46 protein-coding genes (2 of these 46 running past the window's edge) are annotated in these 57,671 nt (G+C 58.4%); 11 read left to right on the forward strand and 35 right to left on the reverse strand.

Features of this window, described 5'->3' with window-relative positions:
- The 6 genes from ACYQ11_RS06810 to ACYQ11_RS06835 all read right to left on the reverse strand — a co-directional run.
- Positions 1 to 842, reverse strand: partial view of an alpha/beta fold hydrolase gene (locus tag ACYQ11_RS06810; RefSeq protein ID WP_459923060.1) — the 5' portion only. It extends 91 nt beyond the left edge of the window; 842 of the gene's 933 nt are visible here — the first part of the coding sequence; the start codon lies at positions 840 to 842; its stop codon lies off the left edge, out of view.
- Positions 843 to 868: 26 nt separating this feature from the next.
- Positions 869 to 1,873: an NAD-dependent epimerase/dehydratase family protein gene (locus tag ACYQ11_RS06815; RefSeq protein ID WP_459923011.1), complete on the reverse strand. Its 1,005-nt coding sequence runs from the start codon at positions 1,871 to 1,873 to the stop codon at positions 869 to 871.
- Positions 1,874 to 2,183: 310 nt separating this feature from the next.
- A complete protein-coding gene (locus tag ACYQ11_RS06820) occupies positions 2,184 to 3,758 on the reverse strand; it encodes a helix-turn-helix transcriptional regulator (protein ID WP_459923012.1) in 1,575 nt (524 codons plus the stop codon).
- A 124-nt stretch (positions 3,759 to 3,882) separates the two neighbouring features.
- Positions 3,883 to 4,479 carry a GTP-binding protein gene (locus tag ACYQ11_RS06825; RefSeq protein WP_459923061.1) on the reverse strand — a complete coding sequence of 199 codons (597 nt, stop codon included), beginning with the start codon at positions 4,477 to 4,479 and terminating at the stop codon, positions 3,883 to 3,885.
- 55 nt (positions 4,480 to 4,534) lie between these two features.
- Entirely contained in the window at positions 4,535 to 5,194 is a 660-nt protein-coding gene (locus tag ACYQ11_RS06830) for a hypothetical protein (protein ID WP_459923013.1), read from the reverse strand.
- Between the two features lie 128 nt (positions 5,195 to 5,322).
- Complete coding sequence (locus tag ACYQ11_RS06835; RefSeq protein ID WP_459923014.1) at positions 5,323 to 6,414, reverse strand: mechanosensitive ion channel family protein; 1,092 nt, start codon at positions 6,412 to 6,414, stop codon at positions 5,323 to 5,325.
- A gap of 454 nt (positions 6,415 to 6,868) precedes the next feature.
- On the opposite strand from ACYQ11_RS06835, the gene ACYQ11_RS06840 reads away from it, so the two are divergent.
- Positions 6,869 to 9,100: a CocE/NonD family hydrolase gene (locus ACYQ11_RS06840; RefSeq protein WP_459923015.1), complete on the forward strand. Its 2,232-nt coding sequence runs from the start codon at positions 6,869 to 6,871 to the stop codon at positions 9,098 to 9,100.
- 32 nt (positions 9,101 to 9,132) lie between these two features.
- Here the strand turns inward: ACYQ11_RS06840 and ACYQ11_RS06845 are convergent, their stop codons facing one another.
- Together ACYQ11_RS06845 and ACYQ11_RS06850 are read right to left on the reverse strand one after the other, a co-directional pair.
- Positions 9,133 to 10,767: a B12-binding domain-containing radical SAM protein gene (locus ACYQ11_RS06845; RefSeq protein ID WP_459923016.1), complete on the reverse strand. Its 1,635-nt coding sequence runs from the start codon at positions 10,765 to 10,767 to the stop codon at positions 9,133 to 9,135.
- Positions 10,757 to 11,983, reverse strand: coding sequence for a GGDEF domain-containing protein (locus ACYQ11_RS06850; protein ID WP_459923017.1), 1,227 nt, complete (start codon positions 11,981 to 11,983; stop codon positions 10,757 to 10,759). The genes ACYQ11_RS06845 and ACYQ11_RS06850 overlap by 11 nt, the downstream gene beginning before the upstream one ends.
- 171 nt (positions 11,984 to 12,154) lie before the next feature.
- Between ACYQ11_RS06850 and ACYQ11_RS06855 the strand changes: the two genes are divergently transcribed.
- Complete coding sequence (locus ACYQ11_RS06855; RefSeq protein ID WP_459923018.1) at positions 12,155 to 12,343, forward strand: hypothetical protein; 189 nt, start codon at positions 12,155 to 12,157, stop codon at positions 12,341 to 12,343.
- 63 nt (positions 12,344 to 12,406) lie between these two features.
- Here ACYQ11_RS06855 and rpsI read toward each other — a convergent pair whose 3' ends face one another.
- From rpsI to ACYQ11_RS06955, 20 genes are all read right to left on the reverse strand, one after another.
- Complete coding sequence (gene rpsI, locus ACYQ11_RS06860) at positions 12,407 to 12,793, reverse strand: 30S ribosomal protein S9 (protein ID WP_459923019.1); 387 nt, start codon at positions 12,791 to 12,793, stop codon at positions 12,407 to 12,409.
- Between the two features lie 47 nt (positions 12,794 to 12,840).
- Positions 12,841 to 13,275: a 50S ribosomal protein L13 gene (rplM, locus tag ACYQ11_RS06865; protein WP_459923020.1), complete on the reverse strand. Its 435-nt coding sequence runs from the start codon at positions 13,273 to 13,275 to the stop codon at positions 12,841 to 12,843.
- Positions 13,276 to 13,372: 97 nt separating this feature from the next.
- Positions 13,373 to 13,753 (reverse strand): bactofilin family protein, encoded by a 381-nt coding sequence (locus tag ACYQ11_RS06870; RefSeq protein WP_459923021.1) that lies wholly within the window; start codon positions 13,751 to 13,753, stop codon positions 13,373 to 13,375.
- Positions 13,722 to 15,560 (reverse strand): M14/M99 family metallopeptidase, encoded by a 1,839-nt coding sequence (locus ACYQ11_RS06875; protein ID WP_459923022.1) that lies wholly within the window; start codon positions 15,558 to 15,560, stop codon positions 13,722 to 13,724. The genes ACYQ11_RS06870 and ACYQ11_RS06875 overlap by 32 nt, the downstream gene beginning before the upstream one ends.
- Positions 15,550 to 16,497, reverse strand: a complete 948-nt coding sequence (locus ACYQ11_RS06880) for a hypothetical protein (protein WP_459923023.1) — start codon at positions 16,495 to 16,497, stop codon at positions 15,550 to 15,552. The genes ACYQ11_RS06875 and ACYQ11_RS06880 overlap by 11 nt, the downstream gene beginning before the upstream one ends.
- Positions 16,461 to 17,825 carry a L,D-transpeptidase family protein gene (locus tag ACYQ11_RS06885; RefSeq protein ID WP_459923024.1) on the reverse strand — a complete coding sequence of 455 codons (1,365 nt, stop codon included), beginning with the start codon at positions 17,823 to 17,825 and terminating at the stop codon, positions 16,461 to 16,463. Before ACYQ11_RS06885 ends, ACYQ11_RS06880 begins: the two co-directional genes overlap by 37 nt.
- A gap of 8 nt (positions 17,826 to 17,833) precedes the next feature.
- Positions 17,834 to 18,655 carry an SAM hydrolase/SAM-dependent halogenase family protein gene (locus ACYQ11_RS06890; RefSeq protein WP_459923025.1) on the reverse strand — a complete coding sequence of 274 codons (822 nt, stop codon included), beginning with the start codon at positions 18,653 to 18,655 and terminating at the stop codon, positions 17,834 to 17,836.
- Between the two features lie 3 nt (positions 18,656 to 18,658).
- Positions 18,659 to 19,699 carry a Holliday junction branch migration DNA helicase RuvB gene (gene ruvB, locus ACYQ11_RS06895; RefSeq protein WP_459923026.1) on the reverse strand — a complete coding sequence of 347 codons (1,041 nt, stop codon included), beginning with the start codon at positions 19,697 to 19,699 and terminating at the stop codon, positions 18,659 to 18,661.
- Positions 19,700 to 19,719: 20 nt separating this feature from the next.
- The gene (gene ruvA / locus ACYQ11_RS06900) at positions 19,720 to 20,349 is read right to left on the reverse strand and encodes a Holliday junction branch migration protein RuvA (protein WP_459923027.1); all 630 of its coding nucleotides are present in this window, start codon (positions 20,347 to 20,349) and stop codon (positions 19,720 to 19,722) included.
- A 36-nt stretch (positions 20,350 to 20,385) separates the two neighbouring features.
- On the reverse strand, positions 20,386 to 20,868 hold the full coding sequence (locus ACYQ11_RS06905; RefSeq protein WP_459923028.1) for a crossover junction endodeoxyribonuclease RuvC: 483 nt from the start codon (positions 20,866 to 20,868) through the stop codon (positions 20,386 to 20,388).
- Positions 20,869 to 20,874: 6 nt separating this feature from the next.
- Positions 20,875 to 21,678 carry a tol-pal system protein YbgF gene (gene ybgF, locus ACYQ11_RS06910; protein ID WP_459923029.1) on the reverse strand — a complete coding sequence of 268 codons (804 nt, stop codon included), beginning with the start codon at positions 21,676 to 21,678 and terminating at the stop codon, positions 20,875 to 20,877.
- Between the two features lie 142 nt (positions 21,679 to 21,820).
- On the reverse strand, positions 21,821 to 22,405 hold the full coding sequence (gene pal / locus ACYQ11_RS06915; RefSeq protein ID WP_459923030.1) for a peptidoglycan-associated lipoprotein Pal: 585 nt from the start codon (positions 22,403 to 22,405) through the stop codon (positions 21,821 to 21,823).
- A gap of 24 nt (positions 22,406 to 22,429) precedes the next feature.
- Entirely contained in the window at positions 22,430 to 23,797 is a 1,368-nt protein-coding gene (gene tolB, locus ACYQ11_RS06920; RefSeq protein WP_459923031.1) for a Tol-Pal system beta propeller repeat protein TolB, read from the reverse strand.
- Entirely contained in the window at positions 23,794 to 24,636 is an 843-nt protein-coding gene (locus ACYQ11_RS06925; protein WP_459923032.1) for a TonB family protein, read from the reverse strand. The genes tolB and ACYQ11_RS06925 overlap by 4 nt, the downstream gene beginning before the upstream one ends.
- A 21-nt stretch (positions 24,637 to 24,657) precedes the next feature.
- The gene (gene tolR, locus ACYQ11_RS06930; RefSeq protein WP_459923033.1) at positions 24,658 to 25,080 is read right to left on the reverse strand and encodes a protein TolR; all 423 of its coding nucleotides are present in this window, start codon (positions 25,078 to 25,080) and stop codon (positions 24,658 to 24,660) included.
- A complete protein-coding gene (gene tolQ / locus ACYQ11_RS06935; RefSeq protein ID WP_459923034.1) occupies positions 25,077 to 25,805 on the reverse strand; it encodes a protein TolQ in 729 nt (242 codons plus the stop codon). The genes tolR and tolQ overlap by 4 nt, the downstream gene beginning before the upstream one ends.
- A 276-nt stretch (positions 25,806 to 26,081) precedes the next feature.
- Complete coding sequence (groL, locus tag ACYQ11_RS06940; RefSeq protein WP_459923035.1) at positions 26,082 to 27,734, reverse strand: chaperonin GroEL; 1,653 nt, start codon at positions 27,732 to 27,734, stop codon at positions 26,082 to 26,084.
- A 56-nt stretch (positions 27,735 to 27,790) separates the two neighbouring features.
- Complete coding sequence (gene groES / locus ACYQ11_RS06945) at positions 27,791 to 28,081, reverse strand: co-chaperone GroES (protein ID WP_459923036.1); 291 nt, start codon at positions 28,079 to 28,081, stop codon at positions 27,791 to 27,793.
- Between the two features lie 204 nt (positions 28,082 to 28,285).
- Positions 28,286 to 28,540: an FmdB family zinc ribbon protein gene (locus ACYQ11_RS06950; protein ID WP_459923037.1), complete on the reverse strand. Its 255-nt coding sequence runs from the start codon at positions 28,538 to 28,540 to the stop codon at positions 28,286 to 28,288.
- 134 nt (positions 28,541 to 28,674) lie between these two features.
- Positions 28,675 to 29,199, reverse strand: coding sequence for a hypothetical protein (locus tag ACYQ11_RS06955; protein ID WP_459923038.1), 525 nt, complete (start codon positions 29,197 to 29,199; stop codon positions 28,675 to 28,677).
- Positions 29,200 to 29,330: 131 nt separating this feature from the next.
- Here ACYQ11_RS06955 and ACYQ11_RS06960 point away from each other — a divergent pair, with 131 nt between their 5' ends.
- Positions 29,331 to 29,429 carry a 30S ribosomal protein bS22 gene (locus ACYQ11_RS06960; RefSeq protein ID WP_435549817.1) on the forward strand — a complete coding sequence of 33 codons (99 nt, stop codon included), beginning with the start codon at positions 29,331 to 29,333 and terminating at the stop codon, positions 29,427 to 29,429.
- Between the two features lie 112 nt (positions 29,430 to 29,541).
- Here ACYQ11_RS06960 and hflC read toward each other — a convergent pair whose 3' ends face one another.
- Both hflC and hflK read right to left on the reverse strand, forming a co-directional pair.
- Positions 29,542 to 30,489 (reverse strand): protease modulator HflC, encoded by a 948-nt coding sequence (hflC, locus tag ACYQ11_RS06965; RefSeq protein WP_459923039.1) that lies wholly within the window; start codon positions 30,487 to 30,489, stop codon positions 29,542 to 29,544.
- Entirely contained in the window at positions 30,486 to 31,526 is a 1,041-nt protein-coding gene (gene hflK, locus ACYQ11_RS06970) for an FtsH protease activity modulator HflK (RefSeq protein WP_459923040.1), read from the reverse strand. The genes hflC and hflK overlap by 4 nt, the downstream gene beginning before the upstream one ends.
- 288 nt (positions 31,527 to 31,814) lie before the next feature.
- Between hflK and ACYQ11_RS06975 the strand changes: the two genes are divergently transcribed.
- The 5 genes from ACYQ11_RS06975 to ACYQ11_RS06995 all read left to right on the forward strand — a co-directional run bounded on the left by ACYQ11_RS06975 (position 31,815) and on the right by ACYQ11_RS06995 (position 36,787).
- Positions 31,815 to 32,132, forward strand: a complete 318-nt coding sequence (locus tag ACYQ11_RS06975) for a DciA family protein (RefSeq protein ID WP_459923041.1) — start codon at positions 31,815 to 31,817, stop codon at positions 32,130 to 32,132.
- A gap of 8 nt (positions 32,133 to 32,140) precedes the next feature.
- Positions 32,141 to 32,830, forward strand: a complete 690-nt coding sequence (locus ACYQ11_RS06980; RefSeq protein WP_459923042.1) for a tRNA1(Val) (adenine(37)-N6)-methyltransferase — start codon at positions 32,141 to 32,143, stop codon at positions 32,828 to 32,830.
- Positions 32,831 to 32,918: 88 nt separating this feature from the next.
- Positions 32,919 to 33,701 carry a CheR family methyltransferase gene (locus ACYQ11_RS06985; RefSeq protein ID WP_459923043.1) on the forward strand — a complete coding sequence of 261 codons (783 nt, stop codon included), beginning with the start codon at positions 32,919 to 32,921 and terminating at the stop codon, positions 33,699 to 33,701.
- 126 nt (positions 33,702 to 33,827) lie between these two features.
- Positions 33,828 to 35,768: a class I adenylate cyclase domain-containing protein gene (locus tag ACYQ11_RS06990; protein WP_459923044.1), complete on the forward strand. Its 1,941-nt coding sequence runs from the start codon at positions 33,828 to 33,830 to the stop codon at positions 35,766 to 35,768.
- A gap of 8 nt (positions 35,769 to 35,776) precedes the next feature.
- Positions 35,777 to 36,787 carry a tetratricopeptide repeat protein gene (locus ACYQ11_RS06995; RefSeq protein ID WP_459923045.1) on the forward strand — a complete coding sequence of 337 codons (1,011 nt, stop codon included), beginning with the start codon at positions 35,777 to 35,779 and terminating at the stop codon, positions 36,785 to 36,787.
- 4 nt (positions 36,788 to 36,791) lie between these two features.
- On the opposite strand, the gene ACYQ11_RS07000 is transcribed toward ACYQ11_RS06995, so the two are convergent.
- Positions 36,792 to 38,057 carry a protein kinase domain-containing protein gene (locus ACYQ11_RS07000; protein WP_459923046.1) on the reverse strand — a complete coding sequence of 422 codons (1,266 nt, stop codon included), beginning with the start codon at positions 38,055 to 38,057 and terminating at the stop codon, positions 36,792 to 36,794.
- A gap of 9 nt (positions 38,058 to 38,066) precedes the next feature.
- Positions 38,067 to 39,719, reverse strand: coding sequence for an HDOD domain-containing protein (locus ACYQ11_RS07005; RefSeq protein ID WP_459923047.1), 1,653 nt, complete (start codon positions 39,717 to 39,719; stop codon positions 38,067 to 38,069).
- A gap of 641 nt (positions 39,720 to 40,360) precedes the next feature.
- Here ACYQ11_RS07005 and ACYQ11_RS07010 point away from each other — a divergent pair.
- Positions 40,361 to 51,712, forward strand: a complete 11,352-nt coding sequence (locus tag ACYQ11_RS07010) for an SDR family NAD(P)-dependent oxidoreductase (protein ID WP_459923048.1) — start codon at positions 40,361 to 40,363, stop codon at positions 51,710 to 51,712.
- A gap of 133 nt (positions 51,713 to 51,845) precedes the next feature.
- Here the strand turns inward: ACYQ11_RS07010 and ACYQ11_RS07015 are convergent, their stop codons facing one another.
- Positions 51,846 to 53,066 (reverse strand): right-handed parallel beta-helix repeat-containing protein, encoded by a 1,221-nt coding sequence (locus ACYQ11_RS07015; RefSeq protein ID WP_459923049.1) that lies wholly within the window; start codon positions 53,064 to 53,066, stop codon positions 51,846 to 51,848.
- Positions 53,067 to 53,295: 229 nt separating this feature from the next.
- Entirely contained in the window at positions 53,296 to 55,179 is a 1,884-nt protein-coding gene (locus tag ACYQ11_RS07020) for a polysaccharide biosynthesis protein (protein ID WP_459923050.1), read from the reverse strand.
- Between the two features lie 462 nt (positions 55,180 to 55,641).
- On the opposite strand from ACYQ11_RS07020, the gene ACYQ11_RS07025 reads away from it, so the two are divergent.
- Positions 55,642 to 55,884, forward strand: coding sequence for a FitA-like ribbon-helix-helix domain-containing protein (locus tag ACYQ11_RS07025; protein WP_459923051.1), 243 nt, complete (start codon positions 55,642 to 55,644; stop codon positions 55,882 to 55,884).
- A complete protein-coding gene (locus ACYQ11_RS07030; protein WP_459923052.1) occupies positions 55,881 to 56,288 on the forward strand; it encodes a type II toxin-antitoxin system VapC family toxin in 408 nt (135 codons plus the stop codon). Before ACYQ11_RS07025 ends, ACYQ11_RS07030 begins: the two co-directional genes overlap by 4 nt.
- 566 nt (positions 56,289 to 56,854) lie before the next feature.
- Here ACYQ11_RS07030 and ACYQ11_RS07035 read toward each other — a convergent pair.
- Positions 56,855 to 57,671: the 3' portion of a DegT/DnrJ/EryC1/StrS family aminotransferase gene (locus ACYQ11_RS07035; protein WP_459923053.1), read on the reverse strand. Its footprint extends 350 nt past the window's final position; 817 of the gene's 1,167 nt are visible here — the last part of the coding sequence; the start codon falls outside the window, past its right edge — the gene reads right to left on this strand; it ends in the stop codon at positions 56,855 to 56,857.

Genomic DNA, 57,671 nt, shown 5'->3' on the forward strand with positions numbered 1-57,671 from the left:
CACTCCACCCCGGGCAGATCGCGTTTCCACAGTTCCCCATGGCGGGGTGGAACCCATTTGTCCCTGGAACCGTACATCAGCAGCACAGGAACACGAATCTCGGAAACGCCCCGGGACAGGGCCTCGTTGGAACACTGCCCGGCCATGTACCGGAACACATCCATATAGCCCTGCTTGTTTCCCTCGCGCATGGCCATATCGAAATACAGATCATAAAGACCTGGATCGATGCGGGATTTATCTCCATACACGGCCCGCACATTCATGGTGATCATCCATTTGGGAAGTATCCGTCTGGGAAGAAAGCTCAACAGGGGGTATTTGGCCACACGCATGAACCAGGGCGGGGACTGGGGATAGCAGACCGGGTCGAGCAGCACCGTTTTTTTCACCTGATCGGGATGCTTCAGGGCATAGTTCCAGGCAAAATAACCGCCCAGGGAATTGCCCGCCAGATAAAAGGACTCGACCCCCAGGCGATCGAGAAATTCATCCATGATGACGGTCATCTTTTCCAGATCGACGGCGGTATTTCCGACGGGTCCGGTCAGTCCCCAGCCGGGGAGGTCCAGGCGAATGATGCGATACCGGTCCTTGAGGGCCTCGACCCACCCGTCCCAGGTGTACAGCGAGGCGCAGATGCCGTGCAGCAGAACCAGAACCGGCCCCTCGCCTTCATCCTTATAATGGATGTCGATGCCCTGAACCGTCATGAATTCGGAATCGGACACCCCGTATTTTTCCTTGAGCGTTTCAAGGGGAATCGATCCGATGCCCATGGAACGGCACCCCGTCACCATCACCAACGCCGCCAGAAAACAGCCTGTGATCCATCTGCCCATTGTCACGTTCAACCCTCCTTTGATTTTCATGCCAAACGGCATGCGTTCTCAAGCCAGCGTTCATAGCATTCAAGACCCGCCTCCACGGATATGGGCGGAACAAATCCCAGCACGTCCCGAAGCGCCCCGGTATCAAACACATGGGACCCGGCCAGCTCGTCGACCAGGCTTTTCGTCACCGGGGGGTACCCCCTGAGATTGAACCCTTTGTAACCCCATTCCAGGGCCCCGGCGAGAAACCGGGCCGCCCAGGGCGGCAGGGCCGGTCCCGGCCTCCCGCCGCCCGGCCGTTTCCGGGACCGATCAATCAGATCCCACAGAGGTATCGGATCATCCTGCCCCAAAAACAGAGCCGTTCCCGACAAAGCGGCGTCGTCGGCCAGGGCATCGGCGGCCATAAGGTGGGCTCTGGCCGCATTGTCGATATAAATGCCGCTCACACGGTTCCTACCGTTTCCAATCCGGACAAGCCGATGGGGGAACTGGGGCAGGCCGGGGATCGCCACTCGAACACCGGGCCCCCAGATCATGTGGGGTCGGAGAACCATGCACCGGAAATTCGCGTCTGCGGCCCTGAGGACGGCCTGTTCGGCAAAGGCTTTGGACATGGCGTAATTGGTCGTGAACCGTTCGGGATAGCCGCCGTCGTTTTCGTCCACATAGCGGCCGGAACGGTCCAGACGCGACCGGGTGGTCCCGGTGTAAACCATCACCGGGACACCGTTCCGCTTGCAGGCGGCGATCACATGGCGGGTTCCCTTGACGTTGGTTTTGTAGTACTCGGCGAACCGGCCCCAGAATCCCATGCGCGCCGCCAGATGAAACACCGCGTCCATGCCCCTGCAGGCTTCGAATACCGACTGGGCATGGGCCACATCGCCCCGGATCTGAGGAACGCCAAGGCGGGTCAGTTCCGGATGGGAACCCCTCGAAAAACTGACCACATGATCTCCCCGTCCAAGGCACTGACGCACAAGCGCCTTCCCCAGAAAGCCGCTGCCGCCGATCACCAGAATCTTTTTTTTCTTCATCGTCATCCTTAGGATAATACACACATAGGTCGTTCATCACCGTGGAGTATCTACCACGGCATTTCGGGGCAGGCTTTTCAAAAAAGGGTGTCGCGGAAATTGATCACGTCAGTTTCGGACGATTTCAGACACAAAAACGGCCGGCACGGCGGTTTCAGGGAGGCGGGTGCCGTGAAAAAAAACGGCGGGCCAAAGGGCCGTTCGGACACACAAAGACCCCGGGGGCTTGAAATGGCAATCCCGGGCCCGGCCCGACACCGGACTTGGGTCATCGGTCGGAGGGATTCCGGGCACGCGGAACCGGGGATCGTCAGGGGATGTTTCGAAGGCGGTATTCGCTGGGAGCCATGCGGCGATGCCGGTAAAAAACCCGGTTGAAGGTGGCCAGGCTTTCAAACCCTACGGCAAAGGCCACGTCAATGATCTTGAGGTCGGACTCCCGCAGAAGGCGGCAGGCCTCATTCACACGCAGGGTGTTGATATAGTCGTTGATCCTTACCCCTTCATGGGCCTTGAACATCCGGCTCATGTAATCCGGGCTCAGGCCCATGTGCCCGGCCAGGCTTTCCCGGGACAGGGGCTGGGTAAAATGGTGGGCGATGTGCTCCTTGAGCGCCGTGATCCTGGATTCGACCTGTGCCGTCAGGGCGATTTTCCGGTCCTCCCGGTCCGGGTGGAAGGACGCCTCATGGATTTTTTTCCGCAAACTCTCGAGCGTGACCCGGTTGCGGATAAACTGCCGCCGGTACAGCAGAAACACCAGAAGGTTCATCAGGGGAATCACGTACACATGGTAAAAGGGAACCCCGTGATCACCGTACAGATAGTTGACGATATCCAGAGTGATGGACAGGCTGGGGGCGTATCCGAACACCCAGATCAGACGCATGGCGGCAAATCCCTTGAGCCGGGTCAGCCGAACCAGGAGGGCCAACGCCATCAGGTTGGTCATAAGAAGAACGACCGGTCCCAGCATGCGGCCCGGATAGGCCGGGGCGGTGCTGTCGTTCCAGATCAGGAGGGCAAGGGCCGCCAATCCCACAAAACCCACAAACAGGGGGTTCATGGGCCCGATATGCCTGACATAGGTCAGATGGATAAAGCGGATAAAAAGCAGGGAGTTGATATAGGTACACATCCAGAGCACATTGCTTCGGGTGCCCACGCCAAAGGGCTGAATCGGGGAATAAATCATCAGCAGATGGGTGACCCAGACAAGGACAATTCCCGTCAGAACCGCCACGGCCCGGCCGTTGACGCCCGGTTCCCAGGCCATAAACAGGATCATCAGTGTGCCCAGGTAAAGAATGATCACCCCTAAGGGGATATGGACAAACAGCAGGTGATCGAGCATCTGACGGCTGTTGAACCCCTTCCGGTCGAGAAGAAGCACCGGCCCCGGAATCCCGCCGTACTCCCGTCCGTAAATTCCCAGGCGAATCAGGATCACGTTCTCGCCGGACGTCAGAATCCCGGGAGGCAGATGATAATGCCGGGGATAATGGAAGGAGCCGACCCGATCCGTTTCCCCGCAGAGCCTGCCGTTCACATACACCTGGTCCGTCACGTAAACCCGTCCCAGCGACAGGCCGTAAACCCATCGGGGGTCGTCAAGATTCACACGGCTTTTCAGCCAGACCGAGCGAATGCCCCGGACCGGTTCGCCGGGTACGCGGAAGAGCACCGAGGGATCCGCCGCGATAAAATCGCCTTGTTCCAGGACCGTTTCGGGATTTAAGGACGGATGCCTGGACATCTGCCAGGAGTCGAGGCGGACAGGCCCGGAAGCCCATGCGGAACAGGCTGACAGAACCAGCAGAAAAAACCCTGCAAGCACCGACGCCGCGGCTCCGGACTCCCGTCTGTCGTGGATGATGTGTGTCATATCTTCGTGTGGCGATGATCCCTTGGACGTCTTTCCCCCGAAACGACCCTGCGGCCCCTGAGATATCCGCCGGGTCACACTTTTCAGGGTCATATCCGAAATGAGCGGGGCCTGTCAAGGCCGGTCAGGAGAACTCGTCCTCCAGAGACGCCATGGTCAGGTTCATGATTTTTTTCAAGGTGGGGACGACCATGTCGCCGGACAGGGCGCTGGCTTCGAAATGGGGCACCTTCAGCTGACGGTTCAGGTCCTCGTGAAGGGTGTCGATGTCGAGAATGGGGGTTTCACCGCCCGCAAGGTCGCGCTTGTTGTACTGCATGACCAGCGGGATATTGAAGATGCTCCGGCCATGGAATTTCAGGTTGTCGTGCAGGCTTTTCAGGGAAATCCGGTTTTTCTGACGGCGCGACTCCCGGGAATCCGCCACAAAGACCACCCCGTCCACGCCTTTGAGCACCAGTTTTCGGGTGGATTCGTACATCACCTGGCCCGGAACCGTGTACAGCTGGATTTTCACGTCAAACCCCTTGATCTTTCCGATATCGAGGGGCATGTAATCGAAAAACAGGGTGCAGTCCCCTTCGGTTTTGACGCTGACCATCTGCGACTTGATCTGGTCGCGCATTTTCGAAAAAATGTACTGAAGATTCGATGTCTTTCCGCATCGGCCGGGGCCGTAATAGACGATCTTCGCCTGCATTTCTTTCTTTTTCAGATTCACAAAAGCCAATACCAGCCCTCCCCATCACGTCGTCCGTCGTCGCCGGACGGCTGCTTCAGTCAAACGACCGGCTACGGACCCGATCGATCTCCCGCCGCCAGAGCCCGCTTTCAAACACAGGCATCATGCCGGTCTTGTCCGGCGGGAGGTTGTAGATTTCAAATACAAAAACGGACTGATCTCCGGTCTCGATGGTCAGCCACCGGCAGCGGTCGGGATCATCGGGGGAAACGGATGAAAAGCGTGATCCGGACAGGGACATGGCCCGGATATCCGAAAGAGGAATGATCACCCGACCGGGGCGGGAGACCACGCGAAGTTCCCCCTTTTTCCCCATCTCGATCACGTAGCGGGCGTTGAACACGTTGTAAGCGCCCTTGAGCAGATGCTCGATGCCGAAATCCCCCTGGGTGGGCACGGCTTTGGCCACGGCGGCCAGGGTTTTCGCCCATTCGGATTCTTCGTAGATCAGCCGCAGATTGGTCAGATAACAGGATCCGAACACCGCTTTCCCGCCGGCGAGAAAGTTGGCGGCGGGCACCCGTGAGCAGCTGTTGGCCCGGATCAGGTATTCCCCTTCGACCAGGGCCGTCTTGAGAAGGCCCCGCTCGTCGGGCGTCTGCCGGGCGGAATGCGTCGCACAGGCCGAAAGACCGACAATCAGAAATCCGGCGAGCACCTGCCGTATGACAAACCATCCGGACCGTTTGGCCATGGGCTGTTCCTCGATCATCGTGTTTGGGAAAAATCGCCGGGCAGGAGAAGCACCCGGCATCGACCTTTTTAAAAGAACACAGTTCCCTGTGAAAATCAAGAAGGGATTGTGGCAGAACTCACTCCCGGTCAGCCCGCCCTTTTCTCGATGATGGTGATGTCCCGTTTCGGATAGGGGATTTCGATACCGGCGGCGTCAAAGGCAGACTTGACCTTGTCTGTGATCTCGGAAATGGTGTCCATCCGTTTTCGGGCGTCGGAAATCCAGACCCTCAGCTGAAGGTCCACCGACGATTCCCCGAAATTCCGGACCACCACCTTGGGGGGCGGGTCATCCATCACCCAGTTCACGCATTTGGCAACCGAAAGGATGGCCTCCTTGGCTTTGGCCACATCGGTGTCATAGGCCACGCCGATATTGACCCGAACCCTTATGGCGCTGGAGGTGATCGTGTAATTGACGATGTCCCGCATCATGATTTCGTTGTTGGGAATGATCACGATGATGTTGTCGGTGGTGCGGATTTTCGTGGCCCGAAGGCCGATATCGATCACATCGCCCCAGGACGAACTGCCCGAAGGGGCGCTCCAGACCTCGATGCGGTCTCCCACCTCGAAGGGGCGGTCGATGATCAGAAGAATTCCGGCGATCAGGTTGGACAGGGTATCCTTGGCGGCAAAGCCGATGGCCACCCCCACGATCCCGGCCCCGGCGATGAAGGGCATGACGTTGATGCCCAGAATATCCAGGGCGATGACCAGGGAGGTCAGACCGATGATCACCGCGGCGAACCGGTTCATCAGTTCAAAAAAAATATCGTCGAGCTTGGTCTCGGTGCGGTCCGCCACGTTTTTTTCAAGAAACTCCATCACAATCTTGACGTAGGCGATCAGGGGCCGCGTGGCCAGAAGAAGGATCAGCGCGTAGAAGACATTGGCCACGACGCCCAGCCGAAAGACCCGGATCAGGTAGGTACCCGTGATCAGGATGATGGCGAACATGCCGATCCGCCTGGCCGGAAGGGCCAGGCGGCCGCCCACCTCGGCGAACCGGGTGGTTTTCATGCGCCGGTCGACGGACTGGATCAGGAGGTGAAGCACCAGCCATGCGGCCAGGGCCACCAGAACCGCCGCCAGGAGTTTGTAAACCGACACCAGAAGGGGCGACGAGGCGCCCAGCTTTTCAATCATGCCGTCAATCAGGTTAAACGCATCGTTCATGGCCGTCCCTCACCGTTGCATTAAAGATCCCTTTACTGTGCGAGAGAGACTTTACCATGATCGTTCCTTCCGTTCAAGATCGATGGGCGTGCTGCCCGGGGCAATCGCATGTTTCATATCCTTGAAGAAATCTAAAAACGGCCTCCGTGAGAATCCCAGCGGATTGATCTCAGATCAATCCTTTAGACGTAAACACGTCACCCGTGCCGGCAGGAAATACACCGTTTGAGCCCACGACACCCTCTTTGTGACTTTTTTGTCTCCGTGAGACATCGGATAGACCGTCCCCCTCAAAGACGCCGGACATGTATCAGACCCATGAACACGATTCATTTTTTCGTTGCATTTTTTATACGGCCGTGAGATTGTTTTTAACATACTCTTGTCTCACGTATCGCCTGCATTTTCGACACACGCCTTACACACAAACCGATCAGCCCCAAAGGAGGGAAAAATGCTCAAACGTGCTTTTTTCTGTATGGCTGTGCTTTGTCTGACGGCCCCGTCGCCCCTGTTCGCGGGCACCCTCGGCCCTGCCGCCGAACAGGAAATCTTCGACCGGCTCGGAGATCTCCATCTGTCCGATGTCGCCCTGGATCTGAACGTAAGAATCACGGTGCCGGACAACCCTGCCGCGGGAATTCCGGGGGCGGAGCTGTTCGCCACCGTGCTGCGTCCCGCCGTGGAAGCCGAACCGCCCTACTGTGAGGAACGTCCCTTTGGCCGCCCCACCATCGTCATCGCCACGCCCTACCGCCGCGAAGTCATGCTGATGCTGTACATGAGCCTTCTCAACCACGACTACAACGTCCTGTCGCTCGATGTGCGCGGCAGCGGTTCCTCCGGCGGAGAATGGCTGTCCTTCGCCCCGGAGGAGCATTTCGATCTGGGCTTTGTGATCGATCAGTTTATTCCGTCCCAACCGTGGTCGGACGGAACCGTGGGCATGATCGGCCCGTCTTACATGGGCATCAGCCAGCTTCTGGCCGCCGGTCAGATTGAATCGACCGACGGAATCCCCACCCACCTCAAGGCCCTGTTCCCCCTGGTGCCCATGTCCGACACCTACCGGGACATCGTCATGCACGGCGGCAACCTGGACCTGGAATTCATTCCCATGTGGCTGGGCATGGTCGATGTCATGGCCGCCCTGCCGCCGCTTTTGTTTCTCGGCGACGACACGGCGTTCAGCCCCACCGCCGACGAACTCCGGGAAGCCACGGACATCTGGGAGGACCACATCAACAACATCCCCGTGACGGTCAACTGGATTTTGAAAAAAGACAACATCGACAAGAACGCGTTCTTCGATTCCAAATCCACCATGATCTACTGGCCGGACAAGCCCGAAGGCGGCTGGCGGTTCGGCGACGGCTACCCGGCCGATCTGGGAACCACGGTGATCCCCGCAAAGCTTCCCGTCTTCATGACCGGGGGCTGGTTCGACATTTTCACCCGGGGCACCATCAACACCTGGGAGCACGGCCTCAAACATCATGACCCATCGGACAAGTCGATGATCATCGGCCCCTGGTACCACATCGACGGGTCCCTGGGCCTGGGCATGAACGGCCTGATCAACGGCGACATCGCCGGTCGCTGGTTCGACTGGAAAATCAAGGGCCTCGACGATCCGTTCATGGAAGAGTACCCGGTTCTCCTGTACATCCTCGGTGAGGAACGGTGGCGGGCGGAAAAATCCTGGCCCCTGCCCGAGACGCGGACCAGGGCATCGACCCTGTTCCTGTCCAAAACCAAGTCGGATGCCGTCAGCGGGGACTGGTTTTCAACCATGAACGGCAAAAACAACTACGCCCTTGTTGAGACTCCCGGCAAGAAGGACTATTACAACGCATTCTGGTTCTTCAGATGGTTTTACAAAGCCAAGGAGAATCCGGTGCTCAAACACCGTCCGCTGCTGCTGCACGGGCTGGTGTCCCGGTCCTCCACCCGCTGGCTGATGGGTGTGCCCGCCATCCTCTCCCAGGCCTCCAAGGCGCTTCTCAACATGAATATCGACCACCTGATGCCCTTCGAAGACGAGCGGCTGGACGAAATAGGCTCCCTGACCTTCACGACCGAACCCTTTGAGGAGGATGTGGAAATCGCCGGGCCCATGACCCTGACCTTCTGGGCCGAAACCGACTTCACCGCGCCCCTGGCCCAGGATCAGGTGGACGACCTGGTGGCCGGCATGGGTAATCTGGGCATGGACCTGGGCGGCGTGCAGCATTTCATCGACAAACGGGATGTCCAGTGGGTGGTGGAGGTCAACGATGTGTTCCCCAAAGGCCGGGCACGAAACGTCACCTCGGGATGGCTGAGTGCTGAAAACCGGGCCTACGATGCCGAACATCCCGCCGAACCCGATCCGGCCTACCGGCCCTTCGATCCGTTCTACGACCGTCCGTTCAAGGAGCCCAGCCCCATTCTGACCGGGGTACCCTACAAGTATGTGGTGGAAATCTGGCCCACGGTCAACGTGTTCAAGAAAGGTCACCGGCTCCGGATCAGTGTATCCGCCTCGGATTTTCCCCATCTGTTTCCGGTGTTCCGGCCCTCGGACAACACCCTTGTCATCGACGAAGAGCATCCGGCCCGGCTTGATTTCACCCGGGTGACCGGCCGGGGCGACGCGCTCTGGGTCGATGACCCCGATGATTACGTGATGAGCAGCATCCACTAGACCGGGAAGGCCTGCGGGTCATGCCGCAGGCCTTATCCGCAAAACAGATCCCGCGTGCCGTCCCGATAGGCCCGGCACAAACGGGACGCCGTCTTGTGCTCGTAGACCCGGCCCCGGTCGTCTACACCGAAGATCCGGCCGCCATGGTAAAAGGCTTCGATCAGCATGCGCCCGGCCTCGCGCCGGTCCCCGATGTCCAGACTCCGGCCCGGGACCAAATCTCGGGGCGTGAGGGTCAGGCCCGTTCGCTTGAGTTCCTTGGAAAAATTCAGCATGCGCCCCAGCCGGAGCAGGGTCAACGATTCCAGGCGGGAGGTGGTATCCGACACCGGAACAGCCGATGACCGCATCAGCGCATAGGAGGGCGGCAGGACGCCCCGGGCGTCGAGCCGTGCGTAATCCTGACTGCCGGGCGCCGGATAATACACCGACACACCGGCCAGGGCCGGGCGCCGGGCCAGATGAACCAAATCGGCCGTCGAGGTCAGGGGGTCCTGATCCGGCGCACCGACCAGGATGTAACAGACCGCCGGAAGGCCGGCATCGTCGGCCCAGGCCAGCGCCCGATCCACGGCGCTTCGGACGTCGACCCGGTTAAACCGCCTCAGCTGGTCCGGATCGGTGGTGCACAAGGACAGGTTCAGGGCGGAAAAACCGGCGTCTTTCATGGCGTTTAGCAGGGTTTCATCCAGAGACGGGGGAAACAGCCCGTTCATGGCCCGAAGTTCCAGATAAAGATGCCCGTACGCTCGGGTGATCCGTTCCATCAGATCCAGACACCAGCCCTTGTCCAGGGTCAGGTTTTCGTCTTCGAAATCGATGAACCGGACGCCGTAATCCTCGACAGCCCGGCGGATTTCCTCAAACACGGCCGAAACCGAGCGTTTCCTGTACACGGATGCGGGCCTCGCCACACAGCAGTAGCTGCACCGCATGGGACATCCCCGGCTGGCCGTGATCACCGCCGAATTCCCGGTTTTCCGTCCATAAAAATCATGGTTGACCAGATCCATGCGCGGCAGGGGAAAGGCATCGGGGTCGTCGACCACCGCAGGCGGACCGATGTGAAGGCCCCCGTCCTGCGTTCGATAGACCAGCCCGTCAATCCCTTCCCAGGATTCGCCGGACAACAGGCATCGCGCCAGCCGGGCCAGAGCGGTCTCCCCCTCCCCCCGAATCACGAAATCCACGCAGGATTCCGCCATCACCGCCTCTGGCAACTGAGTGGGATGATGGCCGCCCAGGACGATTCGACTTTGGGGCAGCACCTTGCGGATCATCCGGGCCACGTCAAGGGCCTCGTCGGCATAGGCCGTGAAGAGCGATGAAATGCCAACCAGAAAGGCCCCGCTCTCTTTAGCCAGTCGTCCGATATGCTCGACGCTGTACCCGTAATGGCGATAATGGTGGAAGAGGCAGAAGGGAGAGAGGTCGGTTTGGCCGTAATACGGTTCAAGGTAGGCCATGTCCGGGGGCAAGGGCAGGATTTTCGACCGGGTCGTTGCCAGGGCATCGATCAGAATGACCGACACCCCTTCACGCTCAAGACCGGCAGCCACGGACATCAGCCCGTAGGGCATTGTCCGCTTCCGGGTGAAATAAAAATCCCGGATCGGCGGCTGGACAAGAAGAACGGTGGGACGGCGTCCGGGCCCGTCAGTGGTCATCAGGCCCCTCATACAGACAGACACGGTTCCGGCCCTGTTTTTTTGCCGAGTACATGCCCGCATCGGCCTGTTCAAGAAGCATATCGGCCTGGTCCCCCTGGGCCGGGCAGACACTGGCCACACCCATGCTGACCGTGACCCGGTTCGCTGCCGTAGAATAACGGTGCTCAAGATTCAGGCCCTCGACCCGGCGCCGGATCACCTCGGCCAGGCGCAGGGCATCGGCCGCTTCGGTTCTGGGCAGAAGAATCACGAATTCCTCGCCGCCGTAACGGGCCCCAAGATCCCTGGGACGATTGATGCTGTCCCGGATCACCTTGCCGATGGCTATGAGGCAGGCGTCCCCGGCCGGATGGCCGTAATTGTCGTTGTATGCCTTGAAACTGTCGATATCCAGAAAGACCAAAGACAGCCGATACCGGCTTCGTATGGCGGCCCGCCATTCCACATCCAGGGTTTTATCGAAAAACCTGCGATTGGCCAGCCCCGTCAGGCTGTCCGAAATGGAAAGCAGCTCCAGCTGTTTGTTCGCTTCGGCCAGCTTCCGGGCATCGATTCCCTGGAGCACCGTCAGCAGGTATTCCTTCCGGGCTTCCTTTTCCATCTGATAATTGGCGATCAGGCTCAGGATCGTGGTGGTCAAAAGTATCAGCCCGGTGTTGTGGACGGTGTCCACGCTCATCGTGACGAAATGCCGGGCGAAAAACACGTAAAGCAGAAAGATGGTAAGCGAGGTCAGAAGTGCGTACATGAATCGCTGCCGGACGGCGATATTCCCGAACATCACGATCACCAGAATGCCCGTGTGGTAGTGTTCCACATTGGGATGACGGCTCAGGGCCAGAATGACGATCAGTCCCAGGGAAACGGTCAGAATCTGGAACGACACCAGGGCCTCCTGGAAGATCTTGAGCCGCCTGACCGTGAGCAGAACGATCGATGCCGTCATCAGAGGGGTGACCACGCCCAGACGGATCAGCCAGGCCGTCCGGTAAATATCGGGCAGCATGATCCGATCGCCGATACAGTACAAATCATAGAGAAGGACGGCGAAGATGCTCAGGAAAATATACCGGTGTCGTCGTTTTTCCCAGTCATAGTCGTTGAAATCCCGTTCGACGGCCGGGGGGAATTTCAGAAAAGACTGACCGCCTGACAGACAGTCCCTGATCACCTGTTCCTGCACGCCCGTTGTCGTATGGGTGTCGTCATTCATCCCGGTTCACCATCCAGTTCAACTCACGTAGAAATTCAGATATATACAGTCATCATTCGCTTATAAGGTCAATCCTTTTTTTTGTCTGTGACCCATTTCATAGTCGATGATCACGGATTGAATTAACGTGGACGGTGCGTGTGACGATAACGTTGAAGGAAAGGAACGACCATGAACACGACAGCCATGAACCGGTCGGGACGGATCGACCGTCGCAGTCAAACGGAATCACGCCGCCCGATCATGCCGGGTCCGGTCTGGGTGGACCGGTTTTCACCGTCCGTCGCTCAGTACGTGAACGATCTGGAAGCACAGATCCGGGAGGTCGCCGGAGAGAAGGGCACTCCGCCGGCCGACTAATGCAAAAAGGGAGACAGGCTGGGCCTGCTCCCTTGACATGTCACGCGGCGAAGAAATAAAATCTTAACGTTTGGAGAACTGGAACCGTGCGCGGGCGGCTTTCTGTCCGTATTTCTTACGTTCTTTCACACGGGAGTCGCGGGTGATGAAACCGGCTTTTTTGAGAACGGTGCGCAGTTCGGGGTCTGCCTGAATGAGGGCTTTGGTGATACCGTGACGAACGGCGCCGGCCTGACCGATAATTCCGCCGCCCCGGACCGTGACGGTGACATCATAGGTGTCGCTTGCCCCGACGAGGTTCAGGGGTTCGGTCAGAATCAGACGGGCCGATGCACTGAAATACTCTTCCACAGGTTTGTTGTTCACGACAATCTTGCCGTTGCCAGGAGTCAGCCAGGTTCGGGCCACGCCATTCTTCCGTTTACCGGTCGCGTAATAGGTGTTTTCCATGTTAAAACGTTTCCTCGATATAATTGATCATCAGATGGTTTTCAAGATTACAGTTCAAGCGCTTCCGGTTGCTGGGCCGCATGGGGATGGTCGGGGCCGGCATACACGCGGAGCTTCTTGTTCAGATCACTTCCCAGCCTGTTTTTCGGAAGCATGCCTTTGACGGCAAAGCGAATCACGTCTGCGGGACGTTTTTTCAAAAGATCACCGGCCGAGGTCGTGGTCAGCCCACCCATGTACCCGCTGTGGCGGTGATAGAATTTTTCCTTGAGTTTTCTTCCGGTCATGACGACTTTGTCGGCATTGATCACGACAATCCAGTCCCCGGTGTCCACATGCGGGGTGTACAGGGGATTGTGCTTGCCGCGGATTCTGGCGGCGATGGCCGACGCGAGACGACCGAGAACCTGACCTTCGGCATCGACAACATACCATTTTTCTTCATTATCTGATCGCTTCGCGCTATATGTGGATTTCTTCACGTTTCTACTCCTGATCAAGTTTCAAAAAAATAACTCGAAATAAATAATTGAATTGGCATCTTCTGTCAAGGCAATTTTTTCCCGCCGAACGATAAAATCAAAGTTCAATGGCCTTGTCCGAATCGGATCCGCCTCCGTTCTTCTGGGGCTGACGCGTCGTCTTGCAGGTAACTTCGGCATTGAGCACGCCGCCGCTCTCCACAATCAGATCCCGGCAAACCACCTTGCCCGCGCAGTATCCCGTGGCCAGAATGACCAGCTCCTCGGCCGCTTCGATTTCCCCTTCAAAGGTTCCGCCGATGGTGATCCCTGTCACTTTGGCGTCACAGTAAACCGCCCCTTCCTCGGCGATCACCACCGTTTCACCCTTGATTTCGCCCTTGACCGTTCCCTTGATCACCAGCCGGCCCTTGCTTGAAATATTCCCGTCGACCACCAGGTCACGATCAATGATCGACAGATTTTTCGACTTGCTCATCCCGATTCATCTCCTGAGTGTAATTGATTGAAACCGCGCCCATCAGCACCCCGTCCCGAAACACGTCGATGCGGTCAAACGAGGGGCGCCTGATCCCGTCTTTGATGACATCCTCGATGGCAAACGGCCTGTCCGGCTCAAGCGGGACCGACGGTCTGTCCGGCCCTGAAATCCGTACGGCCAGGTCATCCGGGGCGTCCGTGTCCACATTGGTGATCAGATCCACGAGCCGGAGGCTCCGGCTGCCGCCCGGCGCGACATCAAGCCCGATCCTCCCCCCGTTTTCAAAACAGCTGATGGTCCGGTCATCTGTTTTCAGCAGCAGGTAATTCAACGCGGGGGCGTCCAGTTCAATGAAAAGTTTGCCGATTATAGCACGTTCATCCTGAGTTACAACCTGATATTTCCGCCCGGTTTTGTCCAGGGAGTACTTGGGCCACAGATCTCTGGCCGTCTGGATGACGTATCCCCGATCCTCACCGGTGTTGACCGAGGAGGGGCCCACGAATCCCTTGACATTGACCGTGAGGCCCGCCGGATCGAAGGCATCGGAAATCACGTCCTCCACCGAGAACGTGTCTCCCCTGACCAGCCTGACGGTGCCGTAGTTCTCGACGATGCGCTGCCGCCCGTTGACCGTGACGCGATACAGAAGGATGGATCCGCCCCTGCCCGCTCGATCGGAGACCGTCAGGCAGTTGCCGTGTCCGCCCCCGTTCTCGTCCAGGGCCAGATAGACACTGCCGCAGGGGTAAAAATCCTTACGCACCGTAATGCGCGTCGAGCGGTCGATGACCAGGGGCTTCCGATAATCATTGACCGAGCCGAATCCAAGAATGTCCGCGCTGAGGCCCCGCTTGAAATTCGCTTCGATGTGGGTGACGACCACCGTATCGCCCGGACGGATGGTCAGCACCTGATCGTGGCGCACCACCAGGGGCAGGGTGTTGTTCACGGCAACCACCAGGTATTTCAGTTCCGGCGGATCCAGGTTCACGGCCGGCACCTCCGGCACCACGCCGAATTCATCCATGAAGGCATTGATGGCGTATATATGGTGACGAACTTTCATTTCAAGGGGCAGCGACTTGCTGGATTCCACCCCGAACGCCGGAATACCGCATCGGGTCAGAGCGTAGAAGGTGGCCGACTTCCGCTGGACCTTGTGCGGCGACCGGTCGGAAAAGGTGTTGTGGTTGTTCACGTGGAACCGATGGTTTGGATCGGGAATCTCCCGGTTGATCCGTTCGACCACCCGACGGGCCAAATCGCCCAGTTCCACCTTTCGGCCGTCTACTTCATGGCGTTCGCAGTCCACGATGATCGACTGGCCGTAACGGTTCGGATTTCTCTGATCATCGACAAAGGTCTCGGCGTAGAATCCCGATCCGTCATGGAGGTTCAGCAGGCAATCGCTTTCGGCGATCAGCTCCTTGAGAATGGACACCACCTCGGTTTCGTAGTTTTCCCGGCTGTCGTCGGCGAATTTCCGGTTCATGTCCTCGTTGACCTGCCGCTGGTTCAGCAGAATGGAATAAAAATTCGCCCGGGGTACCACGATCAGATTGCCCCGGGTCAGGCTCATGTCCGCATAGATGTCCGCCGACAGGAAACCGCCGGGTTCGTCTCCCTGGATGCCTCCGATCAGAAGGATGGTTTTCCCCTCTTCCTTGCCGTAGACCCGATACACATTCAATTCATGGTCGCTGCCCTCGAAAAACACCGTGTGGGTGCGTTTCGCCTCCGCCGCCGTCACGCCCGCCGCAAGCCAGAGGACCGCGAGAAAAAGACCGGTGCTAATCCTCATCGGCCGAGTCTCCCTGCCCGACGTCTGCGGGCTCGACCGAAACGGCCCCGGTGTTTTCCTCAGCGGCGGCCGTGTCCGCCGGTTCAACCGAATCCATGTCCGCCGGTTTGTTGACGGGCTGAGGCGGCTCAACCGGAACCGGTTTTCGGATCACCACCAGATCCACATCAAAGGTATGTTCATAGACCTTGTTGCCATCGGTTGAAAAGACAAAGACCGTCATACGCTTGTAATGATCGTCGGGAAAGTGGTTGGTGAATTTGAAATTCACGCTCTTGAAATGATTGATGGAAAAAAACTGTCCCCGGCTTGGCGTGGCGGGGTTGCCGTCTTTCAGGGCCACCGGCGGCATGGTCAGCCAGTCCTCGACCCGGTCCGACTCCGGCTTCAGAATCACGAACACCCGCCCCGAGATGGATTTGAGTTCACTGACGTTCTTGACGATAAAACGGACCCGGGTTTCGTTGTCCGCCTCGTCTTTGGTCACGGTCAGGTCCTTGATCTCCGTTCGCATGGGGTCTTCTTTTTTGACGGCCTTCTTCACCGGCGCAGGCGGGGGTTCCTCGGCCTTTTTCTCCGCCGCCGGAGCCGAAGACGCCGTATCGAGTTTCTTTTTGGGAATAAACAGTTGGGCCTGGAGATGTTCCTTATCCTGCTGGAGCGTGCGCCTCTCCTTCTCCGCGCTGTAAAGAGCCGTGGTCAGGGACCGGTTGGCGTCCAGGGTGTTGATGTACAGCAGCGAAAACAACACCGCCGCCGACAGCGACAGCCCCAGGACCAGCACAAGGGTCAGGGCCAGCTGCCGGTACCGTCGGATCGTGACCATCCGGCCGTCGTCACTGACAAAAAGAAGCTGCCACCGTCCCGAACGTTTGAACGGATTGGGCATCGCATACTTTTTCAGTTCTTTTTCCAGATCTCTTGAAGAATCTTCCATGTTTTTTCCTCGTTCACCAGCACCAGGGTCTTCCGGCCCACGGCCGAATAACCGCTTGATTGATAATTCTGACGAAACACCGCGTGTACCCTGTCCTTGCCAACAGTCAGAACGGGATCACTGATGGACACCCGGACGTAATCGTATACCGACTCCAGATAGGACTTTCGGGCCAGCCAGGCCGCCTTGTCCATGTCTCCCGATACGAAGGCATCGGCATAGCACCGTCCGTAGGTCTCCATATCCCCTGCGTTCCAGGCCGTGAGCCAGCCGTCAATCATGCGCCGGACCTCTTCTTCCGTCCGGGCCTGCACGGCTTTCATTTCCTGGTCCCGGATCAGTTCGGCGGCCCGGACCAGGAGCGGGGCGTCGTGTTTCAGATGACGGCCGCCGTCCGCCTGAAGAACCCGCTGGGAGTCACCGATGATCCGTAACCCGTCTTGGGTCTCTTTCAGGTAAAGTTTTCTCATGCCGACGGGCCGGCGGTGCGGACCGCGGACCAGAGTAAGCCGGAACATCGTAACCAGCACCTCCCCGTCTCTGTAAATCCCGCGCTGGTCGATGTCAACGGAAAACGCGCCGTCGCTCTCGCCCGGCAGGCTCCGGGTCTGACGCCAGGCATTCCACCAGGCCGTATCCGGGCAGTACTCCGGGGCGTAAAGGGCCAGAAATTCATGATAGGTCCCCCGGCCCAGGGCCGCTGCCCATCGGTCCAGAAGGCCGTCGACGGCGGTGGTCAGCGCCTGCCTGTCCGCGTTATCGTCATAGACGATGGTTTCCGTGATGATGATCGGCGTCAGATCTAGCGAGATGGTGCGCGACAGGGTCTCGAGCCGGTGGTTTTCCAGGGCCACGCAGCCGTTGGAATCCATGGGTTTGAGGTCCTTGTCCGTGCCGTGCATCCAGATGGCGCTGCCGTTGCGGCCCTGGGCCTGATCGAGCAGGTTGGGATAATCCATGGGAAGGGCCATGACCCCGTATATCGGCGACAGATCCTTTTCCAGGTATTTATCAACAAAAAAATACACCCCTTCCGGGGTTTTCTGGTCTCCTGACACCGCCTTGCGTCCCGCACTCTTGCCGGTCGAACAGGGCATGGTCACAGCCGGAACCGGTTCAGACGCCATCCGGTAAAGGGCCAGGGTCTGAGAGGATTTTTCCACGAGCAGCACCGTGCTGTCCGGACCGGGCATGGCCACAATGGATGACGGCAATCTGCCGGCGCGGGCCCAGGACGCCGAGACCAAAACACATGCGATTACAACCAGAAACCCGGGGGCCGGACTGAAACACCGCCCCCGCCTGCCGAGCCATACCGTCACAGACACAATCACTCTCACTCCTTATCGTTCAGACGGGCCCCTGTCCCGTCCATCCACACCACAATTTCATCCCCCACTCCGGCCTGGAACAGGTCCCGGGCCGACCCCCGATTGACCGCAATCTCCAGACAGCCGCGACTGCCCACCACCATCAGGGGGCCCTTGGCCGGACCCTGATCGTAATGGTTGAAAAGGCCGCGGACCTGTCCGCACCCCACGCTCGCCGTCAGTTTCTCCCCTGAAAAAGCCCCCCAGGCCGACACCAGACCCCCTCGGTCCAGATCGGTGATCAGGTTTCCGAAGTGATCGACGGCCACAATCCGTCCATGGAGGCGGCCCTCAGGAGTCAGCCGCCCCGGTGTCTCGGGAAGGGCCACCAGATCGGCCGGGTCAAAGGAGGGCCCCAGTTCAGAAAGCGCGCATCCCCCGGCCAGCCGGGCCGCCGCCGGAGCGAAGACATCCCGGCCGTGGAAGGTGGGACTCAAGCAATCAGGCATCGCAAGACGCACCATCGCGTCCACGGTCCGCCTTCGGATCAGCCGGGCCGGAATCCCGTTGTCCGGGGCCAGAAAGCGATGGCCCGCCATGTCGAAGGCCACGATGGCCCGATCACTGCCCACCCCGGGGTCCACCACCGTCACATGGACGGTCTTTTCGGGGAAAAAGGCAAAGGAGGCCTCAAGCATCCGGGCCGCGGCGAACACGTCAAAGGGCGGAATATGATGGCTGATATCCACCAGGGTCACCTGGGGGTTGACCGTCAGCACCGCGCCCTTCATCACTCCCGCGTACTCGTCTTCGGTTCCGAAATCCGTAATGAACGTGACGACGGCCATGGCTTAAAACAGGGTCCTCTGGACATGAAACCCCATATGCCGGTAAGCCTCTTCCGAGGCCTTGCGGCCCGACGAGGTCCGGGTCAGCATGCCGATCTTGAGCAGATAGGGTTCCACCACGTCGACCAGGGTGTCGGTCTCTTCCTGAAGGGTGGCGGCAATGGCCTCGATGCCCACGGGACCGCCCCGGTAATACTCGATAATCGTTCGAAGAAACTGGCGGTCCAGGTTGGTCAGTCCCTTTTCATCGACCCCTTCGAGGGCCAGGGCCGCCTCGACGGTGTCCCGGGTCAGGGCCCCGTCGGACCGGACCTGGGCATAATCCCTGACCCGCTTGATCAGACGGTTTACGATCCGGGGCGTCCCCCGGGACCGTTTGGCCAGCTCGTTCGCACCGGCCTCGTCGATGGTCACCCCCAGAAGGTCGGCGGAACGACGGGTGATGGTGACCAGATCCTCGATGGAATAAAAATCCAGACTGCGGAAAATACCGAACCGGTCCCTCAACGGTGCGGACAGCAGCCCCACCCGGGTGGTGGCCCCCACCAGCACGAACTGCTTGAGCCGGAATCGGTGGCTCCGGGCGTGGACCCCCTTGTCAAAGACGAAATCGATGGCGAAATCCTCCATGGCCGGATAGAGAAATTCCTCGACGGATTTGGGCATGCGATGGATTTCGTCGATAAACAGAATGTCCCCCTGTTCCAGATGGGTCAGAACACCGATCAGATCCCCGCCCTTTTCGAGGGCCGGACCCGAGGTGATGGTCAGTTCCGTCCCCATTTCGTTGGCGATGATATGGGCCAGTGTGGTTTTCCCCAGACCGGGAGGCCCGTGAAACAGCACGTGTTCGATGGGCTCGCCGCGCATCTTGGCGGCCATTATGGCGATCTTCAGGGTTTCCACCGCCTCCCGCTGCCCCACGTAGTCGTCGAAGGACTCGGGCCGAAGCGAGAGGATATCCTGACTGTCGTCCAGGGGCAGGGCCTTTTTGCTGACCAGCCCCTGTTTCACTGAAGAAAAGGTCAATACGTCATCGTTCATGAGGGCCTCGTTTCATGCGATCAGCCGCTTTGTTTCGTGCTTTCCCCCCGGTACACCTCGTCGAACAGGGCTTCGGGGCCGGAAATCGACGGATCACGTTCCAGGGCCTCGGCCACCATGCGTTTCGCATCGGCAGGTTTATGCCCGAGCTGGGTGATGAGCACCTCCAGAACCATCTCGGCAAAATCCGTGGGTTCCAGCGGCACGTCGGCCTCGTCCCCCGGACGGATCAGGGCGAATTTGCCCATCTTCCCATGGAGCGTGGCCACAATCTTCTGGGCCGTCCGGTTGCCGATGCCGTCAAGTTTCTGAAGGATCTTGACGTCTTTGTTTTCAATGGCCCGGGCGATGTCTCCGGCGGGCAGGGTCATGGCCTTGACCGCCTTCATGGGCCCGATGGCTTCCACACTGATGAAATACTGGAAAAATTCCTTTTCCGCCTCCAGGTTGAACCCGATCAGAACGGGACGCGGCTGGCGCTCGGTCTGATGATAGTAGATATAAAGGGAAACGCGTTCATCGGCAGGCCGGCCTTTCAGGGTTTCCATCACATAGGCGGGAACCAGAACCTCGTACCCCACCTGATTGACCAGCAGGATAATCCGGTCGTCTTCTTTTTTGATGATATGTCCCTCAAGGTAGGCGATCATCGGACGTGTTTTCTCTCTTTCAGCATGGGCGGGGGATCAATATCTAAACAGTCCGATCAGCGCCAGGGCCAGGGCATCGGACGCATGAAAAGGCCGGATGGGCGTCCCGTGGTCAAGGTAACGCCGAACCGCCCGTTCGAGTTGTTCCTTGTCCGCGTTTCCGTTTCCGGACAGAATTTTCTTGGATTCTCTCACCGACACCTCCACCACGGGGATGTTGTGGTGGGCGGCTGCAAGAAGCACCACTCCGGTCACTTTTCCCAGAAGGATGCCCGATTTGGGGAAACGTTCCAGTGAGAACACGTCTTCGACCACCATCAGGTCCGGGACCTGATCACGAAGAACGGCTCCGAGCCGACTGTAAATCAGGTCCAGACGGCGGGCCAGCGATTCGGACTGACTGGTCCTGATACTGCCGAATGAATAGGCCGTCACCGTGAGTCCCCGGCCCGAAACCAGGCCGATGCCCGTTCCGGCCAGCCCCGGATCGATGCCGACGATGGTTCTGGTCCCCCCCATGGTCATCTATTTTCCGGCGTGACTGTCGAGTTTCTTTTTTGCCAGACCGGCCTCACCGGATTTGGGAAATTTCTTGAGCAGTTCGTTCAGAATCAACCTGGCGTTCTCGGCCTCTCCCAGTTCGAAAAAAGACAGCCCCTGCTTCAGATAGGCCCCGGCCACCTTGTTCCCGCCGGGATAATTCTCGATGACCTTCTGATATTCCAAAATGGCCTTCTGATACCATTTTTCCCTGTAATAGGATTCCCCGATCCAGAACTGGGCGTTGTCTGCATGGGACGATTTGGGAAAATCCCGGAGCAGGCGTCCGAAGGCGTCCCGGGCCCGTTGAAAATCGTCCTTGTCAAGGGCGCTCTGGCCCTCGTCATACAACTGGGTCTCGGACAGCTTCGCCGTGCCGGTCCCATCGGCCGGACGCGCAGCGACCGATGGGGTTTTCGTCGCCTCATAGCCCACATAGGATTCCACATGGCCCAGGCGCCGGGTCAGATCCGAAAGCAGCCGGTCGAGACGATCGATTTCCGATTGCAACCGGGCAAGGGCCGTCCGGTTCTGTTCCTGGGCGTACCCGCTTTCCTCGAAACGTCCATCGATCCGGCGGACCTGCTCGGCAAGTTGATCCATGCGGTTGTTCAGCCGGGCGTAATCGCCTTTGAGGGTCCGGGAATGACCGTCCACCGTGTCGCTCTGGCGGGCGATCTTTCGTTCGACGACATCGATGCGGTCATCGAGATACACCACATCCCGGCTCAGGGCACAACCGGAAATCCATACCGCAAGGAGTATCGTAATGATTGTTCGTATGCTCATAGGTCCTGCCTGCGTTCCATCATCCGTGCCGTCAAAACACATGACGAGCAGCAGAGGCTCTGCTGCTCGTTCAGTGTCTGTTCAGCCGCAGCGTCAAAAGAGCGTACCGCCCCCGAACGTCCGCGACGCGGTGATGATCCGATTACTTGATCACGAAATGTGCGCGACGGTTCTTGGACCAGGCCGCTTCGTTGTGGCCCATGGCCACGGGGCGTTCCTCACCGTAGCTGATGGTCGTGATGCGGGAGGCGTCGACGCCCAGGTTCACGAGGAAACTCTTGGCGCGTTCGGCGCGGCGATCCCCCAGGGCCAGGTTGTACTCGGTGGTGCCGCGTTCATCGCAATGACCTTCGACGATGATGGTGGCGTCCGCATTGGCAAGCAGCCAGTCCGCCTTGCTTTCAAGGATGGAGATTTCAGAGTCCAGAATCACGGAGCTGTCGTAGTCGAAGTACACATCGACACTGATAAAATCATTGGCGGCCTGGGCCAGGGCTTCGGCTTCCTTACGAGCGGCTTCCTCGGCGGCCTGGGCCTGGGCAAGCGATTCTTCGGTGGCGGTGTCAACGGCGGCATCCGCCGGCTCCTCGACGGCGTCCGTCGTGTCCGTCACAGCCTGATCGGCGGCGGGATCGGTCTGGACTTCCTTCTTTCCGCAGGACACGACCAGCATCAACGACAGAATCATACATACCAACAGGAATTTGATCGACCAGGTTCTGTTCATGTTACCTCCTCATTTCAGTTCATTTTATTTGTTGACTATGTTCGGTGACCACTTGGGGTTTGTCTGCTCACCCGACAAATACAAAAGGCGTCTTTGGTCCGTCCCCGAGGCCGTCATCACATAAATCCTTGCCGCTCCCTCACGGGTCGATGAAAAGGCGATCATGCTGCCGTCGGGAGACCACGAAGGAGCCTCATTGTCACCGGCATCGTGGGTCAACTGCTCAATCGCACCCGTCCTGAGATCGATGACGCATATTTCGAATTTCGACTCGGTAAGAGCGGAGTAAGCAATTTTATGTCCAGCGGGTGACCATGAAGGAGATGTATTGTAATTGCCCTGGTACGTCAACCTCTTGACGCTTCCTGAATCCAGATGCTGCATGTAAATCTGTGGAGAACCCGACCGTTTGGATACGAACGCCATCTGTTTCCCGTCCGATGAAAAAGACGGTGAGACATCAATCCCCCAGTCGCTCCATTTATTTGTTAATCTTTTACGAATTTTACCGTCCCGGGTCAATAAATAAATTCCCTGCCCGCCGTCGAAGGACAGGGACGCGGCCAGGGTTTTCTGCCCGGGAACCCAGGCGGGCGTGATGTTGGTCCCGGTCACGGCCGTCAGCAGATCCGCCCGCTTCCGGTCGAGATTGAGGACAAACAGATCCGGCTTGCCCCGTTCGTAGGATGTGTAGGCCAACTCGGTCCCGTCCGGCGACCAGGCCGGAGACAGGGTGATGCTCCGGGTCCTTGTGATCTGGGCCGGACCGTAGCCGTCGAAATCACAGGCATAGATTTCCTTATTGCCGGTGCCGGTGGACACGAAGGCGATTCTGCTGTTGAACAGGCCCTCGCTGCCGGTGAACTTCCGGAGGATCTCGGTGCCGAAACGCCGGGCCACATCCCGGAGACCGGCTTCTGTACTCCGGTAGCGTTTGGCCACCAGCTGCTGTTCCCGGAAGGTGTCGTACAGGTAAAGATCGGTGACCACCTCGTCCCCCTGGACCTCAGTCCTTCCGGTGACCAGCATCTCGGCCCCGATCATGGTCCAGTTCCTGAAATTGATCTTGAACACATCAACGCCCTTGACCGACGGGTCCTCAAGAAAGGCGGCGTGGTCGATCAGCTTGAAATACCCGGTAAATTCAAGCATGGCGGACAAGGTCCGACAGGTCTCGGCCGACAGGCGCCGTTCGGCATCGATACCGCGGGCGGGCATCAGCAGGGTGACGGCCAGGGGCGCCTTGCGGATAAAGGGATCCGAAATGGTGATATACCCGTTGTCGTCGGCCGGGCAGATCGCGGCCGTCACCAGAACAAAGGCCGCCAGACCGGCAAGGATTTTTATGATCATGCTGCACGCGTTGTATACCATGGCTGTTGTCACTGTCATTCCAGACCCTTGGGGGTAAATTCGAGTTTGACGTCAATAAAAGGGAGATTCAGTCCCGGAGGATGAGGCCGGACCGGGCCGGCCTTGACGATGGCCATGGTGGCTGAGCTGTCCATGTAGTCGTTGCCGGACCTGCGGGTGATGCGTACGCCCCGGATCTCTCCGTCGGGCAGGACTTCGAAGGTCACCTTGGTGACCAGATCGGTCCGCCCGGCGGCCAACTGCTCGGAAAAGGCCCATTGTTCACGGATTTCCATGCTCACATTGTGCCGATACCGGTCGAGGAGGCTGACATCGTAGGCCGACCCGGCCCCGGCCGTCTTGGAATCCTGGGTCCCGGCCCGTTCCGATGGTGCCTGACGGACCGGTTCATCCGTCCGGGTTTCACGTTCCAGCTGTTTGATCCGCTCGGTCACCGGATCGACCGTGGGCCGGGGCGATGAGGCCAGATCTTTTTCAAGCCGTTTGATGGCCTTGTCGATGGCGTCCTCGGGTTTGACGCTGTTTTTTTTGACCGGCGCGGCCTTTTTTTTCGGAGCGATGGACACCTTTTTCGCGGCAGCCTGCCGAACCGCCGGTTTGACCGCTTTTTTCACCGGTGCCGGTTTGGTCTTTGCAGGCGGCGCGGCCGCCTCGGGCAGGGACCCTTTAGGAGCCGGAAGATAGGACAGATCCACATCGATGGATTTCAAGGCAAGGGGACGGGACCGATCCGCATGCGGAAACCATGCGATGCCGATGCAAAGCCCGATATGCAGCAGGACGGATACGACCAGCGCCGCCGTCCACTGGCGTCGCTGCGGGTCCATCCGATCCGCGAAAGCAGCTATCCGTATCATGGCCTACCGATGTCCACCTGTTCAGGTTTTCTTTTCCGGCAAGGGGTCGGTGATCAGGCCCAGTTTCTCGATACCGGCTTCCCGGATACCGCCCATCACCGCCATCACCGTTCCATACGGCACCTGTTTGTCCGCCCGGACAAACACTTTCTGCGTGGGTTTTTCCTTGAAAATCGCCGTAAGCTTGGCCGCAAGTTTACCCTGATCCACCATGAAATCGTTGATGAACACCTGCCCCTCACGGTTGATGGAGACCACAAAGGGCACGTCCTCTTCCTGCTTCAAGGACTGGGCCGTCACTTCCGGAAGGGCCACGTCCACCCCCTGGGTCATCATGGGGGCGGCCACCATAAAGATAATCAGAAGCACGAGCATAACATCCACAAAGGGCGTCACATTGATTTCCGACATCAGGGGGCTGCCCCCGTCACCGCCGACCATCATGCCGTCTCTCCTTTGGGGCGAAAGATATCCCGCTCGACGATGTTGAGAAAATCGGCGGAGAAGCTTTTCAGATCCGAATCGATCACCCGGATTTTCTGCGAAAAATAATTGTAGGCGATGACCGCGGGAATGGCGACGGCCAGCCCCACGGCCGTGGCAACCAGGGCTTCGGCAATACCCGGGGCCACCACGGCCAGGTTGGCCGAGCCCTTGTTGGCGATGCCCTGAAACGAGGTCATGATACCCCAGACCGTGCCGAACAGGCCGATAAAGGGTGCGGTGCTGCCCGCGGTGGCAAGAAAGGGGATCATCTGGGCCATGCGCGTCACTTCCTCACTGGTGGCCTTGCGGAGGGTCCGCCGCATATGCTCGACATGGGATCGGGTATCCAGGCTGGCGCCCCCCGCCTGATCGCCCTGACCATCCCCGACCGAGGCAGGCTGGGCCAGCCGTTTGAGTTCCATATAAACGGTACGGAACACCCGGGCCACCGAGCTTTCCTTGAGTTGCCTGGCCTTGGAGTAAGCGTCGGCCAGGTTGCGGCTTTTCCAGAATGCGTCGATAAAGTCGGCCGTTTCCCGGTGGGCCCGGCTGATGACTCTGAATTTCATGATGATAATGGCCCAGGACGTGGCGGAAAAGGCCAGAAGAATCAGAAGGACCAGTTTCACGACCAGACTGGCGCCCATGATCATTTGGAAGACACCTAAGGATTGATGGGTCATGTGAAAAACTCCGCGTGCGGTTGAAGGTACCGGTTTTGATTTGCCCTGTAATCTATTAAAGGTGCCGGGCCATGTCAAGAGAATACCGGATAAGGTTCCGTCCGGACGAACCCCTGCGCATGGCGGGCCGTCCCTCCGGCCGTCAAACGAAAAAGCCCCCGTTGCCGGGGGCTTTTTTGAATCGTCAGACGCATGCTCCCCATTGGGAGCATGCGGTATCCGGTCTGATGGAACAAGGGTCAGGCACAAGGGGCCTGCCCCGTCGGACGACTGGGCTTACATCATGCCGCCCATGCCGCCCATGCCTCCCATGCCGCCCATGCCGGGTGCACCGCCGGGCATGGCCGGTTCGTTCTTCTCGGGAAGATCGGCGATCATCGCCTCGGTGGTGATCATTACGGAGGCCACGCTGCCGGCATTCTGCAGGGCGAAGCGCACCACTTTGGTGGGGTCGATGACGCCGGCGGCGATCAGGTCTTCGAAGGTGTCGGTGGCGGCGTTGTAACCGAAGGCGTCTTTGCCGTCCATGACCTTGTTCAGCACCACGGATCCTTCGACACCGGCGTTGTTTGCAATCATGCGGAGCGGTTCTTCAATGGCGCGCATCACAACTTTCACACCCAGTTTCTCTTCGGCCTTGACCTTGAGTTTGCCCAGGGCGTCGATGCAGCGGACCAGGGCCACGCCGCCGCCGGGAACGATACCCTCTTCAACGGCCGCACGGGTCGCGTTGAGGGCGTCTTCCACGCGGGCTTTCTTTTCCTTCATTTCGGTTTCGGTGGCGGCGCCGACGCTGATCACGGCCACACCGCCGATGAGTTTGGCCAGGCGTTCCTGAAGTTTTTCACGGTCGTAGTCCGAGGTGGTCTCCTCGGCCTGAGCGCGGATCATCTTCACGCGGCCTTCGAGGGCTTCCCGTGAACCGGCGCCGTCGACGATGGTGGTGTTGTCCTTGTCGATAATCACGCTCTTGGCGCGTCCGAGGCCGTCAAGGGTGATGTTTTCCAGTTTCACGCCCAGATCTTCGGACACCACTTCGCCGCCGGTCAGGATGGCGATGTCTTCGAGCATGGCCTTGCGGCGATCGCCGAAGCCGGGGGCCTTGACGGCGGCGACGCTGATGGTGCCGCGGAGTTTGTTGACGACCAGGGTGGCCAGGGCTTCACCGTCCACGTCTTCGGCGATGATCAGGAGGGGTTTACCGGTTTTGGCGACCTGCTCGAGGATGGGCAGCAGGTCTTTCATGTTGCTGACCTTCTTTTCGCACAGAAGAATGAAGGGGCCGTCCAGGGACGCGACCATCTTTTCGGTGTCGGTCACGAAGTAGGGAGACAGGTAACCGCGGTCGAACTGCATACCTTCCACGACTTCCAGAGTGGTTTCCATGGATTTGGCTTCCTCGACGGTGATCACGCCTTCCTTGCCGACCTTGCTCATGGCTTCGGCAATGATGGTACCGATGGTGCTGTCGCTGTTGGCGGAAATGGTGCCGACCTGGGCGATTTCAGACTGATCCTTGGTGGGCTTGCTCATCTTGGACAGCTCTTTGACCGCCGCTTCAATGGCTTTGTCGATCCCGCGTTTGATGGACATGGGGTTGTTGCCGGCCACGACGAGTTTCTGACCTTCTTCGTAAATAGCCCGGGCGAGAACCGTGGCGGTGGTGGTACCGTCACCTGCGGTGTCGCTGGTCTTGCTGGACACTTCCTTGACCATCTGGGCGCCCATGTTTTCAAACTTGTCTTCGAGCTCGATTTCCTTGGCCACGGTAACACCGTCTTTGGTTACGGTCGGAGAACCCCAGGATTTGTCGATGACGACGTTGCGTCCTTTAGGGCCCAGGGTCACCGCTACGGCGTTGGCAAGGGTCTTGACGCCTTTCAGCATCTTTTCGCGGGCTTTTGCATCATAAATTATCTGTTTAGCCATTGTATAAGAACCTCCATCTTTCGGTAGTTGGAATTGATCGTTCGGTTAGGGGTGAATCAGGCGTCCACGACGCAGAGTACATCGTCCTGGCTCATGATCAGGTATTCCTTGCCGTCGAGTTTCACTTCGGTACCGGCGTATTTGCTGAAAAGAACGCGATCGTTCACCTTGAGTTCCATGGCGATCAGGCTGCCGTTCTTGTCCATTCTGCCTTTACCGACAGCCACGACAGTTCCCTCGGCGGGTTTTTCTTTTGCCGTATCGGGAATGATGATGCCACCTTTGGTTTTCGTTTCTTCCGCAAGCCGTTCCACCAGAATACGATCCTGTAATGGTCTGATTTTCATTGTGTGCTACTCCTTTTTTGGTCAACTTTGTTAATTCTTCAGATCGATAATCACGATTTTATCAATAAATCGAAGACGCTATACATCGGCATATCATCACGGGCCTATGGGTAAAAAAGGCCGTGGAGCCTGACGAACCCATGATAAAAACCATTCATCCGTTATGTCTCCTGCCGGGCCGGAGGCAGGCAGGAGACGTCCGGATCAATTGTCGGTGCTTGTGCTGCTTGTTTCCGAAGAGCGTGTTGCGGATGTGGATACCTTGGAACCGGTACCGGGCTTGTTTCCATAATGATCCGCATACCAGCCGCCGCCTTTCAGGTGAAAGGCGCTTTGAGAAATCAGTTTTCTGAGTTTACCGGAGCAGTGCCTGCATTCGGTCAGGGGCTTGTCGGATATCTTCTGGACAATTTCATCCACCCGTCCGCATTCGGTGCATTCGTACTCATAAATCGGCATTGTGTCTAACCTCCCGGTCTAATCAAACCATGATCTTAAATGTGTCAAATCCGTTTGAACGGCAATAATATAGTCAGTGATCGAGTATTGTCAAGCAAGCCCCATAAAAAAATATTTCATTATTTTTCAATAATTTATTCATATATTTCATTTTTCTTGCCGTAAAAAGAGAAAACCGTGTCCATTCCGCGGACGGCCACCTTGCGCAGCACATCCCTGGTGGCCTGATGGACCAGGGTCTCTTCGGCGTCGCGCTGTTCCAGGGGGGCATCAAAAAACTGGATGAACGTGCCGAAACGAATGATATGAATCAGTTCGTGAACGACAATATAAAGGATAAAGGGGTCGAGCCGAAGGCGGTCATCGGTCCTGAGCGCCTTGAGAATCGCGTGGTCCTGAAGGCAGATCATGTAAAAATCGAACCCCCCCGAGCCCAGCGGGGATGCGTTCTTCGTTCCGTGATAGCGCACGATCTGTGCGTAGGGGCCAAAAACGATTTCCGAGTCGCTCAACTGGGCCAGGGTCCGGACGTCATAGCGGTTTCTCAGCCACTGGCTGGAAGACATCTTGTAATGGTCACTGACAATGTCCTCGGCCATGTGAACCATCTGGTTGACAACGGCGATCTGTTCATCATTGAATGTTTCCAATGGTTTCATCACGTTTCGACTGTCTTTCCGGCGTCACCGTGGCGTGGGCGGGGCTCTAAAAAAAATGTGGACAAACCCATTCGAAGAGTGCTACAGTTCCGGCTCGTTAAAATAAACTTCGTCAGATTGGAGGTGGTCTTTTGGGCAGCGTTATCAAAAAAAGAAGAAAAAAAATGCGCAAGCATAAGCACAAGAAATTGTTAGCCCGTACAAGACATCAAAGAAGAAAGGGTAAATAACCCCCTTTCCGTTTTCTTTGTTTTTGTATAGAATCAGAAAAAGCACCTGCCATGATCGTGGAAGGTGCTTTTTCTGTTTGGTTTCTCCCATCCGCCGGAGCGACTCCCGCCCTTACCTTCGGCTGTTCAGGTATTTCAGAAAATCCGAATCCGTGGACAGTACCAGGGTGCTGTCCTTATCCATAGACTGGTTGTAGATGTCCAGGGCTTTGATGAACGAATAAAATTCGGGGTCCTTGCCGTAGGCGTCGGCATAAATCTTCGTTACCCGGGCGTCGGCCTCACCCTTGAGCATCTGGGCTTTCTTGTAGGCCTCCGAGGTGATCCGTTTCAGTTCCTTTTCCTTGTCACCCTTGATTTTCTGTGCTTCACCGCGTCCTTCCGACCGGAATTTCTCGACGATCTGGGTCCGCTCGGCGATCATGCGGTCATAGACCGAACGCTGGACGTCGTCCCGGTAGTTGATGCGCTTGATTTTCACGTCCACCAGGTCGATACCGTAGATCTTCAGTTTGTCCTTGGCCTGGGCCAGGATCTGCTCGGTAATCTTGCTTCGCCCCATGGAGATGTTGTAGTTGATCGGTTCCGTTTCCATCTTGCCGGACACCGGTTCGATCTCCGTGATCTCGTGGTCGAACTCCCGGTTGGTGTTCCGGACCGATTCGATGAGATCGTAAGAGGCGATGGCGTTTTTGATCGAAGGATCGATGATGTCCCCGATCAGGGCAATGGCCCGCCGAAGATTCTCGCAGTTCTTCAAAAAGAGGATCGGATCCTCGATACGCCAGCGTGCGAAGGCGTCCACCCAGATGTAGGTTTTGTTCTTGGTGGGAATTTCCCCCCGCTCGCCGTCCCATTCCAGAAGGTTTTTGGGATAACGGTTGACCAGGTCGATGAACGGCACCTTGAAATGAAGGCCCGCTTCCTTGACGGCGTCGCCTTCGACCTTGCCGAAACGGGTGATGACCACCTGCTGGGTTTCATCCACGGTGTACATGGAGAAAAGGGCTCCCGCAGCCAGCACCGCGATGAGAACGACGATGATTCCACTTACTTTCATTTTGATTCACCCTCCAGTTTTCCCAGGTTGAGCAGGGGCAGCACGTTCTTCTGCTTGGCATCCACGATGTATTTTTTCCCGATCCGGGGCATCAGTTCGCCCATGCGCTCCAGGTAGATCCGGCGGGTGGTTACGTCTTTGGCCTTGGCGTATTCGGCGTACAGGGACATAAACCGGGAGGCGTCACCCTCGGCCCGGTTGATGATGTCCAGGGCGTACCCCTCGGCTTCGCGGATGGTCCTCTCGGCCTCGCCCAGAGCGGCGGGAATGGCCTTGTTGTACTCCTCGTTGGCCTTGTAGATCATGGTTTCCTTTTCCTGCTGGGCCTTGTTGACCTCGTTGAACGAGGGCTGGACCGGCTCGGGTACGTTGGTTTTCTTCATTTCAATGGTTTTCACCTTGATGCCCGTTTCCGCCGCCTCCAGCTCCTTCTGCAGCAGATCCTTGCAGGCCATGGCGATCTCGTCGCGTTTAATGATCACCTCGTCCACACTGCGGTCCCCGACAATCAGGCGCATGGTGGACTGAGACAGATCACTGAGCAGGCTTTCCGGTGCATGGACCTTAAACAGGTATTTTTCAGGATCGAAAATCTGGTACTGCACCAACCAGGGCACCACGGCCACATTCAGGTCGCCGGTCAGCATCAGGGTGACGTCCCCGGTCTCATCGCCGGGCCGGTAAGGCCCCGCGCTCTGGTAACCGAATTCGGCCCGATGAACGGCATCGACCTTGATCTTGGTCAATTTCTCGATGCCCCGGGGCAGCTTGAAATGAAGACCGGCACCTTCCTTGCGCACAAAGGCGCCAAACCGCTGGATGATGCCCACCTCGTTGGCCTCGATGGTGTAGACCATCGACGACCCGAACACCAGAAACAGAACCAGTACGATCAGAAACCCGCCGGGCATCTTGAACTTTTTGAACTGATCGATCACGTCATCAAGGGGAGGCGGTTCGATGCCCCCGGGCCCCCCGCCCTGACTTTTTTTCTGCCGCTGCTGCTGCTCTCTTAGTTTTTCCCAATCCCAATTCATATGTCCTTACCTGTTCGTTTTATGATTATGGCTTCCGTTTCTGCGAAAACGCGTTTCCCGGATTATTCAATGAACACACCGACTCATGCAGATCCCCGCGGGATAGTGGGCTGGCCCGGGGAACCCGCCCGGCCCCCGGTGTAAATTCTTCATGTTTTTGCATGATTCCCCGTGATTTTCAAGACAAAAAGAATTTTAACCTGAATTATCAAGCCATTTCACACCCCCTGATTTCGGCCCGTTCATTTCCCTTGACAGCGGTTTCCCCCTTTGGGTAGTCTTTCGCCCATGAAAACACCCGAGCAGAAATCCATGACCCACATCGGCAGCATTCTGGCCAAATCCCTGGCCGTCTGTCGCAACCGCGCCGACGCCGACATGATCCGTATCTGGGACATCTGGGACGGGGCCGTGGGGGAAGCCATTGCCCAGAACGCACGGCCGTCGGCCTTCAAGGGGCACATGCTCCAGGTGAACGTGTCCAGTTCGGCCTGGCTGTACCATCTGAATTTTCTGAAAAACGAACTGATGGACAAACTCAATACGGCCCTGGGTGCCCCCCTGGTCCGTGAACTGACCTTCAAGATCGGGCCCGTCGCCCCCTGAACGACGCCATGGATGCCACCACCACCGATGTCCTGTTCGACGGAGCCCGGACGGTCCGTCAGTACCGGGACGGGTACCGCTATGCCTTCGACGCCCTGCTGCTGGCCCGGTTCATCGACCCCCTGCCCGGTCAGACCCTGGTCGATTTCGGCACGGGCTCGGGAATCATCCCCATCCTGCTTCAATACCGGCACCCGACGCTGAGAATCTGGGCCGTTGAAATCCAGAACCGTCTGGCGGCCCTCGCCCGCGACAACATCCGCGAAAACGGCCTTGAGCATGCCGTCACCGTTGTCCATGGGGACCTGACCCGTCCCCAAACCCTTGGCCTGCCTGCGTCCCTCGACTGGATCATCGCCAACCCCCCCTTCACCGCCCGGGGCTCCGGCCGGCTGAATCCGTCCGACGAAAAAGCCGTGGCCCGCCATGAAATCCTGATGACCCTCGATCAACTGGTCGACTCGGCCGAAACGCTCCTTTCGCCCGGCGGCCGCCTTGCCCTGATCTATCCGGACAGCCGCAGGACCGAACTGCTCGACCGGCTCCTAAGGTCCGGTCTTTCGCCCTGTCGCATCAGGCCCGTCCTGCCCGCAGCCCTGGCCCCCCCCTGCCGGATCCTCGTTGACGCCGTCTGCGGCCCGCCCCGGACCCTTGAGGAAATGCCGCCCCTGGTTCTCGGAAAAGACGGCATCGAATAATCGATCTTTGATTGAAGTTTCCAACAGAACTGTGTTAGATTATTCCATCCCAGTGACCTTGACCCAGCCTTCCGGAGGGAACACCCGCGTGTACGACACCCACATCACGGACAAACAGTTCAGGGACATTGCAGGCATCGTTCACGCGGTCAGCGGCATTCACCTGACCGACAACAAACGGGACCTGCTTAAGGCCCGGATTGCCAAGCGCCTGAGGGCCACCAAACTGACCTCGATCGCCACCTACCTCGACATGATCGCCAGTGACCCCGAGGAATTCGAGCAGTTCATCGACGGCATCACCACCAACCACACCTATTTTTTCCGTGAAAACAAGCACTGCGAACACATGATCCGGACCCTGGACCGCAGCCGGTATCTGAAAATATGGAGCGCCGCCTCCTCCAGCGGTGAAGAGGCCTACACCATCGCCATGCAGCTGATGGAACACGGATTCCGGTTCGAGATCTTCGCCTCGGACATTTCGGATACCATGCTGGACCTCGCCAGGCGCGGCGTCTACCCGATGGAGCGGGTAAGGGCCGTGCCCAAAAACTACCTGTACAAATACTTCCGCAAAGGGGTCAACCATTCGGAAGGCAAGGTCCGCGTCAGGCCCGAAGTCACGGCGAACATTCGTTTCGGCAAATACAACTTGGTCACGGGAACGCCGCCCAAGGCGTCCTACGACATCATCTTCTGCCGGAACGTGATGATCTACTTCGACCTGCCCACCAAACAGAAGGTGGTCAACGACATGTACACCGCCTTGAAAACCGGCGGCTACTTCATCTTCGGCCAGTCGGAAAGCATCGTGGGCATCCGGACACCGCTCAAAACCATCTCACCCAGCATCTACCGGAAACAGTGAGCCGGCGTCTCCCTGTCGAATCGGCTCAGGCGCCGTTTTCCATCAGGGCAGACGCCCGGTTCGTTGCCGCCTTCGGCTGAAAATAGCGATTCACCTCCGAAACAAAACCGTGTTAGGATGGATGCCATGGAATCGTTCAAAACTTCTGTCGAAGAAAACCGCCGGGCGTTTATGGCCTACACCATCACGCGGATCCGTGAGCTGCTGCGCAACCTGCCGCCGGCCCGGGCCGATCTGTTTCAGGCTCTTCCCTTCCTACTTCACGTCAACCGGCCGGAGTTCCCCTGCTACGTGGCCTCGGACCATAGGTTTTACGGCATCTACCGCTTTGATCGATCGGGTTTTTTCAAATTCGGCCTGCGCCGTTTCAAGACGGACCCGGCCACGCTGGACAATCCGGCGGACGACGAAGCCCCCATCCTGGGCCTGTACCTGATGGGCAGCGCCGGCACCCTCACCCAGAGCCGTCATTCGGACTTCGACTTCTGGGTGATTGTCGAGGAGAACCGACTTAATGAGAACCGGCTGGCCCTGCTCCGGCAAAAACTCCATCTGATCGAGACCTGGTGCAGGGAACTCCATCAGCAGGACGTGACCTTTTTCATCATGGATGTCAACAAACTCCGGCACAACGAATTTTCCGTCGTTGACGGGGAAAGTTCGGGGTCGGCCCAGCCGACGATCCTCAAAGACGAATTCTACCGGACCTTCATCATGATCGCCGGAAAGATCCCGCTCTGGGCCGTGATGCCGAAGGATTTTGACGGGTCTCTCTCTCCCGAATCCGCCCTGGCCCTGGCCGGGCCGGACTACATCGACACCGGGGATCTTACCGAAATCGACAGCCGCGAATGCCTGGGGGCTGTTTTGTGGCAGGTGTACAAGGCCCGCAAAGACCCGGTGAAAGCCCTGATTAAAGCGTCTCTGGCCGCCTATTACGCATTCAACGCGGCGCCGTCCGCCCTACTTTCCTCACGGGTCAAGGCCGCCTTCGGACAAACACGGCTGGACGATTACCTGTGCGACCCCTACCTGACGGTGTTCGACACCATCATGGCCTTCTACCGGGAAATGGATGACCCCAAAGGGCTTGCGCTGATCCGCCAGTGCATCATGCTGCGGCTTTTGGGCTACCCGGACATTGAGCGTACCGATCCCGGCGGCCCAAAGGGACGCCTGCTGGCACGGTTTGCCGATGCCTGGGACCGGGGCCGGAAGGACCTTAACCGGCTTTCCGCCATGGCATCCTGGAGCGAGGCGGATAAAATCGCCTTCGAGGACAATCTGTTCGACAAGCTGTCCTTTCTTTATGAACTGATTTTACGAAGCCTTGACGACGAGGACGCCGTCATCGCCATGAGACCCGAGGACCTTTCCATCCTCAAAAACCGGACCGCCGCCTTCATTCAGAAAAAGCCCGGCAAAATTCCCCGGTGTTCGACGATCCTCCGGACCCGCGCCCGGAACCTGTCCCTGTGGATCGGCCCCGACCGGGAACAAAAAACCGCCTGGGCCGTCTACGGCCAGGGAGACCCCACGCCCCTGTTCACCGGGCCGGATTACCTGAAGGTCCTGGGGTTCATCTTCGCCAACGCCCTCAACGAGGCCCGGTTCATCACCCACCCCCGGCATTTCCTGACGATACGGGCCTTTCTGGACCATCTCTACCCCCGACCGGACGGGGTCTTTACCGCGCCGCCCCGCATCGAGAAAATCGTACTCCTCTTCAAAGACGATGCCCGGGGCAACCTGATCGCCGCCGACCATCTGACCTTCAATTCCTGGGGAGAATTCTATTTCGATACCATTGAATTATCGGCTCTTGAAAGCCTGGAGGCGAAATGTTATAAAACAGCAGAATTTATTTTCACCGCCCATGTGAAACATCCGGATTCAAAGCTTCAATACCTCATCTGCCAACCTGGAGAGGGTGCGTATCCGTCCCTGGGGGACATTGTCCAGAGCGGGCTCGACCGCCTGAAGCGGCAAGACCCCATCCGGGAACGTGTTGAACCCGAGGAGACGAGGCGGCCCGGCAAACCCAAACCTTTTCTGGACCTTTTATAGAAATGCCTATGAAATCCGATTCCTTTCTGATTGTCGACGACAATGCCTTTGCCCTCAAGGAACTCAAGGACCTGATGAAATATCTGGGGTTCAAAACCCTGGAAGCCGCCGAAAGCGCCAACAACGCCTGGGCCCTGCTCCGGGTCAAATCCTACGCCTGCGTGATCGCCGCCTGGGACATGGAAGACATGTCCGGCCTGGCCCTTCTGAAAATCGCCCGCAGTGACGACCGTCTCAAAGACATCCCCTTTTTTCTGACCGATTCGGCCTTCACCAAGGTCAAAGTGATCAAGGCCGGACTGGCAGGGGTCACCGGGCTGATCGTCACCCCTTACGACCGGGACAACCTGAAGATGAAAATGGACTCCGTCACCGGCGCCCAGGAGGCCCCGGCTTTCGTCGAAGAAGGGAAAAAACTGGACAAAGGCATGGACCTCATCGAAAAGGGCAACTACGAGGAAGCCTTGGATGTGCTCGACGAGATGGTCAACCAAGGGGAAACCGCAGAATATTACTACAACATCGGTTACATCCGGACCTCCGAGGGGAAATACCCCGAGGCCATCGAGGCCTTCCGCAAGGCGGTTCAGCTCGATCACCTGTTCGCCAAGGCTTACGAAGGCATGGGCCGGGCCTACCACGCCCTGGGCCAGTCCGACCAGGCGGAGAAATACCTCCAGAAAGCGGCCGATATCTACATGGACAAGGAAAACGTGGAAGACGCCGAGGCCATCCTCAACGACATTCTGGAAATCAGCAAGGATTCGGCCAACGTCTTCAACAGTCTGGGGGTGTTGTACCGAAAGAGGGGCGATTTCAAAAACGCGTTGAAAAATTACGAAAAAGCCCTTCGCATCCATCCGGAAGAAACCTTTATTCTCTACAATGTCGGGCGCCTCCACCTGGACCTGAAGGATCCGGGCAAGGCCGCCGAATTCTTCGAGAAGGCCCTGATCATCGACCCGGATTTCATCGAAGCCCGCCAGGTTCTCGACGCCATCGAACTGGGTACGATCTGAGCGATCAGGTCGCGGACTGGATCCGCTTGAGGTTGGAATGAACGAGCTGGCGGGTTTTCTTGCGGTAGAATTCCTTGAGAAACAGGACCTGGAGCCCCGGGTCCTCCTGGTTTAAGATATTGGCGTTGATGCTCATCACCAGGCAGTCCGTTTCAGCCCGGACCCTTGCCTGGCGGGGCTTTTGAAAAAGAACGGCCGACTCGCCGAAGCAGTCCCCCGGGCCGAAGGTATCGGTTTCGTCCTTGATGATCAGGGTGGCCCGCCCGCTGACCAGAATGTAGATGTTGCTGTCATGCTCGCTTTCCTCGATGATGAAAGCCCCCTTCCGGTGCAGCTGCCAGCTTGAAATCGCCATGATCCGCTGCATGTCGTCCTCCTGAAAATGCTGAAAAAACACCAGCCTCCGAAGGGCCTCTACCTTGCGTCGGTCTTCGCTGGACAAGGCTTTGGAATCTTTTCCCCGGATGACGGGGAGCAGGGCGTCGGCGAATTCCCTGGCCGTCGCGAACCGTTTGTCCGGGTCCTTTTCCATGGCCCGCACCACGATATCCGACAAGGCGGGAGACACGGACGGAAAGCGGTCGCACAAGGGGCGCGCCGTCTCGTTGAGAATGCTGTACATGATCTGGTAGGAGCTGTCCCCGGAAAAGGGGCGCTCGCCGCTGAGCAGCTCATACAGCACCACCCCCAGTGAGAAAAGATCGCTGCGGTGGTCGTTGCCGTAATCGGCCCCGGTCTGCTCGGGCGACATGTAGGGCACCGATCCGGACACCCCGGTCCGGGCCCCGCTGTCCTTGAGCAGCCGGGCGATGCCGAAATCCATCAGCTTCACCTCGCCCAGACGGGTCAGCATGATGTTGGCGGGCTTGATGTCGAGATGCACCAGCCCCTTGCCGTGGATATAGTCCAGGGCATGACAGACATTGAACACGATTTCCGCCGCCTTGACCGGATTCATCGGTTCCCCGTGGCCGGCGGGCTGATCGAGCCCCTTGCCGTCAATAAATTCCAGGGCCATGTAAAACAGGTTTTTCTCGAAGCCCGCATCGTAGGTGATCACGATATTCGGATGAATCAGACGGGAAGACAGACGGGCTTCCTGAAGGCAGCGGGCAATCTGTTCACTGCCCGACAGGTCTGAGCCCGGGTCCATGGCCACGGCCTTCAGCGCCACCATCCGGCCGAGAACCGGATCCAGGGCGCGGTAGACCGTCCCCATGCCGCCCTTGCCGATCCGGGCCTTGATCTGATACCGACCGATGGTCTCCATACGATTTTATTATCTCTGATTTTTACGAATCCTGATGGCTTTTTCCGCCAGGTTCCTCAGCTTCTTCATGTTTTTCAGGTCTTCCATCGGGGTGAACTCCCGCGGGGCCTCATGGTCCGCATAAAAAAATCCGATGGGGACGTGGTCGATGACCAGAGCGAACAGGTCAAAGCCCGAGGCCATGTTCATCATCCGGTACCAGGTGGGTATCAGGGCCTTGAATTTGGCGTCGTTGATGTCGGGAATGCTGTAGTCCTTTTCCCGGGAAAGGCTCAGGTGAAAAATATCCTGGACCGTGGTGATGGGAAACCGGAACTCCCGGCTAAGCGCATCGATATCCTTGCCCAGCCCGTGACGGATGCCGATGACGTTGCGGGCCGCGTCCCGGATGCAGATGGCAATGCGGTCGTAGTCGAATTCACGGTGCATCACGCTTAAAATGTCCATCAGCACCTGACCGATGGCAAAATCCCCCGCAAGCACAGCCTCGATCCGCTTGATATCCTTGTAGATCCGCTTCCTAACCTCGGCGGGCGTGCTTTTTCGGACGTCCGCAGGGGACGCCGAGGCCGGGGTTTCCGTATCCGGTTCCCCGTCTTTCTGCTGCATGTTTTTGATCAGACGACTTTTCCCGATGTTGATATTCAGTTGAGCGGCGTGCACCTTGACCTTTTCCGACACGCGCCCCAGAAGCCCCTCGATATCATCGACGCGAATATCGACCAGCCCCTTGTATCCTTCGATCAACCGGGCAATGTCCCGATCCCGCTGCCCGGCGTCATCACTCTGATAGACCCGGCACAGGGCATTGCTGAAGGCGGAGATGAATCCCAGCCGGTCATCCCGGGAGTATGCCCTGTCGCCCACGGGGGGGCTCGTCAGGGGATCACAGGCCATGCTGCGGACGATGCTCGCCGGGATGCCCCACTTTTTGGCCACCCCGATGCCCAGGTCCCGGAAGGAAATGGTCAGAACCTTTCGTGCCGCCTGCTCCCGGTCCATGCCCTTGCGTTTCTCGATCTCCAGAATACGCTGATATTTATCGGGAAAATAAAAAGCAATCAGGTTTTCGCCCAGGCTGTGAAACATGGCGCAGACCTGGAATTCCTCGGTGTCGTGGATCCCGGCCCCCACCGCCAGGTCCTTGGCCATCAGGCCGCTCATGAAGGTATTGACGGTAATGTCCTTGAGCCCCTGGCTCTGGGCGTTGGCCTGCATGTGCTCAAACAGCATCAGGCTTGCCGCGGCCTGCTGGATCTGATCGGCCCCGAGAATGATCATGGCGCTCGAAACAGACGATATCCCGTTCTTGCTGAACTGGCCGTAAAACGAGGAGTTGACGAGCTTGAGCAGTTTGTTGGACAGGGAAAAATCCTTCATGATCACGTTGGCGATGTCCCTGGCCGAGGAATATTTCAGCTTGAGAATCTTGTTCACTTCCACGATCTGACGGGAAAACGAAGGGAAATCCCCTTTTTTGCGCATCAGTTCAAAAAGGGTCTCGATGACCCGGTCGACCCGGCCCGCCTCCAGTGCCCCGGGGTCCTGGCTGTCGCCTGCGGGCGTCGCGTCGGGCCGCTTGGCCGGCACCCCGGCCGGAAACAGGGCACTCAGATCGATGGGATCGAAATCAAAGCCTTTTTTATCGGTTCGGTCTGTCATCACATGCAGATACCTGTCGGTTGATAGAGAAATGATAGCGTCGAAATGCCGAGGGAGAGACTCTTGTCCCTCCGATCGGACCGGTTCAGGATACCGGTGTGGATCACGCCCCCCTGTCAGCGTTCATCAAAAAATGTTTTTGGATCGTAGCACCAACGGACCGGATTGTAAATCACGGATAAATCGGGATAATCCAAATCGAAATCGGCAGCGGTTCCCATGCGGCTTTCGCACCGGGGGCAGAGGGAACCTGCCGGCCCTTGACCGGCCCCGGTTCCGGTGAGCCTCGGGCTTTTTATGTGTTATCGGCACATTGACCGCTAAAATAAAACGAAAAATGACCGCCGGACGACGCGACGTCTGCCGGGACGACGATTCGTTACCCAGGCGATCAATCTCAACCAGTCCATCAAAAGAACATCATATATACATAAAATGAATGGGCATCGGCATAACCATTGAAAAAATCCGGCATCATATGACCGATACCCTTTAAATTCAGGCAACTGAAAAAACAATCGTTCCTGGTACGATGTTTGAAAAGACAGACGGGTTCCAGCCGACCCTCCGGCTTTACGTGAACATCATCCGCTCCCGGCAAAAATAACGCCGGGGGTTAACCGTGTGTAAGGAGTCAAGCCATGATCGATCCCATCGTGACAACACGCAGACCGCTTTTCGTCTATCATCCCCCTCTGGTCTTCGACCGGGACTATTGCCTCGCCGTCGCCCGGGCCGGGGGCCTGCCGGTCCTCGACACCGACGGGTTCACCGATTCGGACGTGCTCGCCCATCTGACCGCCCTTTGCGCTGAGACCATCCCCTTCGGCATCCGCCTCGCCGTCACGCGCACGGCGCTGATCCGGGAGATCGAGAAGCAAAAGATGCCCCATCTGGCGCTGATCGTGCTGTCCTACGATCATGCCGCCGACCTCGACGGGTTTCGTTTCGACCATCCCCCCTGCCGCTTTCTGCTCGAAGTGCTTCACATCGCGCTCTCAGACGCCATCAAACAACTGTCCCCCGACGGCCTGATCGTCCGGGGCTGCGAGGCCCCCGGCAAGGTTTCAGCCTATACCTCATTTATATTGATGCAGTGGTATCTGGAACACAGCACCCTGCCCCTTCTCGTCCACGGCGGCGTGGGCCGTTACACCGCCGCCGGGCTCCTCGCCGCCGGGGCCTCGGGCCTGGTGCTGGACAACCAGCTTTACCTCTGTGACGAGGCCCCCTTGTCTCCGTCCTTCAAAACCCTCCTGGCCGAAGTGACGGAAACCGACACGGCCCTCATCGGGGAAACGCTGGATATCAGGTACCGGTTTTTCGCCAAACTGGGCACCCGCATCGTGAAAACCCTCAAACAGAAGGAAAGCGAGCTGTTCGGCCTGCCCGATGCCGATGCCCGGCTGGCCCGGGAGATAAACGAGCATCTCTGTCCCCTTTCCGCATCGGTGGATGCGCCCCTCCAGAGCCTGTTCTACCTGGGCCAGGACGCCGCGTCGGCAAAATCCCTGACCCGCCGGTCCACCCGTCTTGAAGACGCCGTCGACACCCTGTTCGACACCGTCCGGGACCAGCTCGGGGCCGTGGATGCGCACGACCCCATGGTCGAGCATTCCCCCCTTGCCCGGGACCACGGCACCCGGTACCCGGTGATCCAGGGCCCCATGGCCAACATCAGCGACAACCCGGCCTTTGCCCGGGCCGTCTACGACCACGGCGGCCTGCCCTTCTTCGCCATGGGCAACCTGCCCGCCGACCTGTCGGAGACCATGCTTGCCGAAGGCTCAAAGACCGTACCCCGGTTCGGGGCCGGACTCATCGGCATCGAAACCTTCAACCGCACCATCGGAACGCATCTTGACCAGGTCAGAGTCCACAAGGTGCCCTTCGCGCTGTTCGCCGGCGGCATTCCCTCCCAGGTCCTGGAGCTGGAGGCGTCCGGCACGAAAACCTATCTGCACACCCCCAACATGATGATGCTGGACAACGCCGTCTCAAGCGGTTGCACCCGGTTCATCTTTGAAGGCACCGAAGCCGGGGGTCATGTGGGCAGCCTGACCAGCCTGGTGCTCTGGGAGGCTGCCATGGCGCGTCTTTCGGCTCAGGACGATCAGGCCCTTGCCGGCCAGACGCTGATTTTCGCAGGCGGGATTTCAACGGCCCACGCCTCGGCCTTTATCTCGGGCATGACGTCCGTCCTGGCCAAACGGGGCGCCCGGATCGGCATCCAGGTGGGCAGCGCCTACCTGTTCACCGACGACATCGTGGCCCTGGGCAGCATCGGGCCCCTGTATCAAAACGCCCTGACCCGCTCGCGGAAAACCATCCTGACCGGCAGTACCGTGGGACTGCCGTCCCGCACCGTGCCCACGCCCTTTGCCCGGAAACTGGTCGAACACGAACACGCACGCATCAAGGAGGGGCTTCCCCTGTCCGAGCGAAAAACCGTTTTCGAAGAGGAAAACTTAGGCTCCCTGCTGATCGGGGCCAAGGGGTTTCTGCCCGATTTTCAGGGGGAAAACGGCGGCAAACCCATCCGGTTCACCGAGGAACAGCAGTTCGAAAAAGGCAATTTCCTGGTGGGCGACAGCCTGGCCTTCCTCGACCCTGGCCTTTCCATCGAAACGGTTCACCGGCGGTTCTTCCATGAAAAACAGCTTTTGTTCAGCCGACTGAACCGCCTGGAAGCCTCAAGTTCCAAGGATCAGCGGATCAACGACGACGTGGCCGTGGTGGGCATGGGCTGCGTCTTGCCCGACGCCCCGAATCCCCAGGCGTTGTGGAACAACATTCTGTGCGACCGTTACAGCATCGGTGACATGCCCGGGGACAGGCTTGACCCGGCCTTGTACGTCGACACGGATCGTCAGGCCGAAGACAAAAGCTACACGAAGATCGCCGGACTGATCCGGGATTTCCGGTTCGACCACGAGGCTTTCGGCTACACCCCGGGCCAGGCCGCCAAAATGTCCCGAAGCCGGCAGATCCTTCTCACCGCCGCCATGCAGGCCGCGGCCGACGCCGGTTACCTGAACGAGGCCCGGACCCTCCGCCCAGAAAAGGCCGGGGCCACCGGCGTCATCGTGGCGTCCTGCCTGGGCAACGAGCGCAGCAACGATCTCAACCTCAAGGCATACTATCCCGAGGTCCGCGCCCATTTAGACAATCTGGCCTCCTGGCAGAGCCTGTCCGACGACCAGCAGGAAGAGGTCCTGTCCGCCCTCAAGCAGGGCATGGCCTACGGCGATCCCAGCCTGGACCCCGCCGACGGGGCCACCCTGCACATGGAGGCCCTGGGCATCGCCCGTCACCTTAACTGCCGGGGCACGGCCTATGTGGTCGACGCCGCATGCGCCACCTCCTTCGCGGCCCTGGACTGCGCCATCCGGGAACTGTTGACCGGCCGACACGACACCATGATCGTGGCCGGCAACAACACCAACCTGTCTCCGGAAGCCTTCATCGGGTTCGGGAAGATGGGGGCCCTGTCCGCCGAAGGATCCTGGCCCTTCGACCGCCGGGCCGACGGCTTCGTGCTCGGGGAGGGCTGCGCCGTGTTCGTACTCAAGCGCCTCAAGGACGCCGTCCGCCAGAACGACACCATCCACGCCGTGATCCGGGGCATCGGATCCAGTTCCGACGGCAAGGGCAAGGCCATCGCCGCGCCCAATCCAACGGGACAGCGTCTGGCTCTTGACCGCTGTTTCGAATACACCCGGGGCCGCTTCAAACCCTCGGACATTCACTACATCGAGGCCCACGGCACCTCCACCATCATGGGGGACCAGGCCGAAATCGAAACCCTGAAAACCGTTTACCGGAGCAATACCCCCATCGGCATCAGCTCCGTCAAATCCCAGATCGGGCACCTTCTGGGCGGGGCCGGTGCGGCAGGACTTCTCAAGGCGATTCTCGCGATCAAGCATCGGACCCTCCCCCCCAACGGGCGGTTTGAAACCGCCTCCCCCGATTGCGATCTGACGGGTTCCGCCCTTTACATCATCACATCACCCCGACCCTGGGAGCAAAAAGACGGTGAGACCCGCAAGGCCGCCGTGTCGTCCTACGGGTTCGGGGGGATCAATTACCATGTGGTGATCGAGGAGTACCTGCCCGCCGGCCCCGTCCTGCCCCGGACATTCTTTGACAGCGACCGGAACCCCGATGACCGCCGCATCGTCGTCACCGGTCTGGGCCGGGTGCTGCCCGACGGGACCGCCGTCCCCATGCCCGCCGACCGATTCTCCATGGATCATTACGCCGCCGAAACGGACAGCGTGTTCCGCCTTCCCCCCATCGACGCCGGTCTGGTCAATGATTTTTCCTTCAACAACGTCAAATACCGCATTCCGCCCATGGCGGCCCGGTCCATTGACCGGGCCCAGCTGTTCGCCCTGACGGCCGCCGGAGCGGCCATCGACCAGACCGGCAAAGACACGGTTCTTGCGCCGTCGAACCGCACCGCCGTGATTCTGAGCACCGTCCCGGGCAGACGCCACGCCGAAAACATCTTCCGGGTCCGGGCACCCTACCTGGCCCGGATCATCGAAACCCTGGTCGGCCTCGACGATACGGCCAAAACGGCCCTGGCCCGGGATCTGGTCCAAAGCATCCGCGCCCGCTACCCGAAAAACACCGAAGACACGGTGCCGGGCTTTTTGTCAAACATCGTGTCCGGACGCATCGCCAACGTGTTCGGCTGCAACGGCGCCAATTTCATCGTCGATGCCGGAGACGCCTCGTCGGCCGTAGCCGTGGACGCGGCGGCATCTGCCCTCGCCTGCGGCGACGCCGACGTGGTGATCACCGGCGGCGTGGACACCAACCTCTACCCCGCGATCATGTTCCATTACAAACGCCTGGGCCTTCTGGGGGAAAAGGGAAGACGGCCCCTCATGAGCGAAGGGGCCGTGGTCCTTGTGATGACCCGGCTCAGCACGGCCCGTGAAAAAAACCTCCCGATTCTGGGGGAATACCTGGGCGGAGCCTTTGCCGTCAATCATGCCGCCGGCGATGCCGCCCTCAGCCCCGACCCCGAGGGCTTCCGGTCGGTCCGCACCGCCGTGGACCTGGCCAGGACCCTTGCGGCCGGGGATGACGCCGGATATCGAAGCACCCTGCCCTGCCGGACCTCCGGCGGGCTGGAGGGACGCATCGCCCTGGCCGTTTCCCGCCAGACGGTCCAAAGCGAAAAAACGCCGGAAAAACGGGCCGAAGCCGGCCCGCGCCGTGTGGTGGCCCTGCTGTCCGGCCAGGGGGCTCAGTATCCGGGTATGATGAAAGACCTCTACGACACCGTTCCCGACATAAAGGCCCTGATGGACCGGGGCGAGGCCCTGTTCCGCGCGGCACGGGGACGGTCCCTCCTGGATCTGATGTTCGGCGACAGCCCCGAGCTGAATCTCACCGAAAACACCCAGCCTGCCGTGTTCCTGGCCACGGCGGCCCTCTACGACCACCTGAAGGGCCGGGGCTTTGCTCCCGACCACCTGATCGGTCACAGTGTGGGGGAATTTACGGCCCTTTACTGCGCGGGACTCCTTTCCTTCGATGACGCCATGGCCCTGATCCTCACCCGCTCGTCCCTGATGAAAGAGGCGGCGGACGCACTTCCCGGCAAGATCATGGTGGTCTTCGATTCGGCCCGGGCCACCCGGGACCTGATCCGGCAATCGGGCGCAGACGTGTTCATCGCCAACAAGAACAGTCTCAAACAGACCGCCGTGTCCGGACGGGCCGACGCCGTCGAGGCCTTCTGTGCCTATCTGTCCGAAAAAAACGTCACCCACACCGTGCTGGCCCTGTCCGGGGCCTTCCACACCCCCCTGTTCGCCGGGGCGGCGGAAAAACTCGGTGAAACCCTCCGGGGCCTTTCGTTCAACACCCAGGGGGCGGGCAGGATCATCGCCAACGTCAACGCCCGGCCCTACCCGGAAAATTCATCGGCCGTCATCGACCTTCTGGTCCGCCAGATCACCTCACCGGTGGAATTCATCGACTCGGTTAGGCAGGTTTACGGCGGCGGTAACACCCTGTTTGTGGAAATCGGACCCAACCGGCTGTTGGCCAATCTCCTGAAACACATGGATCTGGGGCCTGTAACCGAATACGCCGCCGTCAACGAAAAGAAGGGGCAAAAGGCCTCCTTCGCCCAGTTCACCGAAACACTCCAGACGCTCGCCCTCATCACCGACGCCCCGCCTCCGGTAAAACGAACCAACGCTGAAAACCGCGACTCATTTCACAAGGAAGAGACCATGCACACCGACGCCCGTGACGGGGACGATTTTTCCTCCTTTGTCCGAAACAACGAAGAACGACTGAAAAACGTGCTTTACGACGAGTACGTCAAGCACCGAAAACACCAGGCCATCGCCGCCTTCGAAAAATTCGACTTCAACCCGGGCCGCATCGTGGTGGCCGGGGTATCCGTGGGCCTGCCCGGCAAGGGCAAGGACGTGTTCGATCCGAAAAATTTCGACAAGCTGCTGTGCGGCACCAACTTCATCGAACCCCTGTCCTCAGACGACAAGGAGCAGATGGTCGACAAGCATGTGACCAAACTCCACAAGGCCCCGGACGGCAACGCCCGGTTCATGGAGATCACCGGCACCGACGACGTGATTCAGCTGGCCGGGCAACTGGGCTATTTCGACCTGGACGCCCAGTACGGCATCAAGAAGCAGTACGACACCACCATCGGCCTTTCCATGGCCGCCGGCATCGAGGCCTTGAAAGACGCAAACATTCCCCTTGCCATACAGCACAAAAAAACCTCCACCGGCACCCTGATCCCCGACGGCTGGGCCCTGCCCGAAGAGATGCAGGCCGGCACCGGCGTGATTTTATCGGCCCTCTGGCCCTATTCGGAAACCCTGATCCGGGAGATGACCCACTACTTTTACAACAAGTTCTATGTGAAGCCCTACGAGGAACTGGAGCAGATCTACTATCACCTGATGGAAAACCTGAAGGACGGTGCGGTCAAGGAGCAGATCACCGACTGGTTCTTTAAAATCAAAGAGCGCCGCAAGGTCTACGGGGACTATGCGCTGACCCGGGATTTCGCCCACAACATCACGCCTTTGGGCTCGGCCCATTTCGCCCAGTTCATACGGGCCAAGGGCCCCAACATCCAGATGAGCGGGGCCTGCGCCTCCACCACCCAGGCCATCGGCATCGCCGAGGACTGGATCAGGGCGGGCCGCTGCGAACGGGTCATCGTCATCGGCGGGGAAACCCCCACTTCCAAGGCCCAGGCGCCCTGGATCGGAGCGGGATTTTTGTCGTTGGGGGCCGCCTCGGTGAAAAAAAACGTGGAAGAAGCCGCCAAGCCCTTCGACGCCAAACGAAACGGCACCCTCCTGGGCAGCGGCGCCGTGTCCATGATCCTCGAGCGGGAGGAGACGGTTCGGCGTCGCGGCCTGCGGGGCCAGGCCGAACTTCTGGGCACCCACCTCGGCAACACGGCCTACCATGTGTACAACATCGACGTCAAAGGCATCTCCCGGGAAATGAACCGGTTCGTGTCCCGCATGGAAAAACGCCACAACCTTGACAAGAGCGACTACACGAAAAAGATGGTGTTCATGAGCCACGAAACCTTCACCCCGGCCCGGGGCGGCAGTGCCGATGCGGAAATCACGGCCCTGAAAAGCACCTACCCGGACCATTACCGGGACATCCTGATTTCGAACACCAAGGGCTACACCGGACACACCCTGGGAGCGGCCCTGGAAGATGCGGTGCTGGTCAAGGTGCTCCAGACCGGCACCGCGCCCCCCATCGCCAACCTGACGGATATCTCTGACGATTTCAAGGACCTCAGGCTGTGCACCCGGACCAGCCACGGCGATTTCGAATACGGTCTGCACATCGCCGCCGGATTCGGCTCCCACCTGGCCTTCGCCTTTTTCAAACGCATCGAGGAAGAAAAAACGGACAACAATCCCCATTACCAGGCCTGGCTCCAGGCCGTGACCGGGAGCGAACGGCCGAAACTCATTGAAGTCAACCACACCCTTTTGGCCGAAGCCGGAGGCGCGAAAATCACCCTGACCCGGGGGCTGGTCGTCGACGACATTCCGGTTCACAACGCGGAGCTTCCCGTCAGAGAATCAGCGCCCACACCCCAGGCACCGGCCCCCGAGCCGGTCCGGACCGCCTCAGCCCCTCCCGAACCGCCAAAGGTCGTCACACCGCCCGCACCTTCGGCCCTTAGCCTGATTGACCAAATAAAAGCGGTCATCGCCGAGCAGACCGGTTACACCCTGGACATGTTGGAAACCGATCTCGACCTTGAGGCCGATCTGGGCATCGACACCGTCAAACAGGTGGAAATCTTCGGCAAAATCTCGGCGGCCTATAATCTTGCGGTGCCCGAAAATTTAAAGCTCCGGGATCTGAACACCATCGCCAAACTGGCCGCCTATCTGGACGGCAAGGTGACCCCGGCCCTTTCCGCCGCCCCGGCTCCGGCCACAATTCCGGTCGTTCCGACGGCTCCGGCACCGGCTGCGCCTTCGGGAGGCCCCTCGCTCATCGACGCGATAAGACGGGTTATCGCCGAGCAGACCGGCTATGACGTGGACATGCTCGAGGCGGATCTCGATCTTGAAGCCGATCTGGGCATCGACACCGTCAAGCAGGTGGAAATCTTCGGCAAAATTTCGGCGGCCTACGATCTTGCGGTGCCCGAAAATTTGAAGCTCCGGGATCTGAACACCATCGCCAGACTGGCCGCCTATCTGGACGGCAAGGTGCCCCCGGCCCTTTCCGCCGCCCCGGCTCCGGCCGCAGTTCCGGTCGTTCCGGCGGCTCCGGCACCGGCTGCGCCTTCGGAAGGTCCCTCGCTCATCGACGAGATAAGGCGGGTTATCGCCGAGCAGACCGGCTATGAGACAGACATGCTGGAAGCGGATCTCGATCTTGAAGCCGATCTGGGCATCGATACCGTCAAACAGGTCGAAATCTTCGGTAAAATCTCGGCGGCCTACGATCTTGCGGTGCCCGAAAATTTAAAGCTCCGGGATCTGAACACCATCGCAAGACTGGCCGCCTATCTGGACGGCAAGGTGGCCCCGGCCGTTTCACCCGCCCCGGCTGCGGCCGCAATTCCGGTCGTTACGGCGGCACCGGCTGCGCCTTCGGGAGGCCCCTCGCTCATCGACGAGATAAGACGGGTCATCGCCGAGCAGACCGGCTATGAGACGGACATGCTGGAGGCGGATCTCGATCTTGAAGCCGATCTGGGCATCGACACCGTCAAGCAGGTCGAAATCTTCGGCAAAATCTCAGCGGCCTACGATCTTGCGGTGCCCGAAAATTTAAAGCTCCGGGATCTGAACACCATCGCCAGGCTGGCCGCCTATCTGGACGATAAAATCACGGTGACCGCCCCGCCTGTTCCAAAAGAATCCCCGGCCCCCGTCCGACCGGAAATGACGACCCAGACCGCCGCATCTGACGCACCGATCAAGCGCCTGACCATGTCCGTCCGGCGGGACAGCCGGATGACGGCCCCCCTTAACATTTTCCGGGGCCGGACCCTTCTGCTGACCCGGGACAGCCACGGGTTCGCCGACCGCCTGGCCCAGGCCGTCACGGACAAGGGCGGCCGGGTCCTGACGTTGGGTCGGCAGCCGGGATGCGACATCCGGGCTGATTTGACCGATCCTTTGGCCGCCGCAGCGGCCCTCGAGGCCTCGGGCCGGATCGACGAAATCCAGGGCCTGATCCACCTGGCTCCCCTGGACGATTACCTGGGCAGCCCCCGGGCCTTTGATTTCCTGTCCCGCAAACCGGAATTCAAACACACGGTGTCCGTGGCCCTGTCCAGCTTCTTCATGCTGATCAAAACGCTGAAAGACCGGCTTGACCAGCCCGGCGGCCTGATCGCGGCCCTGTCCTTCAATTCCGTGGTTTTTCCCTACGAGGAGGGGTTCACCGGCGCCATGCATCCGGCCTTTGCCGGTATGGCGGGCCTCTTGAAAACCGTCAATCGGGAATATACCCATGCCCGGGTCCGCCTGATCGACATCGCCGAAACCCGGCCGAAACAACATCTGAAAACCGCCATCGACACCTTCGTGGCCGACCTCTGCTCCGATGACCTCCGCGTGGAAAAGGGATTCCGAAACGGCGAGGCCTTTGTGCCGGTGCTTTCCGAAACACCCCTGGTCCGGGAGGCCTCCCCGATCCGTTCCGGCGACACCCTTCTTGTCACCGGCGGGGCCATGGGCATCACCTTCGAAATGATCAAGGCCCTTTGCGAACAAACGAAGGTGCATCTGATCATTCTGGGCCGCAGCCCCATCCACGATCTTGCCCCCTCCTTCCTGATGCCCGGTGTGACCCCCGCGACAATCATGGCCCAGGTCAAGGCCCGGATGACGGGAGCCAAACCCCTTGAGATCAAGAAAGAAACGGACCGCATTGTTCGCACCCGGGACGCCGTGGTCAACCTCCGGAAACTCGAAGGTCTGGCCCTGTCGGTCCGCTACGAAAGCGTGGACGTAAGCGACGGCAAGGCCCTGGCCCAGGTGCTGAAAAAACACAAAACCATCGACGGAATCATCCACGCGGCGGGTATCGAGGAAAGCCGGTTCATCGACAAGAAAGATCTGGCCTCGTTTACCCGGGTCACCGGCGTCAAGATCCTGGGGCTTCACAACCTGATCCGGGCCATGGCCGGTCGGTCCTACCGGTCCCTGATCACCTTTTCCTCGGTGACGGCACGGTTCGGGAACGAGGGCCAGGCCGACTACACCGCCGCCAACGACATGATCGGCAAAATGGTGATGAAGGAAAAACAGGCCCATCCCGACCGCCGCTACAAGGTCTACGCCTGGACCGCCTGGAGCGGGGCGGGCATGGCCGAGAACGAGACCGTAAAAACCGTGCTCACCTCACGGGGCGTCACCTTTCTGCCCCTGGCCGACGGGATCAGGTTCTTCCTTTCGGACCTTGAAAATGCGACGGACACCGAGGTGGTGATCAGCGGCCTGGACCGGGCCATGGATGTGGACGGCCTGCTCACGGCATCGGCTGGGACCGCCCTCTCGACGGCAACCCCCTTCCTGGACCGGGAGACCGCCCGAGACGGGAACCGGGCCACCTTTCACCGGACCCTCTCCCTTACCCGGGATCTGTTTCTTCTGGATCACAGCATGGAGGGCACCCCGATTTTTCTCGGTGCCACGGGCATTGAAACCATGGCCGAGGCCGCCTTCCGACTCCACGGCTCCGGCGCCTTGGCCCAGGTCCGGGACTTTGCCATTCCCTACGGCATCAAGATCCTCAAGGGCCGCCCCAAGGACATCATCGTCAGCGCCGAAAAACAGGGAGATGCCGACTACGCCTGCACCATCACCTCGGTGTTCAAAAATCCCAAAGGCCTGGTAATGGGCGAGCCGACCCTCCATTACCAGGGTAGGTTCACCTTCGATCGGGCCGTTACGCCTGCGCCGCGTATCACCTGGCCTACGCTGTCCCCTGTCAGCTTCGAGGGGCCGGCCGAAACCCTGATCTACAACCCCCGACGGCTGTTCATGGAGGATCTGTTCAAGACCCTGAAAGACGTGGTGTCCTTTGACGGCGAGGTGCTGATCACCTCGTTTTGCGAAACCGGCGACAAACCCTTTTTCAGCGATCTCCCCCGCCCCGCCTTCCTCACGGATCTGGTGGCGGTGGATGCCCTGTTCCAGACCGGCGGCCTGTTGGAATTCTTCACCACCAGCACCCTGGTGCTGCCCTACAAAATCGGTACGCTGACCATCTTCGACCGAACCGTCCGGGGCGAAACCTACCGCTGCCTGACCCGTAAAACCGAAGGCGGACCGGAGACCAACACCTACCAGCTGGACCTGGCCCGCCCGGACGGCACCGTCCTCATCCGGATCGAAGACTTCCAGATGGTCAAACTCGGCACCCTCGACGAGGAAGACCGCATCGCCGACCGCATCCGGATCACGGAACCCGAGGGCGCCTGATCCCCGCCCTGCAGGGCCTGTGTTACTGCGCAGGTGTTTTTCAAAAAAAATGGCCCCCGGCGATTTTGCCGGGGGCCATTTTTTTGAAAAGGTTCCCAAACATATTGAGACAACGGGTCTTTATGGACTTAAATCACGGCATACGCTCATCGGCTCCGATGTCAAAGCCGGAGCCCCGGGGGCGGCTGTTCCCATCGATGTCATCGGTCACATCGGCCAGGGTCTCTCCGGCATCGACCACCGTGGGCACAGGTGAGGCCAGATGAAGATCGCCTGCAGCGGTATCGACGAACCAGGCGCTTTCGGCATCCGTCACATTGCGCCGCACCGAGGCCTCACCGTCGTTTCGCGCTGTGACGGCTTTGTTGGTCAGGTTGTTGACCATGATGTTGTCCACGGCATCGGCAAAACGGTATTCAACGGCGTTCGGATAACCATGATCAAAAAAAACGGTGTTGTTGTAAACCCGGACGTCCCGGGACGATTCCAGGCCGATGCCCACATCGCTGTTCAGTCCCTGGTCATCGGCATAAATCATGTTGTTCCGGATCATGCCCCCAAAACAAGGACTTGTTCCAAGCCCCAGACCGATGCCCCGGTCGCAGTTGATCACGATGTTTTTTTCGATCAGGGGATCTTCCGAACGGTTCCAGAAATGGACGGCATGTTCGGCAACGCGGCCCGGTTCGGGGCTTCGAATGTTGCGGAACGTATTGTTCCTGACCGTCCAGTTTCTCCCCCGATGGACATCGATGCCGCCGATGTAGTACTGGGGTCCGAAATCGTCGGTGTATTCGAACAGCGAGCATTCCACCACACCGTTGTCAGATCCGGTATTGTTACCCGTCGACCCTTTGAGCATCTGCTCTCCGGTATTGAAGAATCTCACATTATGAACCCGGAGACGGCTCGCCCCATGCTCACCCTGGACCTGAATCCCGTGATTGGCCACCTCGCCCAACGAAAGGTCGGCAATGGTCACCCGCGATCCCCGGATCAGAAACACATGGGGCAGGTTGGACGTCATGCCCGGCCCCTGGAGGATCACCCCGTCCCTGTTGCCGGACAGGCTCCGAATGAGCACATCGTTTGCCTGGATAACAAGGATGCCGCCGACCATATACTGTCCGTCTTCGATCAGAATGGTTCGGCTCCCGCCGCTGCTGTTCGCCTGGGCCACGGCAGCGATAAGTCCGGCAGACGAGGACACGGTCACCGCCTCACCGTCCACCCGATCCAGCGGGTCACAATCACAGGCCGACGGCACCGGGGTTGACGGATCACGCCCGGTCCCCGCTCCACCGTTTCCTCCGGTACAGGCCGAGACGGCCAGAATCACCGCCACAAGTGCCATCCGACATATCCTGTCGGTCTTATGAATAAGTGCCAAACCACATCCCTCCCTTTTTAGATATTCTGACTGCCCTGCCGGCTGATATGGATCGATTAACCGTTTCCGTCCCACCGAATCAAATCGCCATCAGACAAAAAACCCCCATCAGGCAGGCCTGATGGGGGCAGGATAACAAACACGCGACAGGTTCATGTCAGGCCGGTCCGTCGGGGCCGCCCGGCCGGACGCATCAGTGGCGAACCGGTGAATACTCCGGCACAATGGCTTTCAATTTTTCAATGATCCGGTCCGTGTCCTGTTCTTCGGCCAACGCGGCCAGCTTACCGATATTACCGTTCAGGATCTGAAGATTCTGGACCTCGCCCCGCAGCACCATGATTTTTTTGTGCTCCGTGGGGACAATACCTTCACCCTCGGTGATCAGCTCTTCGTACAACTTTTCGCCGGGCCTCAGCCCCACATAATCGATCCGGATATCCTTGCCCGGCTCCAGACCGGAAAGCCGGATCAGGTCCCGTGCGATGTGATCAATCTTGATGGGTTCGCCCATGTCCAGAATGAAAATTTCACCGCCCTCACCCATGGCCCCGGCCTGAAGAATAAGCTGGGCCGCTTCGGGGATCGTCATAAAATAACGGGTCACCTCCGGATGCGTGACCGTTACCGGCCCCCCGCGCTCAATCTGCCGTTTGAAGAGCGGCAACACACTGCCGGCACTGCCCACCACATTACCAAAACGGACAATCATGAATTTGGTCCGGCACTTCTTGAAGGCCTCCTGATTCTGAATGAGAATTTCCGCAATGCGTTTGGTGGCGCCCATCACATTGGTGGGCCGAACCGCCTTGTCCGTGGACACGAACACAAACCGATCGATCTCAAATTTGGTGGCGCACTCGGACAGATTGAACGTGCCGATCACATTGTTGCGCACGGCTTTCCAGGCGTGGGCTTCGAGCATCGGCACATGCTTGTAGGCCGCCGCATGATAGACGATCTCCGGCTTGTACATGGAAAAGGTCCGTTCCAGCTGATTCATGTTCTGGATGTCCGCAAGAATGGGAACGACTCCCACACCGGTGAAACGGTTTCTCAATTCCAGATCAATCTCATAAAGCGGGCTTTCAGCCCGCTCATAAAGAAGAATCCGCTTGGGCTTGAAACGGCAGATCTGTCGACAAAGCTCGGACCCTATGGACCCTCCGGCCCCGGTCACCATCACCACCCGGCCCTTGATGGAATCGCCGATCGTGCCCTCATCGAGCTTGATATCCTTGCGTCCCAAAAGATCCGTATAGGCCACCTCCCGAATGGAGTTGACCGAAATCTGCCCGTTGATCATCTCATCCATGGTGGGCAACGTCTTGAAAACGATCCCGGCGGCCTTGCACTGGCGGACAATCTCCCGCATCTGCTCGGAGGTGGCCGAGGGGATGGCGATCAGCGCCTCCTCGGCACTGGTTTTTTCAACGGCGGCCTTGATATCCCGAACAGCGCCAAGCACCTTGACCCCATGGATCAGCTTGCCGATCTTGACCGGATGATCGTCGAGGAATCCCACCACCGCATAACGCCTGGGTTCCACCGCATCCCTGATCAGCCGGAAAATCTTCTCCCCCATGGCCCCGGCGCCGATAATCAAAAGCCTGCGGGGACGGGGGGCATCCGCGGGGAGTTCAGGGCCGGCAAGTTTCACAAAAAACCCGCTGTAATGCTCGAAAAAGATCCTGACCGAGAGCCGTATGCCGGCCACCGCCAGAATGGTGAAGCACAGATCATTGACAAACACCGACCGCGAAAATCCCTGGAACCGGTTGTAGATCAGAAGTCCTCCCACAATCACACAACTGCTGATCACCGCGGCCTTCACGATATTCATCACATCCTGAATACTGGTAAACCGCCACATGCCCCGATACAGATTGCACACATAAAAAATCCCGATCTTGATCAGGACGACAAGCGGCAGGGTTTTGAGCATCAAAGCGGCCTGACCGGAACTGACCTTGAAATCAAACCGGGCCAAATGGGCCAGATAATAGGAAAAACCCAACACCAGCGCATCGAGAAACAAAATAATAACAAGGTTGCGGTATATTCGGATGTGTTTCATAGACAATTCAAGCCAAGCCGAAATGTTTCAAACAGTGACAGAAAATGACAGTCGAAGGTATGGGCGTGCAAACATCGTGGAGCCAACGTCCAAAAAGATTTAATCATATTAATGAAGTTACAGGGAATAATCAAGACAAAAATATCACCACCTCACGAGCAACAGGACCATCGACTGCAGCCCCTTAACCACTGCGTTTCCATAGACCCTCAAGAGATTCATTGTGCCATAAACGGGGGGGCTATAGACGCGGGACTTAAAACGAATCCCGTCGAATGTCGTGAGCGATGCCTTGGCACGGCCTGCCTCCCTCCGCGTCTTTTCGTCTTCTACTGAACGGCGTTGATTGGCCACGAGATCTGGAGCACGAACAGAAGGCTCGTGTGCACGCGGATAGGATTTGCATTGACAAACAACCATTTTGGCACCATAATGAAACCATTCTTACATAAGGAGGGTAATATGCCATCAATTACCGTAAAAAACATACCCCAAGAATTATATGATAAATTGAAAACGACAGCCGTTTTGAATCACAGGAGTCTCAATAATGAGATGATTCATTGTCTTGAATCTGTTTTAATGCCTCGACGATTAACCGTTGCCGATAAATTGTTACGGGCCAAAAGAATACGAACTCAATTGAGTGAGGACCTGTTTGATCCCGATGAAATCAAAAAAGCCATCGAAGAAGGCCGAGCATGATCATCGTCGATACCAATATAATTGCATATTTGTATTTACCCACACGTTATACACCGGACGCCGAAAAATTGCTTATTCAGGAACCCGTCTGGGGAGCACCCTACCTCTGGAGAAGTGAGCTCAGAAATGTTATTGCCCTTTATCTTCGAAAAAAAATAGTTCCATTTGATCAAGCAATTCAAATTCAGGCTGAGGCCGAGTTGTTAATGGCGGAAAATGAATTTGAGGTTAAATCCTCAGACATTCTCTCACTTGTTAAAAATAGCACTTGCTCTGCCTACGAATGCGAATTTGTGGCTTTAGCAATTAATTTTAAATCGACCCTTGTAACAACAGATAAGAAAATCCTTTCCGAATTTCCATCAACGGCAAAATCTCTCCAACAATTTCTGAAGAAACCCTAAAAACGGTCTGGCGGAATACCATTCCGACCTTCTGTACTAGGTCAGATCCGGCAAAGGTCATTCCATCAACGAAACACTGAAAACCGCCGCGACCCTTGCCGATATAACCGGCCTTTCAATCCACAAATGTCGCAGATTTAAAACGATAAACCACCCAGAACAATCTGTGCTAATCCGTGTAATCTGTGGACAACCAAACATATCTTCGAGCCAAAACGAAAAAACGCGGCAAAGCCGCGTTTTTGTTATTGGGGGTCTCTCACGGAGGCGCGGAGACACAGATGGATGTGAATGGTGCAGTTCACGGGTTGTGATGGGCTTTTATTAATTTCATCCGGAGGCGAACGGAAAACAGGGCGAAACACAAAAAACATGCTGAAAGAAAGGACAAAACGAAAACAGACGCGGAGTGGCGCATCATCACCGCGATACCGATAACCAGCTGAACAGCCCCATAGCCAAGCGAAACCTTCCAGTGATCGATGCCGTGTTCATTGGCAAAAAGTTGATACACATGTCTGCGATGGGCCTGTTGTGTCAGTGAATCGCCAGACACTTTACCATATTCATTTTAAAACCGTTCGAATCGTCGTGCAGATGTATTCCAGTTCTGTTTCAGTCAGGGATGGATAGACAGGCAAACTTACGCAACCATTCCACATCCGTTCGGCGTTGGGGTAATCCGTCGGATTCAAATGATAGTGGTCACGGTAGTAGGACATCCGATGCAGGGGTTTGTAATGCACGGACGTTCCGATTCCACGGTCGGCCATGAGTTCGATGAAACGGTTTCTCGAAACAGGAGCCTTTTCGTTCAACACTATATGATAGAGATGCCAGGCATGATCTTCCATGGAGCCGTGCACCAGAGGAAGATCGATACACGCCAAGTCTTTGAGCCGTTCATTGTAATAACGGGCACATTTTTCCCGCCCACGACGGAACTCATCGGCCCGTTCGAGCTGGGCCAGGCCGATGGCCGCAGCCACATCGGGCATATTGTACTTGAAACCCGGCGCCACCACATCGTACTCCCAGGAGACTTTGTTCGACGTGAACCGGTCCCAGACGTCCCGATTGATTCCATGCAGCCGCATAGTTTTCACGCGTGAGGCAATGGCGTCGTCATTGGTGGTGAGCATTCCGCCCTCACCTGTGGTAATCGTTTTGTTTGCGTAAAAGCTGAAGCAGGCCACATCGCCAAATTCACCGACCATCTTTCCATTGCACCTGGTTGGGAAAGAATGGGCGGCGTCCTCGACAACCCGGACCCCGTGACGTTTGCAGATATCAAGGAGCCCCGAAGAACCCGAAGTCGCCAGCGGTGCCGCCTGGCCTCCATAATGAACCGGAATGAACACCCTGGCATCAGGATGTTTTTCG

The sequence above is a fragment of the Desulfatiferula olefinivorans genome (assembly GCF_054657895.1).

Coding starts and splice junctions, on each gene's coding strand:
- ACYQ11_RS06815 (WP_459923011.1), bottom strand. CDS start 1,873: ATGAAGAAAAAAAAGATTCTGGTGATCGGCGGCAGCGGCTTTCTGGGG.
- ACYQ11_RS06820 (WP_459923012.1), bottom strand. CDS start 3,758: ATGACACACATCATCCACGACAGACGGGAGTCCGGAGCCGCGGCGTCG.
- ACYQ11_RS06830 (WP_459923013.1), bottom strand. CDS start 5,194: ATGGCCAAACGGTCCGGATGGTTTGTCATACGGCAGGTGCTCGCCGGA.
- ACYQ11_RS06835 (WP_459923014.1), bottom strand. CDS start 6,414: ATGAACGATGCGTTTAACCTGATTGACGGCATGATTGAAAAGCTGGGC.
- ACYQ11_RS06840 (WP_459923015.1), top strand. CDS start 6,869: ATGCTCAAACGTGCTTTTTTCTGTATGGCTGTGCTTTGTCTGACGGCC.
- ACYQ11_RS06845 (WP_459923016.1), bottom strand. CDS start 10,767: ATGACCACTGACGGGCCCGGACGCCGTCCCACCGTTCTTCTTGTCCAG.
- ACYQ11_RS06850 (WP_459923017.1), bottom strand. CDS start 11,983: ATGAATGACGACACCCATACGACAACGGGCGTGCAGGAACAGGTGATC.
- ACYQ11_RS06855 (WP_459923018.1), top strand. CDS start 12,155: ATGAACACGACAGCCATGAACCGGTCGGGACGGATCGACCGTCGCAGT.
- rpsI (WP_459923019.1), bottom strand. CDS start 12,793: ATGGAAAACACCTATTACGCGACCGGTAAACGGAAGAATGGCGTGGCC.
- ACYQ11_RS06870 (WP_459923021.1), bottom strand. CDS start 13,753: ATGAGCAAGTCGAAAAATCTGTCGATCATTGATCGTGACCTGGTGGTC.
- ACYQ11_RS06875 (WP_459923022.1), bottom strand. CDS start 15,560: ATGAGGATTAGCACCGGTCTTTTTCTCGCGGTCCTCTGGCTTGCGGCG.
- ACYQ11_RS06880 (WP_459923023.1), bottom strand. CDS start 16,497: ATGGAAGATTCTTCAAGAGATCTGGAAAAAGAACTGAAAAAGTATGCG.
- ACYQ11_RS06890 (WP_459923025.1), bottom strand. CDS start 18,655: ATGGCCGTCGTCACGTTCATTACGGATTTCGGAACCGAAGACGAGTAC.
- ruvB (WP_459923026.1), bottom strand. CDS start 19,699: ATGAACGATGACGTATTGACCTTTTCTTCAGTGAAACAGGGGCTGGTC.
- ruvA (WP_459923027.1), bottom strand. CDS start 20,349: ATGATCGCCTACCTTGAGGGACATATCATCAAAAAAGAAGACGACCGG.
- ACYQ11_RS06905 (WP_459923028.1), bottom strand. CDS start 20,868: ATGGGGGGGACCAGAACCATCGTCGGCATCGATCCGGGGCTGGCCGGA.
- ybgF (WP_459923029.1), bottom strand. CDS start 21,678: ATGAGCATACGAACAATCATTACGATACTCCTTGCGGTATGGATTTCC.
- pal (WP_459923030.1), bottom strand. CDS start 22,405: ATGAACAGAACCTGGTCGATCAAATTCCTGTTGGTATGTATGATTCTG.
- tolB (WP_459923031.1), bottom strand. CDS start 23,797: ATGACAGTGACAACAGCCATGGTATACAACGCGTGCAGCATGATCATA.
- ACYQ11_RS06925 (WP_459923032.1), bottom strand. CDS start 24,636: ATGATACGGATAGCTGCTTTCGCGGATCGGATGGACCCGCAGCGACGC.
- tolR (WP_459923033.1), bottom strand. CDS start 25,080: ATGATGGTCGGCGGTGACGGGGGCAGCCCCCTGATGTCGGAAATCAAT.
- tolQ (WP_459923034.1), bottom strand. CDS start 25,805: ATGACCCATCAATCCTTAGGTGTCTTCCAAATGATCATGGGCGCCAGT.
- groL (WP_459923035.1), bottom strand. CDS start 27,734: ATGGCTAAACAGATAATTTATGATGCAAAAGCCCGCGAAAAGATGCTG.
- groES (WP_459923036.1), bottom strand. CDS start 28,081: ATGAAAATCAGACCATTACAGGATCGTATTCTGGTGGAACGGCTTGCG.
- ACYQ11_RS06950 (WP_459923037.1), bottom strand. CDS start 28,540: ATGCCGATTTATGAGTACGAATGCACCGAATGCGGACGGGTGGATGAA.
- ACYQ11_RS06955 (WP_459923038.1), bottom strand. CDS start 29,199: ATGAAACCATTGGAAACATTCAATGATGAACAGATCGCCGTTGTCAAC.
- hflC (WP_459923039.1), bottom strand. CDS start 30,489: ATGAAAGTAAGTGGAATCATCGTCGTTCTCATCGCGGTGCTGGCTGCG.
- hflK (WP_459923040.1), bottom strand. CDS start 31,526: ATGAATTGGGATTGGGAAAAACTAAGAGAGCAGCAGCAGCGGCAGAAA.
- ACYQ11_RS06975 (WP_459923041.1), top strand. CDS start 31,815: ATGAAAACACCCGAGCAGAAATCCATGACCCACATCGGCAGCATTCTG.
- ACYQ11_RS06980 (WP_459923042.1), top strand. CDS start 32,141: ATGGATGCCACCACCACCGATGTCCTGTTCGACGGAGCCCGGACGGTC.
- ACYQ11_RS06990 (WP_459923044.1), top strand. CDS start 33,828: ATGGAATCGTTCAAAACTTCTGTCGAAGAAAACCGCCGGGCGTTTATG.
- ACYQ11_RS06995 (WP_459923045.1), top strand. CDS start 35,777: ATGAAATCCGATTCCTTTCTGATTGTCGACGACAATGCCTTTGCCCTC.
- ACYQ11_RS07000 (WP_459923046.1), bottom strand. CDS start 38,057: ATGGAGACCATCGGTCGGTATCAGATCAAGGCCCGGATCGGCAAGGGC.
- ACYQ11_RS07005 (WP_459923047.1), bottom strand. CDS start 39,719: ATGACAGACCGAACCGATAAAAAAGGCTTTGATTTCGATCCCATCGAT.
- ACYQ11_RS07010 (WP_459923048.1), top strand. CDS start 40,361: ATGATCGATCCCATCGTGACAACACGCAGACCGCTTTTCGTCTATCAT.
- ACYQ11_RS07015 (WP_459923049.1), bottom strand. CDS start 53,066: ATGGCACTTGTGGCGGTGATTCTGGCCGTCTCGGCCTGTACCGGAGGA.
- ACYQ11_RS07020 (WP_459923050.1), bottom strand. CDS start 55,179: ATGAAACACATCCGAATATACCGCAACCTTGTTATTATTTTGTTTCTC.
- ACYQ11_RS07025 (WP_459923051.1), top strand. CDS start 55,642: ATGCCATCAATTACCGTAAAAAACATACCCCAAGAATTATATGATAAA.
- ACYQ11_RS07030 (WP_459923052.1), top strand. CDS start 55,881: ATGATCATCGTCGATACCAATATAATTGCATATTTGTATTTACCCACA.